At 66.8% G+C, this 55237-nt stretch carries 58 protein-coding genes (1 of these 58 cut by a window edge); 27 read left to right on the forward strand and 31 right to left on the reverse strand.

All coding sequences use genetic code 11. The annotated features are described in order from the left end of the window. Positions 1-47 precede the first annotated feature (47 nt). Genes RSO01_RS24650 through RSO01_RS24660 form a run of 3 tightly spaced genes read left to right on the forward strand, consistent with a single transcriptional unit; the run spans position 48 to position 2776 of the window. The gene (locus RSO01_RS24650) at positions 48-434 is read left to right on the forward strand and encodes an MAPEG family protein (protein ID WP_147152391.1); all 387 of its coding nucleotides are present in this window, start codon (positions 48-50) and stop codon (positions 432-434) included. An 18-nt stretch (positions 435-452) separates the two neighbouring features. Next, positions 453-1871 (forward strand): 1-acyl-sn-glycerol-3-phosphate acyltransferase, encoded by a 1419-nt coding sequence (locus tag RSO01_RS24655; protein ID WP_147152392.1) that lies wholly within the window; start codon positions 453-455, stop codon positions 1869-1871. A gap of 2 nt (positions 1872-1873) precedes the next feature. Then, positions 1874-2776, forward strand: coding sequence for a YihY/virulence factor BrkB family protein (locus tag RSO01_RS24660; RefSeq protein ID WP_147152394.1), 903 nt, complete (start codon positions 1874-1876; stop codon positions 2774-2776). A gap of 62 nt (positions 2777-2838) precedes the next feature. On the opposite strand, the gene RSO01_RS24665 is transcribed toward RSO01_RS24660, so the two are convergent. Then, positions 2839-3834, reverse strand: coding sequence for a 2-hydroxyacid dehydrogenase (locus RSO01_RS24665; RefSeq protein ID WP_147152396.1), 996 nt, complete (start codon positions 3832-3834; stop codon positions 2839-2841). Between the two features lie 156 nt (positions 3835-3990). On the opposite strand from RSO01_RS24665, the gene RSO01_RS24670 reads away from it, so the two are divergent. The 3 genes from RSO01_RS24670 to RSO01_RS24680 are packed head-to-tail and all read left to right on the forward strand — an operon-like array spanning position 3991 to position 6562. After that, the gene (locus RSO01_RS24670) at positions 3991-4527 is read left to right on the forward strand and encodes an SH3 domain-containing protein (protein WP_147152398.1); all 537 of its coding nucleotides are present in this window, start codon (positions 3991-3993) and stop codon (positions 4525-4527) included. Positions 4528-4563: 36 nt separating this feature from the next. Further along, positions 4564-5604 carry a TonB family protein gene (locus RSO01_RS49540; protein WP_147152399.1) on the forward strand — a complete coding sequence of 347 codons (1041 nt, stop codon included), beginning with the start codon at positions 4564-4566 and terminating at the stop codon, positions 5602-5604. 55 nt (positions 5605-5659) lie between these two features. Continuing rightward, entirely contained in the window at positions 5660-6562 is a 903-nt protein-coding gene (locus tag RSO01_RS24680; protein ID WP_147152401.1) for a cell envelope integrity TolA family protein, read from the forward strand. A 39-nt stretch (positions 6563-6601) separates the two neighbouring features. Here RSO01_RS24680 and RSO01_RS24685 read toward each other — a convergent pair whose 3' ends face one another. The 4 genes from RSO01_RS24685 to irrA all read right to left on the reverse strand — a co-directional run bounded on the left by RSO01_RS24685 (position 6602) and on the right by irrA (position 9603). Beyond that, on the reverse strand, positions 6602-7189 hold the full coding sequence (locus RSO01_RS24685; RefSeq protein ID WP_147152403.1) for a DUF3501 family protein: 588 nt from the start codon (positions 7187-7189) through the stop codon (positions 6602-6604). After that, positions 7186-8541 (reverse strand): heterodisulfide reductase-related iron-sulfur binding cluster, encoded by a 1356-nt coding sequence (locus tag RSO01_RS24690; protein WP_147152405.1) that lies wholly within the window; start codon positions 8539-8541, stop codon positions 7186-7188. The genes RSO01_RS24685 and RSO01_RS24690 overlap by 4 nt, the downstream gene beginning before the upstream one ends. Before the next feature lie 87 nt (positions 8542-8628). Next, positions 8629-9048: a rubrerythrin family protein gene (locus RSO01_RS24695; protein ID WP_092823920.1), complete on the reverse strand. Its 420-nt coding sequence runs from the start codon at positions 9046-9048 to the stop codon at positions 8629-8631. Between the two features lie 147 nt (positions 9049-9195). Then, positions 9196-9603: an iron response transcriptional regulator IrrA gene (gene irrA / locus RSO01_RS24700; RefSeq protein ID WP_147152407.1), complete on the reverse strand. Its 408-nt coding sequence runs from the start codon at positions 9601-9603 to the stop codon at positions 9196-9198. A 134-nt stretch (positions 9604-9737) separates the two neighbouring features. On the opposite strand from irrA, the gene fabA reads away from it, so the two are divergent. From fabA to RSO01_RS24720, 4 genes are all read left to right on the forward strand, one after another. Further along, the gene (gene fabA / locus RSO01_RS24705) at positions 9738-10271 is read left to right on the forward strand and encodes a 3-hydroxyacyl-[acyl-carrier-protein] dehydratase FabA (RefSeq protein ID WP_147152409.1); all 534 of its coding nucleotides are present in this window, start codon (positions 9738-9740) and stop codon (positions 10269-10271) included. A gap of 4 nt (positions 10272-10275) precedes the next feature. Continuing rightward, positions 10276-11514 carry a beta-ketoacyl-ACP synthase I gene (fabB, locus tag RSO01_RS24710; RefSeq protein WP_147152411.1) on the forward strand — a complete coding sequence of 413 codons (1239 nt, stop codon included), beginning with the start codon at positions 10276-10278 and terminating at the stop codon, positions 11512-11514. 193 nt (positions 11515-11707) lie between these two features. Next, a complete protein-coding gene (locus tag RSO01_RS24715) occupies positions 11708-12499 on the forward strand; it encodes an enoyl-ACP reductase FabI (protein WP_147152508.1) in 792 nt (263 codons plus the stop codon). A gap of 73 nt (positions 12500-12572) precedes the next feature. Further along, entirely contained in the window at positions 12573-13001 is a 429-nt protein-coding gene (locus tag RSO01_RS24720) for a hypothetical protein (RefSeq protein ID WP_170303331.1), read from the forward strand. A 12-nt stretch (positions 13002-13013) separates the two neighbouring features. Here RSO01_RS24720 and RSO01_RS24725 read toward each other — a convergent pair whose 3' ends face one another. Next, positions 13014-13523, reverse strand: a complete 510-nt coding sequence (locus RSO01_RS24725) for a hypothetical protein (protein WP_147152416.1) — start codon at positions 13521-13523, stop codon at positions 13014-13016. A gap of 38 nt (positions 13524-13561) precedes the next feature. On the opposite strand from RSO01_RS24725, the gene RSO01_RS24730 reads away from it, so the two are divergent. Further along, positions 13562-14212: a glutathione S-transferase family protein gene (locus RSO01_RS24730; RefSeq protein WP_147152418.1), complete on the forward strand. Its 651-nt coding sequence runs from the start codon at positions 13562-13564 to the stop codon at positions 14210-14212. Positions 14213-14283: 71 nt separating this feature from the next. Here the strand turns inward: RSO01_RS24730 and RSO01_RS24735 are convergent, their stop codons facing one another. The 4 genes from RSO01_RS24735 to truB all read right to left on the reverse strand — a co-directional run bounded on the left by RSO01_RS24735 (position 14284) and on the right by truB (position 18539). Next, a complete protein-coding gene (locus RSO01_RS24735; protein WP_170303332.1) occupies positions 14284-14916 on the reverse strand; it encodes a dioxygenase family protein in 633 nt (210 codons plus the stop codon). Positions 14917-14980: 64 nt separating this feature from the next. After that, the gene (gene pnp, locus RSO01_RS24740; protein WP_147152510.1) at positions 14981-17128 is read right to left on the reverse strand and encodes a polyribonucleotide nucleotidyltransferase; all 2148 of its coding nucleotides are present in this window, start codon (positions 17126-17128) and stop codon (positions 14981-14983) included. A gap of 224 nt (positions 17129-17352) precedes the next feature. Beyond that, positions 17353-17622 carry a 30S ribosomal protein S15 gene (rpsO, locus tag RSO01_RS24745; protein WP_147152422.1) on the reverse strand — a complete coding sequence of 90 codons (270 nt, stop codon included), beginning with the start codon at positions 17620-17622 and terminating at the stop codon, positions 17353-17355. 17 nt (positions 17623-17639) lie between these two features. Then, positions 17640-18539: a tRNA pseudouridine(55) synthase TruB gene (gene truB, locus RSO01_RS24750; RefSeq protein ID WP_147152424.1), complete on the reverse strand. Its 900-nt coding sequence runs from the start codon at positions 18537-18539 to the stop codon at positions 17640-17642. Positions 18540-18736: 197 nt separating this feature from the next. On the opposite strand from truB, the gene RSO01_RS24755 reads away from it, so the two are divergent. Then, complete coding sequence (locus RSO01_RS24755) at positions 18737-20953, forward strand: spermine/spermidine synthase domain-containing protein (RefSeq protein WP_147152426.1); 2217 nt, start codon at positions 18737-18739, stop codon at positions 20951-20953. On the opposite strand, the gene rbfA is transcribed toward RSO01_RS24755, so the two are convergent. The 9 genes from rbfA to RSO01_RS24800 all read right to left on the reverse strand — a co-directional run bounded on the left by rbfA (position 20940) and on the right by RSO01_RS24800 (position 31176). Next, a complete protein-coding gene (gene rbfA / locus RSO01_RS24760; protein ID WP_147152428.1) occupies positions 20940-21344 on the reverse strand; it encodes a 30S ribosome-binding factor RbfA in 405 nt (134 codons plus the stop codon). The genes RSO01_RS24755 and rbfA overlap by 14 nt on opposite strands. Positions 21345-21444: 100 nt before the next feature. Continuing rightward, a complete protein-coding gene (gene infB / locus RSO01_RS24765) occupies positions 21445-24165 on the reverse strand; it encodes a translation initiation factor IF-2 (RefSeq protein WP_147152429.1) in 2721 nt (906 codons plus the stop codon). Positions 24166-24207: 42 nt separating this feature from the next. Next, positions 24208-24858, reverse strand: a complete 651-nt coding sequence (locus RSO01_RS24770) for an RNA-binding protein (protein ID WP_147152432.1) — start codon at positions 24856-24858, stop codon at positions 24208-24210. 18 nt (positions 24859-24876) lie between these two features. Next, positions 24877-26412 (reverse strand): transcription termination factor NusA, encoded by a 1536-nt coding sequence (gene nusA / locus RSO01_RS24775; RefSeq protein ID WP_147152433.1) that lies wholly within the window; start codon positions 26410-26412, stop codon positions 24877-24879. 25 nt (positions 26413-26437) lie between these two features. Further along, positions 26438-26947 carry a ribosome maturation factor RimP gene (gene rimP, locus RSO01_RS24780; RefSeq protein ID WP_246158753.1) on the reverse strand — a complete coding sequence of 170 codons (510 nt, stop codon included), beginning with the start codon at positions 26945-26947 and terminating at the stop codon, positions 26438-26440. A gap of 261 nt (positions 26948-27208) precedes the next feature. Continuing rightward, on the reverse strand, positions 27209-27577 hold the full coding sequence (locus tag RSO01_RS24785; protein WP_147152435.1) for a hypothetical protein: 369 nt from the start codon (positions 27575-27577) through the stop codon (positions 27209-27211). A 51-nt stretch (positions 27578-27628) separates the two neighbouring features. After that, a complete protein-coding gene (trmB, locus tag RSO01_RS24790; RefSeq protein ID WP_147152436.1) occupies positions 27629-28321 on the reverse strand; it encodes a tRNA (guanosine(46)-N7)-methyltransferase TrmB in 693 nt (230 codons plus the stop codon). A gap of 7 nt (positions 28322-28328) precedes the next feature. Then, a complete protein-coding gene (locus tag RSO01_RS24795; protein WP_147152438.1) occupies positions 28329-29873 on the reverse strand; it encodes an acetolactate synthase large subunit in 1545 nt (514 codons plus the stop codon). Between the two features lie 103 nt (positions 29874-29976). Next, complete coding sequence (locus RSO01_RS24800) at positions 29977-31176, reverse strand: acyltransferase family protein (RefSeq protein WP_246158773.1); 1200 nt, start codon at positions 31174-31176, stop codon at positions 29977-29979. A 136-nt stretch (positions 31177-31312) separates the two neighbouring features. Here RSO01_RS24800 and RSO01_RS24805 point away from each other — a divergent pair, with 136 nt between their 5' ends. After that, positions 31313-31744, forward strand: coding sequence for a hypothetical protein (locus RSO01_RS24805; RefSeq protein WP_147152442.1), 432 nt, complete (start codon positions 31313-31315; stop codon positions 31742-31744). 43 nt (positions 31745-31787) lie between these two features. Here the strand turns inward: RSO01_RS24805 and RSO01_RS24810 are convergent, their stop codons facing one another. After that, positions 31788-32981 carry a M20 aminoacylase family protein gene (locus RSO01_RS24810; protein ID WP_147152444.1) on the reverse strand — a complete coding sequence of 398 codons (1194 nt, stop codon included), beginning with the start codon at positions 32979-32981 and terminating at the stop codon, positions 31788-31790. Positions 32982-33129: 148 nt separating this feature from the next. Here RSO01_RS24810 and RSO01_RS24815 point away from each other — a divergent pair, with 148 nt between their 5' ends. Continuing rightward, complete coding sequence (locus tag RSO01_RS24815) at positions 33130-33417, forward strand: hypothetical protein (RefSeq protein ID WP_147152446.1); 288 nt, start codon at positions 33130-33132, stop codon at positions 33415-33417. 4 nt (positions 33418-33421) lie between these two features. Here the strand turns inward: RSO01_RS24815 and RSO01_RS24820 are convergent, their stop codons facing one another. The 5 genes from RSO01_RS24820 to RSO01_RS24835 form a co-directional block, all read right to left on the reverse strand. Further along, positions 33422-34180, reverse strand: coding sequence for a maleate cis-trans isomerase family protein (locus RSO01_RS24820; RefSeq protein ID WP_147152448.1), 759 nt, complete (start codon positions 34178-34180; stop codon positions 33422-33424). A gap of 1 nt (position 34181) precedes the next feature. Next, complete coding sequence (locus RSO01_RS49050; protein ID WP_246158755.1) at positions 34182-34430, reverse strand: alkaline phosphatase family protein; 249 nt, start codon at positions 34428-34430, stop codon at positions 34182-34184. Then, on the reverse strand, positions 34420-35409 hold the full coding sequence (phnA, locus tag RSO01_RS24825) for a phosphonoacetate hydrolase (RefSeq protein WP_246158758.1): 990 nt from the start codon (positions 35407-35409) through the stop codon (positions 34420-34422). Before phnA ends, RSO01_RS49050 begins: the two co-directional genes overlap by 11 nt. Beyond that, complete coding sequence (locus RSO01_RS24830) at positions 35409-36614, reverse strand: amidase (protein WP_308933096.1); 1206 nt, start codon at positions 36612-36614, stop codon at positions 35409-35411. The genes phnA and RSO01_RS24830 overlap by 1 nt, the downstream gene beginning before the upstream one ends. A 64-nt stretch (positions 36615-36678) precedes the next feature. Continuing rightward, positions 36679-37350, reverse strand: a complete 672-nt coding sequence (locus tag RSO01_RS24835; RefSeq protein ID WP_147152452.1) for an FCD domain-containing protein — start codon at positions 37348-37350, stop codon at positions 36679-36681. A gap of 114 nt (positions 37351-37464) precedes the next feature. On the opposite strand from RSO01_RS24835, the gene RSO01_RS24840 reads away from it, so the two are divergent. Together RSO01_RS24840 and hisA are read left to right on the forward strand one after the other, a co-directional pair. Further along, entirely contained in the window at positions 37465-38445 is a 981-nt protein-coding gene (locus RSO01_RS24840) for a Bug family tripartite tricarboxylate transporter substrate binding protein (RefSeq protein WP_147152453.1), read from the forward strand. A 60-nt stretch (positions 38446-38505) separates the two neighbouring features. Further along, positions 38506-39234: a 1-(5-phosphoribosyl)-5-[(5-phosphoribosylamino)methylideneamino]imidazole-4-carboxamide isomerase gene (gene hisA, locus RSO01_RS24845; protein WP_147152455.1), complete on the forward strand. Its 729-nt coding sequence runs from the start codon at positions 38506-38508 to the stop codon at positions 39232-39234. A gap of 15 nt (positions 39235-39249) precedes the next feature. Here hisA and RSO01_RS24850 read toward each other — a convergent pair whose 3' ends face one another. Further along, positions 39250-40203, reverse strand: coding sequence for an isopenicillin N synthase family dioxygenase (locus RSO01_RS24850; RefSeq protein ID WP_147152457.1), 954 nt, complete (start codon positions 40201-40203; stop codon positions 39250-39252). A gap of 74 nt (positions 40204-40277) precedes the next feature. Here RSO01_RS24850 and hisF point away from each other — a divergent pair, with 74 nt between their 5' ends. The 9 genes from hisF to RSO01_RS24895 all read left to right on the forward strand — a co-directional run bounded on the left by hisF (position 40278) and on the right by RSO01_RS24895 (position 48347). Beyond that, positions 40278-41051, forward strand: coding sequence for an imidazole glycerol phosphate synthase subunit HisF (gene hisF, locus RSO01_RS24855; protein ID WP_147152459.1), 774 nt, complete (start codon positions 40278-40280; stop codon positions 41049-41051). 84 nt (positions 41052-41135) lie between these two features. Further along, positions 41136-41525: a phosphoribosyl-ATP diphosphatase gene (locus RSO01_RS24860; RefSeq protein ID WP_147152461.1), complete on the forward strand. Its 390-nt coding sequence runs from the start codon at positions 41136-41138 to the stop codon at positions 41523-41525. A 31-nt stretch (positions 41526-41556) separates the two neighbouring features. Next, positions 41557-41928 carry a histidine triad nucleotide-binding protein gene (locus RSO01_RS24865; RefSeq protein ID WP_147152463.1) on the forward strand — a complete coding sequence of 124 codons (372 nt, stop codon included), beginning with the start codon at positions 41557-41559 and terminating at the stop codon, positions 41926-41928. Next, the gene (locus RSO01_RS24870) at positions 41925-42962 is read left to right on the forward strand and encodes an alpha/beta hydrolase (RefSeq protein WP_147152465.1); all 1038 of its coding nucleotides are present in this window, start codon (positions 41925-41927) and stop codon (positions 42960-42962) included. Before RSO01_RS24865 ends, RSO01_RS24870 begins: the two co-directional genes overlap by 4 nt. 57 nt (positions 42963-43019) lie before the next feature. Next, positions 43020-43886: a TauD/TfdA dioxygenase family protein gene (locus tag RSO01_RS24875; protein WP_147152467.1), complete on the forward strand. Its 867-nt coding sequence runs from the start codon at positions 43020-43022 to the stop codon at positions 43884-43886. Between the two features lie 23 nt (positions 43887-43909). Further along, positions 43910-45499 (forward strand): FAD-binding oxidoreductase, encoded by a 1590-nt coding sequence (locus tag RSO01_RS24880; RefSeq protein ID WP_147152469.1) that lies wholly within the window; start codon positions 43910-43912, stop codon positions 45497-45499. Then, entirely contained in the window at positions 45496-46281 is a 786-nt protein-coding gene (locus RSO01_RS24885; protein ID WP_147152471.1) for a bestrophin-like domain, read from the forward strand. Before RSO01_RS24880 ends, RSO01_RS24885 begins: the two co-directional genes overlap by 4 nt. Positions 46282-46435: 154 nt before the next feature. Next, positions 46436-47077, forward strand: a complete 642-nt coding sequence (locus RSO01_RS24890) for a LysE family translocator (RefSeq protein WP_147152473.1) — start codon at positions 46436-46438, stop codon at positions 47075-47077. Positions 47078-47189: 112 nt separating this feature from the next. Further along, positions 47190-48347: an aminotransferase class III-fold pyridoxal phosphate-dependent enzyme gene (locus RSO01_RS24895; protein WP_147152515.1), complete on the forward strand. Its 1158-nt coding sequence runs from the start codon at positions 47190-47192 to the stop codon at positions 48345-48347. Here RSO01_RS24895 and RSO01_RS24900 read toward each other — a convergent pair whose 3' ends face one another. Beyond that, entirely contained in the window at positions 48348-49316 is a 969-nt protein-coding gene (locus tag RSO01_RS24900) for a Bug family tripartite tricarboxylate transporter substrate binding protein (protein ID WP_147152475.1), read from the reverse strand. An 83-nt stretch (positions 49317-49399) separates the two neighbouring features. On the opposite strand from RSO01_RS24900, the gene RSO01_RS24905 reads away from it, so the two are divergent. Next, complete coding sequence (locus RSO01_RS24905; protein WP_147152477.1) at positions 49400-50641, forward strand: amidohydrolase family protein; 1242 nt, start codon at positions 49400-49402, stop codon at positions 50639-50641. 139 nt (positions 50642-50780) lie between these two features. Here RSO01_RS24905 and RSO01_RS24910 read toward each other — a convergent pair whose 3' ends face one another. The 4 genes from RSO01_RS24910 to RSO01_RS24930 all read right to left on the reverse strand — a co-directional run bounded on the left by RSO01_RS24910 (position 50781) and on the right by RSO01_RS24930 (position 55019). After that, a complete protein-coding gene (locus RSO01_RS24910; protein WP_147152479.1) occupies positions 50781-51362 on the reverse strand; it encodes a TIGR00645 family protein in 582 nt (193 codons plus the stop codon). Between the two features lie 142 nt (positions 51363-51504). Continuing rightward, positions 51505-52716 (reverse strand): AGE family epimerase/isomerase, encoded by a 1212-nt coding sequence (locus RSO01_RS24915; RefSeq protein WP_147152481.1) that lies wholly within the window; start codon positions 52714-52716, stop codon positions 51505-51507. A 344-nt stretch (positions 52717-53060) separates the two neighbouring features. Continuing rightward, entirely contained in the window at positions 53061-53285 is a 225-nt protein-coding gene (locus tag RSO01_RS24925) for a hypothetical protein (protein ID WP_147152483.1), read from the reverse strand. 114 nt (positions 53286-53399) lie between these two features. Further along, the gene (locus RSO01_RS24930; RefSeq protein ID WP_147152485.1) at positions 53400-55019 is read right to left on the reverse strand and encodes a YifB family Mg chelatase-like AAA ATPase; all 1620 of its coding nucleotides are present in this window, start codon (positions 55017-55019) and stop codon (positions 53400-53402) included. A gap of 134 nt (positions 55020-55153) precedes the next feature. On the opposite strand from RSO01_RS24930, the gene RSO01_RS24935 reads away from it, so the two are divergent. Then, positions 55154-55237: the 5' portion of a hypothetical protein gene (locus tag RSO01_RS24935; protein ID WP_147152487.1), read on the forward strand. The gene runs 228 nt beyond the window's last position; only the first 84 of its 312 coding nucleotides appear in the window; the start codon lies at positions 55154-55156; its stop codon lies beyond the right edge, outside the window.

A 55237-nucleotide genomic window follows, 5' to 3' on the forward strand; every position in this document is an offset into this window, starting at 1 on the left:
AGAGGAGCATGACCATACAATGCCCCCAAATAGGGGGAGATCGTCGGATGCCCGTGTTTTACGTCTGTGCAGGGTTGCTCGGCCTGCTTGCCGTGTCCCTGACAGTCAGCGTCGGCCGCATGCGCATGCAGAAGAAGATCTATCTCGGCGATGGCGGCGACAAGGAACTGCTGGCGGCGATCCGGGCGCACGGCAACTTCATGGAATACGTGCCGCTCTGCCTGGTGCTGATCTATTTCGTCAGCGACTTCTACGGCTACTGGTACACGGCGATCATGGCCGTCGTGCTGCTGCTGGCGCGCGTGCTGCATGCCGGCGGCATCCTGGGCTTCATTCCGCTCGGCCGCACGATCGGCGCGGCCGGCACGACCATCCTTCTCGTGGTGGCCTCCGCCCTGATCATCTACTCCGGCTTCAACCTGAAACAGTACTAGCGGGCAGCGGGCGGTACGATGGGCGAGCCAGTCACCGTTCCGCTCTGGCTGTTCGCCGCGATCGCCCTGTTCGCGGCCTGGTCGCTGCTCGACCGGCTGCTGATCCCGAGCGGCCGCTGGTTCCTGCGCCGCCGCCTCAACCGCCTGATCGACCGCGTCAACCAGCGGCTGGCCGTCGAGATAAAGCCGTTCCAGCTCACCAAGCGCCAGGTGCTGATCGACCGCCTGGTCTACGACCCCCAGGTGGTCGCCGCCGCCAACGACTATGCCCGCGCCAACAACCTGCCGCGCGAGGTGGCGATGACCGAGGTCCATCGCTATGCGCGCGAGATCGTGCCGACCTTCAACGCCTACATCTATTTCAGGCTGGGCTACTCGATCGCCCGCGCCGTCGCCCGTTTCCTCTATCGCGTGCGCCTGGGCTTCGCCGACGAGCGCACCATGGCGGGCGTTTCGCCCGGGACCACGGTGGTGTTCGTCATGAACCACCGCAGCAACATGGATTATGTGCTGGTGGCCTTCCTGGCAGCCGAGCGCACGGCGCTGTCCTACGCCGTCGGCGAATGGGCGCGCATCTGGCCGCTGCAGCAGCTCATCCGCTCGATGGGCGCCTACTTCGTGCGCCGCAACTCCAACAACCCGATCTATCGCCGCGTGCTCGAGCGCTACGTACACATGGCGACCGAGGCCGGCGTCGCCCAGGCGATGTATCCCGAGGGCGGCCTGTCGCGCGACGGCAAGCTGCGCGAGCCCAAGCTCGGCCTGTTCGACTACATGCTGAAATCGTTCGATCCCAAGGGCAGCCATGATATCGTCTTCGTGCCGGTGGCGCTGAACTACGACCGCGTGCTCGAGGACCGCACCCTGCTGCGCTCGCTCGACAAGGAGCTGCCGCGGCGCGGCGCGCTCTTCGCCGCGCGTACCGCCCTTGGCTTCTGGTTCAGCCAGCTCGGCCTGATGTTGCGCGGCCGCTGGTACCGCTTCGGCTATGCCTGCGTGAATTTCGGCGGGCTCATCTCCGCCCGCGGCTGGCTGGCCACCCATGCCGCGGCCTCGGATGGCGACCTGCGCAGCCTCGACAAGGACCAGCGCTTCGAGGTCATCGGCCGGCTGGCCAAGGACGTCATGGCCGAGATCGCCAGCCTGGTGCCGGTGCTGCCGGTATCGCTGATCGCCACCGTGCTGCTCGAGGCCGGCGAGCCGCTCGACGAGCTGGAGCTCAAGGTGCGGGCCCACGACCTGATGGCGCATTTCGAGGGCCGCGGCGCCAAGCTCTACCTGCCGCGCGGCGACCGGGACTATGCCTTCGATGTCGGGCTGCGCATGCTGGAGCTGCGCCATATGGTCGAAGAGCCGGAAGCAGGCCTGTTCGCGGCGGTGGCCGCCGAACGGCCGGTGCTCGCCTACTACGCCAACGCCATCGCCCATCTGCGCTGACGATGACCCCATTCTCGCTGCCGCGCACGCTCTGGAACATCGCCTACTCGGTGGGCCTCGGCTTCTTCACCAACCGGCTGTCGACCTCGGCCGCCGCGATGGCGTTCTACACCATGTTCGCCATCGGCCCGATCATGATCTTCAGCATCACCGTGGCCGAACCGATCGTCGGCCGATTGATGGCGCAGGAGGCGGTGTTCGAGGTGCTGGGCACGGTGCTGCAGCCGGACCAGCTGCAGGGCATCAAGCGCTTCGCCTCGCAGGAACTGTTCCGCGGCGGCGGTGTGGCGGCCATCATCGGCGCGGTCGTGCTGGTTTATACGGGCAGCCGCGTCTTCGTCGAGCTCGACGACGGCATCAACGCCATCTGGAGCACGACCGCCGTTCATGTGCTGCATCCGGTGAGCCCGCTCCAGCCGGTGCTGGCGACCCTGCAGTCGCGCCTGCTGGCCCTGGCGATGATGATCGTGCTCGGCGTGCTGCTGATCGCGGTCATCCTGGCGAGCGTGCTGCTCTCAGCCTACGCCGGCGTGCTGGAGAAGTTCCCGGTACTGGGCGTCTGGATCGGACCGGCGATATCGGTGTTCGTCCACTACGGGCTGCTGTCGGGCTTTTTCACCCTGATCTACAAGTGGCTGCCGAGCGGCGGCGTGCGCTGGCGCTACGCCCTGATCGGCGGTGCGGTGAATGCGCTCTTGTTCGCCGCCGGCAACCGCGCGCTGGTGTACTATTTCGAGGTGACGCAGCTCACCTCGGCCTTCGGCGCCACCGCGGGCTTCGCCGCCATCATGGTGTGGATGTACTGGACCTCGCTCACCATCCTGCTCGGCGCCCAGATCGGCCGCTCGACGCGCGACGTGCTGATCCATGAACGCCGAAGGGAGATGGTGGAGGGGGATCTTTAGGATGGGAGCGCGGGCCTCCGGCCCGCTCATGATCAAGAGGCGGGCCAGAGGCCCGCGCTCCCTTAAAACATTGTGGCTAAGACCCGATCCGGCGGCTTGTGGCCGTCGGCGAAGGTCTTGATGTTGATCAGCACCTTCTCGCCCATGTCGATGCGGCCTTCCAGCGTCGCCGAGCCCATGTGCGGCAGCAGCACGACGCGGTCGAGCTCGAGCAGCTTGGGATTGACCTGCGGCTCGTGCTCGTAGACGTCGAGGCCGGCGCCGGCGAGCTCGTCCGCCTTCAGCATGCGCACCAGGGCGTTCTCGTCGATCACCTCGCCGCGCGCGGTGTTGACGATGATGGCCGTGGCCTTCATCAGCTTGAGCCGCCGCGCCGAAAGCAGGTGGAACGTCGCCGGCGTGTGCGGGCAGTTCACCGACACGATGTCCATGCGCGCCAGCATCTGGTCGAGACTCTCCCAATAGGTCGCCTCGAGCTCGCGCTCGATGTCGCCGTGAACGCGCTTGCGGTTGTGATAGTGGATGGCAAGCCCGAAGCCGCGCGCGCGGCGCGCCAGCGCCTGGCCGATGCGGCCCATGCCGACGATGCCCATGCGCTTGCCGAGCAGCCTGGCGCCCAGCATCGCGGTCGGGCTCCAGCCGGTCCATTGGTTGGCGCGCACCATGCGCTCGCCCTCGCCCATGCGCCGCGCCGTCGCCAGCACCAGCGCCATGGTCATGTCGGCCGTGTCCTCGGTCAGCACGCCTGGCGTATTGGTGACGGTGATGCCGCGCTGACGGGCGGTGTCGAGGTCGATGTGATCGACGCCGGTGCCGAACGAGGCGATCAGCTTCAGCCGCGGCCCGGCCTGCGACAGCACGCGGCTGTCGATGCGGTCGGTCACGGTCGGCACCAGCACGTCGGCCGCCTTCACGGCCTCGACCAGCTGGGCCGAGGTCAGCGGCTTGTCGTCGGCATTGAGCCGAGTGTCGAACAGCTCCATCAGCCGGGTCTCGATCGCATCCGGCAGTTTCCGGGTGACGATTACCAGCGGCTTTTTCTTGGAACTTGTCGGCATGTAATCGGGACCGGCTCGCACGTCAGGGGATCAGCCCGATTAGCAACACAAAGCGCGCCTTGTCCAGCCGGGGAACATATCGCGCCCTGGGACGAAAAAGCCCATTCTTTCAAGTGGTTGTCGCCCGACACGAAGATTTGGGGTATATAGGCGTCGATGGGAATCCGATCGTCGGTCCGGCTTTGGGCAAGCTTCGTCGCGTTGGCGGCCATCGGGCTGCCCGGCACGGCGGCCCCGCAGGCTGCCGACAAGTCGGCCAGCGCCCAGCAAAGGAAGGGCTCGGGCCTGCCGATTCCCCGCTTTGCCTCGCTGCGATCCGACGAGGTCAACGTCCGCACCGGCCCCGGTTCGCGCTATCCCGTGGACTGGGTCTTCAAGCGCAAGAGCATGCCGGTCGAGATCGTCGCCGAGTTCGATAATTGGCGGAAAATCCGCGATTGGCAGGGGGCGAGTGGCTGGGTCCACCAGAGTTTGCTGAGCGGCAAGCGCAGCTTCATCATCGCCGCCAAGCCGGCCGCCCTGCACAAGACACCAGCGCCCTCGGCCGAGGTCGTGGCCAAGCTGGAGCCCGAGGTAGTGGGCGAAATCCGCTCCTGCACGGGCGACTGGTGCCGGGTCAAGGCGGCCGGGGTCAGCGGCTGGATCGAGCGGACTGGCATGTGGGGCGTCTATAAGTCCGAGCCAATCAACTAGCCGCCCCGGCGGGCGGGTCGTAAAAATGGGGTCACCGTGGCCCACGCAGTAAGCCTTTCCTACGCGCGCTCCGACCATATGTCGCCCGTCGCCGTGGCGATGACGACGACGCTGCATCTTGCCGTCGCGGCAGCGCTCTTCTGGATCTCGCCGCTGCGCTACATCGACACCACGCCCGAGCCCATCGCGATCACCGTGGAGAGCGAGCTTCCGAAGCCGGTCGAGCCGCCGAAGCCGCCACCAACGCCTGAGCCGCCAGCCCCGGTGGCAGCTGCCCCGCCGCCTGCGGCAGCGCCACCGCCGCCGGCGCCTGCGCCCGCAGCGCCGATGCGGCTCGGCATAACGCCGTTCGCCCAAAACCCCGATCCCAAGGCCGCACCCGGCGTCGAGAACCCTGCGCCGCCCAAGCCCGAGACGCCGGCCCAGGAGGCGGCCCAGCCCGACCCACCCAAGGTCGAACAGCAGCAGGCGCTCGCCACGCCGCCTCCCCCGCCACCGCCGCCACCGCCATCGCGCACGCTCGAAAGCGAACTGCCGCCGCTCGATGCGCCACCGCCACCGGTCACCTCGCAGGAAGTCCCAAGGCCGCCGGCGCCGCCGCCGCCTGCTCCCAAGGCGCAGCCGCCGACCCAGCAGCGCGTGCAGCCGGCTCCACCGCCGCCGCCTCGGCCACAGCAGCAGCCGGCGCTCCAATCCTCGCCGCTCGCCAATCTGCCACCGCCGCCACGCGACCAGCAGGCCTCGCGCCAGGCGCCGAACCTGGTCAATCCGGCCAATGCCTATGGCCAAAAGCGCCTGGAAGACCAGTACCTCTGGTACATTGCCCAGAAGCTCTCGCAGCAGCAGCAGTTCATCCGCAACGCCACGGCCGAAGCCGGCGCCGTTGTGCTGCGAATCACGATCGCCCGCGACGGTCGCCTCGTCGATGTCGGCGTCAGCCGCTCCAGCGGATCGCCGTCGCTGGACAATTTCACCCTCAACATGGTCCGTCAGGCCGCTCCCTACAGTCCGTTGCCCGACGACATCACGGGGCCGCAACACACCTTCGTCCTGCCGCTCAACTTCCGACGAAACTGACGGGCCTGGCGCCAGCCTAGCCGCCACCCGCCTGCGGACGTAGAACGAGACCACCGTGACCGACGCCAGCATCGTCCCTTCACGCGTGGAGCAGCGCATGCCGCCGGCCGCCGTGGCCTTGGCGGTGGTGCTGCATGTCTTGATCGGCGCCGGCATCTGGTTGTTTTCGCCGCTGCAGCCGACCGAATCCCAGGAAGAGCCGATCATGGTGATGTTCGACAGCTCGCCGTCGAATGTCGGCCTGCAGGATCCGGCAAGGACCGGCCCGCCGGCCGAATCGCAGGCCGCCAGCCCGGCACCGTCGACCGAGCCCAACCGCGAGCCCGAGCAGCAACAGGCGCTGGCGCCTGCGCAGCCTTCAAGCGAGCCCGCACAACCCTCGCAGTCCTCGCAGGCCGTGCCCCAGCCTGAGCCGGTGCCGACCTTGCCGATCTACGAATTCTCCGTGCCGCCGGTGCCCGAGCCGCCGCCGGCGCCAACCTCGCGCGACTTTCCCAAGCCACCAGCCGCCGCACCGCCCAGGCCTGCGCAACGCACCCAGCCGATGCCGCCGCGGCCTGCCCCGCCGGCACAGCAGAGACCGGCGACCGAGGCGCCGGCGTCGATACCCGCGCCCTTGACCGGCCCCAACCCGCCAGATCAGTTCGCGGGACAAGGCCGTCAGCGCAACGACTACCTGTCGCGCGTCTTTCGCCAGCTCGAGCGCTATCGTGTCTATCCGGCGTCGGCGCGCGACAACCACCTCGGAGGACGCGTGGTGACGCGGGTCACCATCAATCGCGACGGCGGCCTCATAGACGCCCGCATCGATACGTCGAGCGGCGTTCCCGTCATCGACCAGGCCGAGCTCGAGGCCATCCGCAAGGCGGCACCCTTCCCGCCGGTGCCGAGCAACATGCCGGGTGATCCAGTGATCCTGGTTCTGCGGATGAACTACGGCCCGCCGGCACGTCGTTAATCTTCCGGACCGCGCGCGTCGCGCGCGGTCCGGAAGAATTCAAGAGAAGTCGGCAGACAGCGCGTGGCGCACGGCCTGCGGCATCACCGCCATGTGGCCGTAGTTGGGATGGTCGAAGCCCACCACGACATCGCCGGCACCGCTGCGGAAGGCCGCGACCTGAGCCGCAGTGAAAGCAAAGCGGATGAACTGCACCGACGAGGCCTTGCCGTCCTCGCGCGAGCGTTCCTGGTCGTCTTCGGGGACGCCGCGGATCACCTCGCCGTCGACACGAATGAAGGCCTGTTGTTCGACACCACCCAGGGTCGCCAGCACGCGGGCGCGGCGCACCGGATCGTCGATCTCGAACATCACCGTGGCGACCAACTCGCTGCCCTGCGGGATCAGCGGATTGTAGGCCGCGAGCTCGTCGGGGATCTGCGCCGGCCCGCCCTTCTCGATGAAGAGCATCTCATGCACTTGGTGCAGCATGGTCTCGTAGGATTCGAAATAGAACGTCGCGAACGGCCCGACTTCCAGCCGGCGGTTCTTCTTGATCTCGGAAATCTGCCGCCGGCGCTCGGCCCGCACCTTCACGTATTCGGTGAGCGGCAGGATGGCGGAGACTTCGATTGCGCGCGGCGTCATGGCTTCACCGTCAGTCCATAGGCCTGTGCCATCAGCTCGATGGGATGATTGGCCCGCGAAGGTTTCAACGTCTGGTCACCTGCCGTCAGTTCCATCACCTGCATGAGATGATCGGCAGCCAACGGGCACTCCGAGGCAACGAAGCTGGTGTCGTTCTTGATCGCGGCCTGGGCGGCGGGCTTGCCGACCTTCACCGCGGTCTCAAAATTTTCGGTGCGCGCGCCCCAGATGCCGCCATGGCCGCTGCAACGCTCGATCACGGCGACGCGCGTCTTCGGCACCAGGCGCAGCATCTCGGCCGCCTTCGCGCCCATGTTCTGCGCCCGCGCATGGCAAGCCAGATGGACGCTGACGCCACCTTCGATGGTCTGCAGGCCGGGCGCGAGGCCTTCCTTCTTCGCGATGTCGACGACGTATTCGGAGATGTCGAACGTCCCCTGCGACAATCGGTCGACCGCGGGATCCTTGGGCAGGATCAGCGGCCATTCGAACTTCAGCATCAGCGCGCAGGAGGGTGTCAGCGCAATCACGTCGTAGCCCTTGTCGACCCAGGGCAGCAGGGCGTCCGTCACCTGGCGCGCCGCGGCGGCGACGCCTTCGAGGTCGCCCAGTTCGAGCTTCGGCATGCCGCAGCAATGGGGATGGACGACCTCGGTGGCGACGCCGTTCCTGGCCAGCACCGCGCGGGCGGCGGCGCCGATGCCGGTGTTGTTGAAGTTCACGTAACAGGTGGCATAGAGCACGGCCTTGCGCTTGCCGAAGGCGGGCGCGGCCTCGTTCAGCGCCACGCCTTCGCGCGCGGCGCGGATCACGAAGGTCTCGCCGGCATATTTCGGCAGGCGTGCGCCGTGATGGATATCGGCCCATTTCTCCAAGGCCGGACGCGTGATCTTGTTGTGCTCGTCGCTCACGAAGTTGGCGATGCCGGCCGTGAAGGTGCCGAGCCGCCCCATGCGGTCGGTGTCGGCGAGCTGGGCCTCGACGAAGTCGATGCCCTCCTTGCGCGCCTTCACGGCGCGATGGCGCAGCATGAGATGCGGGAAATCGAGCGCCCATTCGTGCGGCGGCACGTACGGGCACTTGGTCATGAAGCACATGTCGCAAAGCGTGCAGGCTTCTTCGACCGAGGCGTAGTCCTCCTTCTTCACACCGTCGAGCTCGCCGGTCGGGCCGTTGTCTATCAGGTCGAACAGGCGCGGGAAGGAATCGCAGAGATTGAAGCAGCGCCGGCAGCCGTGACAGATGTCGAAGACGCGCTCCATCTCCTTCTCGAGCGCTTTCTCATCCCAGAACCACGGGTTCTGCCAGTCCAGGGCATGGCGGACGGGGGCTTCAAGGCTGCCTTCGCGCATGTCAGTGCCGTTCTCGATCGATCAATCGTGTAGCAGGACGAAAAAGGGGACCCGGTAGGGCCCCCTTCTTATAAAGCCTGAAAAGGCTCAGGCCATCGTGTCGAGGGCCTTCTGGAAGCGGCCGGCGTGGCTCTTCTCGGCCTTCGCCAGGGTCTCGAACCAGTCGGCGATCTCGGCAAAGCCTTCCTCGCGCGCGGTGCGGGCCATGCCCGGATACATGTCGGTGTACTCGTGCGTCTCGCCCGCGATCGCGGCCTTGAGGTTGGAGCCGGTGGGGCCGATCGGCAGGCCGGTCGCCGGATCGCCGCTCACTTCGAGGAATTCCAGATGGCCGTGCGCATGGCCGGTCTCGCCTTCGGCGGTCGAACGGAACACGGCGGCGACATCATTGTAGCCTTCGACGTCGGCCTTCTGGGCGAAGTAGAGGTACCGGCGATTCGCCTGGCTCTCGCCCGCGAATGCCGCCTTCAGATTGTCCTCGGTCTTGGATCCCTTGAGGTTCGCCATGGCTTTTCTCCTTGATATTTAAGGCTAGGCGACCGGCGCGCGGCCGATCTGGCGGCGCGATATTGGTCCAGCCGGCGCGATCCCGTCAAGTTGTTTAGAACAGTTCTAAGAACTGCAAGCGACTCGCAAGTAGCGCCTCAAAAGGCGCTAGCGGCGTACGCGCACGATGACGTCGACCCTCGACATCCGAGTGCCCTTGGGCGGGGTCGGCAGGCCGGCGATGGTCACCTTTTCCGACGGGAAGTCGTGCAGCTCGCCGTCGTTCTCGACGAAGAAATGATGGTGGTGGCCGGTATTGGTGTCGAAGTAGGACCGGCCCGGCGCCACCACGACCTCGCGCAGCAGCCCGGCGTCGCGGAACTGGTTCAGCGCGTTGTAGACCGTGGCCAGCGACACAGGCATGCGAGTCGCCTTGACCTCGGCATGCAGGCTTTCGGCCGTGACATGGCGGTGCTCGCCCTCGAACAGCAGGCGCGCCAACGCCACCCGTTGCCGGGTGGGGCGCAAACCGGCCTCGCGCAGGCGGACCGTGAAGTCGGGGCTGGTACCGGACATTGTGACGCCCATATGTAAGCAGCCAAAAGCGGCCTGAAAAGGGCCGTCTGACCCTGATTCGGCGGTTTGCGCTGGACGGCGGGCCTCCTTATTCTGGTTTCGATCCCGGTTTCGGGCGGCGTGGGACGGTGAGCGTGAGCGACAAGAAGAGCAGCTATACTTTCGAGGATCTGATCGAATGCGCGCGGGGGCGGCTGTTTGGGCCCGGCAACGCGCAATTGCCGTTGCCGCCGATGCTGATGCTCGATCGGATCGTGAAGATCGCCGAGACCGGCGGCAATTTCGGCAAAGGCGAGATCGTGGCCGAGCTCGATATCAAGCCGGACCTCTGGTTTTTCGACTGCCATTTCAAGGGCGACCCGGTGATGCCGGGCTGCCTGCCACTCGACGCCCTGTGGCAGTGCCTGGGCTTCTTCCTGGGCTGGATGAAGGCTCCCGGCCGCGGCCGGGCGCTGGGCGTGGGTGAGGTCAAGTTCACCGGCATGATCGTGCCGACGGTGAAGAAGCTCACATTCCACGTGCATCTCAAGCGCGTGATGCTGCGCAAGCTGGTCCTGGGCATCGCCGACGGCTTCGTGCATGCCGATGGCAAGCCGGTCTATGAGGCCATGGGCCTCAAGGTCGGACTGTTCCAGGACGCCGCCGAAGTTTCGGCTGCAGCGAGCTGACCGCATGAAACGTGTCGTCGTCACCGGCCTTGGAGTCGTGTCCCCGATCGGCAACAACGCCGCCGAGGTCACGAAATCGTTGAAGGACGGCAAGTCCGGCATCGAGTTCGTCCCGCAGTACAAAGAGCTCGGCTTCCGCAGCCAGGTCGCGGGTACGCTCAAGATGAACGTCGACGAGCTGGTCGACCGCCGCCTGCGCCGCTTCATGGGCGACGGTGCGGCCTTCGCCTATCTCGCCATGAAAGAGGCGATCGCGGATGCGGGCCTCGGCGAGGCCGAGATCTCCAACGAGCGCACCGGCCTGGTCGCGGGTTCAGGCGGGCCGACGACCGGCGCTATCGTGCAGTCGGCCATCATCGCCAAGGAGAAGGGGCCCAAGCGCGTCGGCCCGTTCATGGTGCCGCGGGCCATGTGCAGCACCGTCTCGGCCAACCTCGCGACGGCCTACAAGATCAAGGGGCTCAGCTACTCGATCAGCTCGGCCTGCTCGACCTCGGCGCATTGCATCGGCAACGCCGTCGAATGCATCCAGCTCGGCAAGGCCGACCGCATGTTCGCGGGCGGCGGCGAGGAGCTCGACTGGACGCTGTCGGTGCTGTTCGACGCCATGGGCGCCATGTCGTCGAAGTACAACGACACGCCCGCGCGGGCGAGTCGCGCCTACGACAAGGACCGCGACGGCTTCGTGATCGCCGGCGGCGGCGGCATCCTGGTGCTGGAAGATCTGGAAGTGGCCCGCGCCCGCGGCGCCAAGATCTATGCCGAGGTCGTGGGCTACGGCGCCACATCCGACGGCGCCGACATGGTGGCGCCCTCCGGCGAAGGCGCGGTGCGCTGCATGAAGCTCGCCATTGACGGCTTCCCCGGCGCGGCACGGCGCAACGCGCCGGTCGACTACATCAACACCCACGGCACCTCCACGCCGGTGGGCGACATCACCGAGCTCGACGCCATCCGCACCGTCTTCGGCAACAACAAGCTGCCGGCCGTCAGCTCGACCAAGTCGCTGACGGGACACAGCCAGGGCGCGACCGGCGTGCACGAGGCGATCTATTCGCTGCTGATGCTGAAGGAAGACTTCGTCGCGGCCTCGGCCAACGTCGAGAATGCCGACCCCGGCGTCGGCGACTATCCGGTGGCGCGCCAGCGCATCGACAATGCCGGCCTGCACACCGTGATGTCGAACAGCTTCGGCTTCGGCGGCACCAACGCCTGCCTGCTGTTCTCGCGTTACGACGGCTGAACTTGTGCGGTGTTGCTGAAACGCTGGGCAACAATTTGTCATTTTCTTTGAACGTCCATCCTAACTAAGAAGAGGCATCATGCCCATCGACCGGACCCTCTCGGCCGCCCTCGATGCTTCCGGCGGCGGGACGGCAAGCCCCTCTACCCACACGCAATCCAAGGCAGTCGATCTCCCCGAAGTCCCGAAATTGATGGCCGGCAAGCGCGGCCTGGTGATGGGCGTGGCCAACGATCGCTCGATCGCCTGGGGCATCGCCACGGCGCTGCATGCGGCGGGCGCGGAGATGGCCTTCACCTACCAGGGAGCGGCGTTCGGCAAGCGCGTGCTGCCGATGGTCGAGAAGCTCGGCTCCAGGATCATCGAGGAAGCCGACGTCGAGAACGAGGAGAGCCTCGACCGGCTGTTCGCCCGCCTGCAGAAGGAATGGGGCCGGCTCGACTTCGTGGTCCACGCCATCGCCTTCTCCGACAAGGAGGAGCTGAAGGGCCGCTACGTCGACACCACCAAGGCCAACTTCCAGCGCAGCCTCACCATCTCCTGCTACTCCTTCACCGACATCGCACGCCGTGCGCTGCCGCTGATGACCGAGGGCGGCAGCCTGATCACGTTGACCTACGAGGGCGCCACGCGCGTCATGCCGTCCTACAACGTCATGGGCGTGGCGAAGGCCGCCCTGGAAGCGAGCGTGCGCTATCTCGCGGCCGATCTCGGCCCGCAGGGCGTGCGCGTGAACGCCATTTCGGCCGGCCCGATGCGCACCCTGGCCGGCGCGGTGATCGGCAGCGCCCGTTACGTCTATCGCGTGTCGCGCGAGGCCTCGCCCTTGCGGCGCAATGTCGAGCTGACCGATGTCGGCGGTGCGGGACTCTACCTGTTGTCCGACCTCAGCGCCGGCGTCACCGGAACCGTCCACTATGTCGATGCCGGCTACCACGCCATCGGCATGCCGCCGCAGGCGAGCGAGAACGGCAACGCGGAGTAGCGCTGGGCGCGCGCCCGCCGTCGCAACGCGGTAGCCCGGTGAGCCTCATCGGCGCTATACGCACCTCGTGCGCTTGATCGCTTCACTGCTCGCCTGCAGCATCGTGTGTGGCGCGTTGCCGTCGATTGCCATCGCCGAACCGCTCACGCCCGTGCGCTTTCAGCAGGTCCTCGCCACCGCCAAGGCATACGCGGCAGACCGTACGCTGATCTTCTATTGCATCCGCGACGAGCCGGGGATGCTGCCCTTCAACTATCTCGTGGTCCACACCGAGACCGAGGCGGCACTCAACAAGCTCAAGGCGGCGGGTAGCGAGGCCAAGCAGAACGCCGAGCTGGTGGAAGCCGTGATGGCCAATGTTCGCTATCCCACGACCGGCGCCAGCGACGCGGCGATGGACGCCGAATGCCAGTCCAAGAACGTCAGGCAGAGCTACTTCACGTTCTCCGGCCCGCTGATCACGCCGCTCGACAGGCGGCCGCCGTTCGACAGCCTGAAGTAAGGTCGCTTCGGATCATCGCCCCGCGCCAATGATCTGAACGCTCCGCATGACGCTTTCGGCGAATTGCCGTTGCTCGGGCGAATTGCCGGCGTACTGCAGCAGGGTCGCGGTGCCGTGGCGGCGTTCGCCGACTCGCACGATCGTGAGCTTCAACTGCAGGAGTTCGCCCTTTCCATTCTTCATCGTCGACTCGAACGAGAAGCCCGCGAGGCCCGAGATCGATGCCGGTGTCTTGTCGGCCGGTGTCGCAACACCCGCGGCAAGGAACATTACCCTGGTGACATCCTCGAGTGACCCGCTGTCAGCCCCGAAGGAGAGGACGATCGACGTCGATCTGTCCTGGCTGACGGCAACGAGAGCGTTGTCGGTACCGACGCTGTAGGTCCAGTCGTCGGGAACCTGCACGGTGAAGGCCGGCACAGCGCGGGCCGGATGTCGCAGCTCGCGAGCCGACGCTGCAGTGGCGATCGCAACGCAGAGAAGAACCCCCGCCAGGCGGCCGACGAAAACCGCGAATTTCATGTGCACGACACTACGCATTGCGGCACCATTGCGCCACCATGACTGCGGACCGCCTCATCCTGCACGGCAGCTTCACCTCGAGCTCGAGCTACAAGCCGATGCTCTTCCTGGCGCTCAGCGGCCTGCCGTTCTCGTTTCGCACCGTTAATCTCAAGAACGGTGTGCAGAAGGAGGCGAGCCACCTCGCGATCAACCGCTATGGCCAGGTCCCGGTGCTGCGCCACGGCGATCTCACGCTGGTGATGTCGAACGTGATCCTCGATTATCTCGCGCGGACCACTGGCCATTTCGAGCCCAAAACGGAGCAGCATCGCTGGCAGGCCCGCGAATGGCTCTCCTGGGAGAACGACGCCATCACCAACGTGGCGCGCGTCCGTCATTTCGCCCGCTTCCGTCCCGATGTGTCGCAAGACATCGTAAGGTTTTTCCGCCCGCTCGCCGAGGCCGCCCTCGATTTCGCCGACAAGTCGCTTCAGGGCCGCGAATGGCTGGTGGGTGATTCCTGCTCGATCGCCGATATCGGCTGCTGGGGCCGCATGGTGTTCGCGGCCGAAGGCGGCCTGTCGCTCGACGCGCGACCCAATCTCGCCGCATGGCGCGACCGGCTGATGGCGATGCCGGGCTTCGCGCTGCCCTACGATCTCATTCCGAAGAAGGACGCCGAGTTCGCAGGCGCCGCGCCTCGGTAGAATGTCTTCCGGACCGCGCGCTGGGTCGCGTCTGACGCGACCTAGCGCGCGGTCCGGAAGAGCATGACGTGTCAGCTGACGACGATGTCCATTGATGTTGCAAGCGCGCCGGCTTCGAGCCCAGGCGCCGGCTGCAACTTCATCTCGACCAGCTCGCGCTGACGGGGGTCGCGGATGCCGCGGAAGACGCCGTCGCGTTCGTTGCTCGGCTCGCCGGCGATATAGAACTGGCTGGTGAGCATCTTGCCGGTCGACGTCGCGACCTTGAAATGGATGTGCGGCGTGCGGCCCGGATAGGCGACTGGCGTCAGCGTGCGGAAGGTGTAGCGGCCGTCGGCCTTGACCAGCAGGCGGCCGTAGCCCTGGAACGCCGAATCGCGCCTGTCGCGCCCGGGCTGGCGCGGATGGTCGTAGATGCCCTGGGCATCGCACTGCCAGATCTCGACAATCGCGCCATCGACCGGCTTGCCGTTGAGGTCGAGCACGCGGCCTTCCAGGTGCAGCACCGTGCCCATGGCGCGCGCCTGCTGGCCACGGACCTGCACCAAATCGTTGTCCATGTCGGCCGGGAAAGCCGTCGGATAGAACGGCCCTTCGGTCTGTTGCGGCGTGGCAATCAAGCCGGCGGCGCGAGCCGAAGCAAAAGGAAGCAGGCTGGCGCCGGCGCCGGCCAGCAGCAGACGGCGGGAGGTCGAGGTCTTCATCCCGCCAATCCTACAAACAAAAACGGCGGCCCGAAGGCCGCCGTTTTCGTTACCATTTGGTGCCTTACTCGCCGGCAACCGGCGCAGGCGCCGCATCCTCGCGCGGCTTGTTGGAGATGTCCTCGCCGGTCTGCTGGTCGACCGCCTTCATGCTGAGGCGGACCTTGCCGCGGTCGTCGACGCCCAGGACCTTGACCTTCACCTGATCGCCTTCCTTGATCACGTCGGTCACCTTGGCGACGCGGCGCGGCGCCAGCTCGGAGATATGGACCAGGCCGTCGCGGGCGCCCAGGAAGTTCACGAAGGCGCCGAACTCGACGGTCTTCACGACCTTGCCGTTGTAGATCACGCCCACTTCCGGCTCGGCGACGATGCCCTTGATCCAGTCGATCGCGGCCTGGCCCTGCTTGGCGTCGACCGCGGCGACCTTGATGGTGCCGTCGTCCTCGATGTCGATCTTGGTGCCGGTGGTCTCGGTGATCTCGCGAATCACCTTGCCGCCAGTGCCGATCACTTCGCGGATCTTGTCCTTGGGGATCGTGAACTGGGTGATGCGCGGCGCGTTCTGGCTGACTGAGTCACGCGCGCCCCCCAGGCCCTTGGCCATCTCGCCCAGGATGTGGAGGCGGCCGTCCTTCGCCTGGCCCAGCGCCACCTTCATGATCTCCTCGGTGATCGAGGTGATCTTGATGTCCATCTGCAGGGCGGTGATGCCCTTCTCGGTGCCGGCGACCTTGAAGTCCATGTCGCCGAGGTGATCCTCGTCGCCCAGGATGTCGGAGAGCACCGCAAAGCGGTCGCCTTCCTTGATCAGGCCCATGGCGATGCCCGCCACCGAGCGGTCCATCGGTACGCCGGCATCCATCAGCGACAGCGAGCCGCCGCAGACCGAGGCCATCGAGGAGGAGCCGTTGCTCTCGGTGATCTCCGACACGATGCGGATCGTGTAGGGGAACTTGTCCTTGCCCGGCAGCAGCGGGCGCAGCGCGCGCCAGGCAAGCTTGCCGTGGCCGATCTCGCGACGACCGGGCGAGCCCATGCGACGCACCTCGCCGACCGCGTACGGAGGCATGTTGTAGTGCATCATGAAGCTCTCGCGGTATTCGCCCTCGAGCGCGTCGATGATCTGCTCGTCCTGGCCGGTGCCCAGGGTGGCCACGACCAGCGCCTGGGTCTCGCCGCGGGTGAACAGCGAGGAGCCGTGGGCGCGCGGCAGCACGCCGACCTCGGCCACGATCGGCCGCACGGTCTTGGTGTCGCGGCCGTCGATGCGCTTGCCGGTGTCGAGGATGGCGCCGCGCACGACCTCGGCCTCGAGGTTGCCGAACTGCTCGCCGAACACGGCGAGAGCGGCCTCGTCGCCCTCGAACAGCGCCTTGGCTTCGGTCTTGACCGCACCGACCTTGGCCTGGCGGGCAAGCTTCTGGGTCTCGGTGTAGGCCTCGGCCATCTTGGCCCTCATTTCGGCCTTCAGGCGGTCAGCCACGGTCTTGGCAGCCTCCGGCGGCTCGGTGAGCGGCATCGGCTCCTTGGCGGCATGCTCGGCCAGCTGGATGATCGCCTCGATCACCGGCTGGAAGGAGCGATGGCCTTCCATCACGCCCGTCAGCATGACGTCCTCGCTGAGCTCCTTGGCCTGCGATTCGACCATCAGCACGCCTTCCTGGGTGCCGGCGACGACGAGGTCGAGGTCGCTCTTCGCGGTCTGCTCGAGCGTCGGGTTGATCACGTACTTGCCGTCGAGGTAGCCGACGCGGGCGGCGCCGATCGGGCCCATGAACGGCACGCCGCTGATGGTCAGCGCCGCGGACGTCGCGACCATCGACACGATGTCGGGATCGTTCTCCATGTCGTGCGCCAGGGTCGTGATCACGACCAGCGTCTCGTTCTTGTAGTTCTCGTGGAACAGCGGCCGGATCGGACGATCGATCAGGCGGGAGGTCAGCACCTCCTTCTCCGACGGCCGGCCTTCACGCTTGAAGAAGCCGCCCGGGATCTTGCCGGCAGCGAACGCCTTCTCCTGGTAGTTCACGGTCAGCGGGAAGAAATCGAGGCCAGGCTTCGGCTTCTTCTCGAACACGACGGTGGCCAGCACCGTAGTGCCGCCGTAGGTCGCCAACACCGCGCCGTCCGCCTGGCGCGCGATCTTGCCGGTCTCGAGGATCAGCTTGCGGCCGGCCCAGTCCAGCTCCTTGCGGAACACTTGAAACATGTCACTCATATCCATCTTCCTTTCCTACACGGCGTTCGCCCCCGTCTGGCGGCGCCGCCCACCGATGCCCTTGCATCGGCAGGACCGGGTCGGGCCTTTGCTCTCGCCCCTGCCCTCCCGGTTACTTCGAAAGTCGCGTCAGTCGGCAGAACTGTTACGGGGACCGAACGACGCGACGCGAAAAGGCCCCGATCCATCCGTGGATGAACTCGGGGCCGTGAAACTCAACGACGCAGACCCAGGCGCTCGATCAGCGTGTCGTAGCGCTTGTTGTCCTTGGCCTTGAGGTAGTCGAGCAGGCGCCGGCGCTGGCCGACGAGCTTCAGCAAACCGCGGCGCGAATGGTGATCCTTCGCGTGGCCCTTGAAGTGCTCGGTGAGATTGGAAATACGTTCGCTCAGGATCGCGACCTGGACTTCCGGCGAACCGGTGTCGCCCTCGGCCTGGGCATACGACTTGATCAGCTCCGCCTTGCGGACGGCTGTGATCGACATCGGGACTCTCCATCGACTTAAAGGTTGAAGACGCGTACCGGCTTGAGAGCCACGCCGTCCGAACGGACCAGCGCGACCAGCTTGCTGCCGGCCTCGGCGCGTAAAAGGGCGCCGGACGGCGGTACGTCCCGGGTCAAGAGCACCGGCTGGCCTTGGCGCAGCCGGTCCGCTTGGGCCTCCGTCAGGGCCAGCGCCGGGATGTCGTCCAGCGCGGTCTCGACGGGGGCCAGGGCCCCGAGAAGCGCGGGAATATGCCCGAGGGCCTCCAGTTTGGAAAGCGAAATGGCCGCCTCTTCCCGGAACGGCCCGGCGGCGGTCCGACGCAGGAAACTCAGGTGTCCGACGGTCCCCAGGGCCAGCGCCAAGTCGCGCCCGAGGGACCGGATGTAGGTGCCCTTGCCGCAGGAAACCACGAAATCTGCATGGCCCGCGTCAGGACGTCCCATGAGCTCAAGGCGCTCGATGGACACGGGCCGGGGCTTGAGATCGACGGCTTCGCCGGCGCGGGCCAGGTCATAGGCCCGCTTGCCGTCGATCTTGAGGGCCGAGAAGGCAGGCGGCATCTGCTGGATGGTCCCGACGAAGCGCGGCAGGACGGCCCGGATGGCCTGGTCGGCGGGCCGCACGTCGCTGGTGGCGGTGACCTCGCCTTCGAGATCCTCGGTCGAGCGCGCTTCGCCGAAGCGGAGCGTGAAGCGGTACTCCTTCCGCCCATCCATGACGAAGGGCACGGTCTTGGTCGCCTCGCCGAGCGCGATGGGCAGCACGCCGCTCGCCAGCGGATCGAGCGTGCCGCCGTGCCCCGCCTTCTGCGCGCCGAACAACCGTCGCACCTTGCCGACCGCCGGCGTCGAGCCCAGCCCCACCGGCTTGTCGAGGATCACCCACCCGTCGACCTTGTCGCCTTTTCTCTTCACGGGAGCGCGGGCCTCCGGCCCGCATCGAATTCATGAGCGGGCCAGAGGCCCGCGCTCCCAATGAGACGCGCGAGACGCGCGCGGTCCAGAAGAGCATGAGCATGAGCGGGCCTGGAGGCCTGCGGTCCAAAGAACATGAGGCTTCCTAAGCCCACATTCCGTTGCGCGCCAGTCGCCGCTTCAGGCAGGCTGCCTTCATGACGGGGGCGACGCGGCCGGATCGCTTCAGGCGGTCCGTGCTTTTTGGGCTGTTCTTTCTCTCCGGTGCGGCGGCCCTGGTCTATCAGACGGCCTGGCATCGGCTGCTCGGCCTATTCGCCGGCGCCGACACCATCGCGGCCGCCCTGGTCGTCGGCGCTTTCCTGCTCGGCCTCGGCATCGGCAGCCTGGCGGCAGGCCTTCTGGCCGATCGCCTGTCCCGTCGCGCCGCGCTTTTAGCCTTCGCCCTCTGCGAAGTCGGCATCGCGGCCTTCGCCATCGCCAGCCCCTGGCTCTACTACGACGTCATCTATCGCGAGCTGCTGCCGCTCTCTGCCTCGCGCGGCGTGATCTTCGCCGTGGTGTTCGCGGGCCTGCTATGGCCGACCTTCCTGATGGGCTGCTCCCTGCCGTTCCTTTCGAAGGCAGTAGTGAGCGAGATCTCGGGCTCGGCCAAGCTGATCGGCTGGCTCTATGGCCTCAACACCTTGGGCGCCGGCGTCGGCGCATTCGTCGGCGGCTGGTACCTGATCGGCACTTTCGGCTTCGACAAGGCGATCCATGTCGGCGCCGCGCTGAACCTGGTCGTCGCCGTCGGCGGCCTGCTGCTGGCGCGCGGCCTCGGCATGGCCGACAGCAAGGCGCCTCCCAAGGTTCGTCCCGAGGACACCGATGGCGGTGTCGTCTGGCGCTGGTCGCTGCTGGTCTTCATCAGCGGCTTTCTCATCGTGGCGCTGCAGATCGTCTGGTACCGCCTGATCGGCGTGCTGCTGCAGTCCAACGGCTACAGCTTCTCGTTGGTCCTGACGGTCTTCCTGCTGGGCGACGCAGCGGGCCTGCTGGTCGGCGCCCGCACCATCGATCGCATCGCCGACCCGCGACGCTTCTTTTTCCTGATGCAAGGCATCGCCACGGCGCTGGCGCTGGCGGGCGCGTGGTTCGTCCACTGGGCGATCGGCGTGGGCATCCTGCCCGTCACTTTCGTCGACCACGACATCATGAGCGGGCGGCCGGCCGACGTCGCCCTGATCGTGATCCTGCTGCTGATCGTGGTCCTGCCGGCCTCCTTTATCATGGGTTTCTCCTTCCCCGTCGTGCAGAAGGCCGTGCAGAGCGACATCGACCGTCTCGGTCAGCGGGTCGGCCTGGTGCAGCTCGCCAACATCGTCGGCAACAGTGCCGGCAGCCTGGTGGCCGGCCTGATGCTGCTCGATCTCTTCGGCACCGCCGGCACGTTGCTGCTGCTGGTCGCGATCGGGCTTGGCTTCGCCTGCCTGCAGATCGCGACATCGCCGGGGGCACGCTGGGTCTACCCGCCGGCGCTGCTGATGATCCTGGGTCTGGCGTTCTTTCCGCCAGATCGCGATTTCTGGCGGCGCCTGCACGGGCTCACGACCGAGAAGGCGATCATCGCCGAGGACAAGACGGGCTTGAGCGTCCTGAAGATGGCCAACGGGCAGGACGGCAAGCTCTACATCCAGGGCCATTCTCAGAGCCGGCTGCCGTTCGACACCGTCCACGTCTTCCTGGGCGCGATCGGGCCGCTCACTCATCCCGCGCCCAAACGCGTGCTGGTGATCGGGTCGGGCACGGGCGGCACGCCCTACGCCGCGGGGCTTCACCCCGGCACCGACCGCGTGCGCGTGATCGAGATCGTGGCGCCGGTCATCGACACGCTGCGGCGCTATCTCGGCGACAAGGGCAAGTCGGGCGTCGATGGCCTGCTCGGCAATCCCAAGTACGAAGTCGTGATCGCCGATGGACGGCATTCGCTCGCGCTCGATCCCACGAAGTACGACGTGATCGAAGCCGACGCGATCCTGCCCAAGACCGGCTTGTCGGGGCTGCTGAACTCGCAGGAATTCTTCCGCCAGGTCCAGTCCAAGCTGGCGCCGGGCGGCATCTACGTGCAGTGGGCGCCGACCGAGCGCACCATCGAAACCTTCCGCGCGGTCTTTCCCTACGTAATCATGGTCCATCCGGCGCTGCTGGGCAGCGACCGGCCGATCCCCTACTCACGCGAGAAGATCCTGGAATTGCTCGAGCGGCCGGAGATCGACATCCATCTCACGTCGGCGCGGATCGACCGTGCCGAGCTCCTGAAATGGTTCGAGGACAAGAAGGTCGAGGTTTTGAACAGCGGGAGGACGGTGCCGGCGAGCGCGCCCAACACCGACTTCTTTCCGCGCGACGAGTACTACCTCAATCGTCCTTGATGTCGCGCGCCACGTCGGGGCGGCGCAACAGCTGGCCGATGCGGTCGGCTTCGTCGAAGGTACGGTCGACCTGGAAGCGGATCTCCGGCGCGTAGCGCAGCTGCGCCTTCTCGCCGACGCGGGCGCGGAACCAGGGGGCTGCACGTCGCAGGGCGGCGAGCAGGCGCTCCTCGTCCTGGCCGCCCAGCGGCATCACAAAGGCGGTGGCGTTGCGCAGGTCGGGGCTGACATCGACCGCGGTGACGGTGATCGAGGCGTCGCGCAGCTCCGGATCTCGCATGTCGCCGCGCTCCAGGAGCTCGGCCAGCAGATGGCGCAGTTCCTCGCCGACCCTGAGCTGGCGCTGACTCGGGCCCTTTTTCTCACGCTCCGACGGGCGACGGCGGGACATCCAGCTCTATCCTTCGCTGGGGGCGCGCCACTCCAGCGGCGCGATCTTTCATGTTTGCGAGGTCGAGAAGACGCGCCACTGGAGTGGCGCGCCCCAACCTTTACAGGGTCGGCTGGACTGCCTCGACGTCGAAGCATTCGATGACGTCGCCGACCTTGATGTCGTCGTAGTTCTCGAACGCCATGCCGCACTCGAAGCCGTGCTGCACCTCGCGGACTTCTTCCTTGAAGCGACGCAGCGTCTTCAGCGTACCTTCGTGGATCACCACGTTGTCGCGCAGCAGGCGCACCTTGGCGCCGCGCTTGACGTTGCCTTCGGTGACCATGCAGCCGGCCACGTTGCCGACCTTGGTGATGCGGAAGACCTCGCGGATCTGCGCATTGCCGAGGAACGTCTCCTTGTAGGTCGGGTCGAGCAGGCCGACCATCAGCTGCTGGATGTCCTCGGTCACCTTGTAGATGATCGAGTAGTAGCGGATGTCGATCTTGTCGCGCTTGGCGATCTCGCGCGCCTGCGGGTTCGCACGCACGTTGAAGCCGATGATCAGCGCGCCCGACGCCTTGGCGAGCGTGATGTCGGCCTCGCTGATGCCGCCGACGCCCGAGTAGATCACGCGGGTCGCCACCTTCTCGGTGGAAAGCCGCGTCAACGCGCCGGCCAGCGCCTCGGCCGATCCCTGCACGTCGGCCTTGATCAGCACCGGCAGCTCCTTGGCCGTGCCCTCGCGGATGCCCTTGATCATCTCCTCAAGGGTGCCGCGGCCGCCCGCGGCGCGGGCAAGCTGGGCCTGGCGGTCGCGGCGGGCACGGAAGTCGGCGACCTCGCGCGCACGCGCCTCGCTCTCCATGACGTGGAACTCGTCGCCCGCCTGCGGCGTGCCGTCGAGGCCCAGGATCTCGACCGGGAAGGCCGGACCCGCACTGTCGACCGCGTTGCCGCGGTCGTCGACGAGACGACGGACGCGGCCCCACACGGCGCCGGCCACCAGCACGTCGCCGACCTTGAGCGTGCCGCGCTGCACCAGCACGGTCGCCACCGAGCCGCGGCCCGGATCGAGCTGGGCTTCGACCACGACGCCATCGGCGGCGCGGTCGGGATTGGCCTTGAGCTCGAGCACCTCGGACTGCAGCAGGATCGCTTCCTCGAGCTTGTCGAGGTTCATCTTCTTGGTGGCCGAGACCTCGATCGACTGGACGTCGCCGCCCAGCTGCTCGACCTGGATCTCGTCCTGCAGGAGCTCGGTGCGCACCCGGTTGGGATCCGCGCCGGCCTTGTCCATCTTGTTGATGGCAATGATGATCGGCACGCCCGCCGCCTTGGAGTGGGCGATCGCCTCCTTGGTCTGCGGCATGACGCCGTCATCGGCCGCCACCACGAGGACGACGATGTCCGTCACCTTGGCGCCGCGCGCACGCATGGCCGTGAAGGCCTCGTGGCCCGGCGTGTCGAGGAAGGTGATCTTCTGGCCCGACGGCAGGGTGACCTGGTAGGCGCCGATATGCTGGGTGATGCCACCCGCCTCGTGCGCCGCGACGTCGGTGGCGCGCAGCGCATCGAGCAGCGAGGTCTTGCCGTGGTCGACGTGGCCCATGATGGTGACCACGGGCGGCCGCGGCAGCATCGTCTCGGGCGCATCGACGCTTTCCGTCAGGGCGGTCTCGACGTCGCCCTCGGCGACGCGCTTGGGCCGATGGCCCATCTCGGTCACGACCAGCTCGGCCGTGTCGGGATCGATCGCCTGGTTGATGGTCGCCATCACGCCCATGCGCATCAGCGTCTTGACGACGTCGGCGCTGCGCTCGGACATGCGCTGGGCCAGCTCCTGGACCGTGATGGTCTCAGGGATCGTGACCTCGCGATAGACCTTCTGCTGCGGCTCGCTGGCGTGCTCGCGGCGGCGATCACGCTCGAGGCGACGGCGCATCTGCGCCGCCGACCGGCTGCGGAAATCGTTCTCGCCCTCGACCGCACGGCCAACGTCGACCTTGTCCGACCGGCGCTTGGGCGCCTCGCGGCGCGCACCCGGCGGCTGCGGCAGGCGCTTGTTGACGATGGCAGGCCGCATCGGCGGCCGGCGCAGCGCGTCGGCCGACTGACCGCCGGTGGGTGCGCCCGGCGGACGGCGAACCGGTGCGGCGGGCGCCGACGCGGCAGGGGCTGCCGCCTGCGGAGCGGCGCCGGGATTGATCTCCTCGGCCTGGCGCGCGATCGGCGCCTGCGGCGAGGCGGTGGCGGCCTGGTCGAGGCGCTTCTGCACCAAGGCATCGGCCTTGCGCTTGACCTCTTCCTCGGCCTTCTTGCGCGCTTCTTCCGCGGCCAGCCGCTTCTTGTGCTCCTCTTCGGCCTTGCGGCGCGCCTCGTCCTCGATGGCGCGGCGGGCCGCTTCCTGGGCCGCACGCTGGCGGGCCTGCTCGGCGTCGCGGTTGGCGTCGACCAGGGCGCGGGCGCGGGATTCCTTCTCCTCTTCCGTCAGCGTCCTCAGCACGGCGCCGCCGGAACGAGCGTCGTTCGACGAACGCGACGGCATCGGCCGTGCGGTCGTGGCGCCGCCGCCGCCCAGCTTAAGGGTACGGCCGCCGCCTGGCGCCGCCGGGGCGGCTGCGGGGGCAGCCGCAGGTGCCGCGGCCGCAGGCGCATTCGGCGCGCCGGGCCGCTTCACCGGCTTCTTGACCTCGACCGCCACCACGCGCGTGCGGCCATGCGAGAACTTCTGGCGCACTTGCGTGTCGCCCGCGCTCTTCGCCGGCGCCGCGCCCGCGCGCGTCGTCGTCGAAAGCGTGAGCGGCTTGGTCGGCTTGGTCTGCTCTTTCTGTTCCGTCATATGTCGTGTTGTCCTTGGTCCGCTGCGGCCCGTCAACCGTCGTTACTTTTCAATGAGACTGCTGTTCAACCGGTAGCCGCGCCAGCGCGCCGCCCCGGCCTCAATCCGCTCAATAAAGGCGCCCCCCGCATCGTCGCGGGCGACCGCCACATAGACCGCATGCTCGCGGCCGAAAATTCCACCCAATGCCGCCGCGTCGCCCAGGCGGGCGATCGACAGGCCTGTCGCCCGGCTCACGGCTTCGAGCTTGCCGAGCCCGTCGCCGTCGGCCTCGTCGGCCACGATCAAGAGTCCGGCGCGCCGCTGGCCCACCATCTGCTCGACCTTCACGAAGCCTGCGATGGCGCGTCCGGCCCGGCGCGCCCGGCTGAGATCGGCCAGCGCCCGCTCCAGAAGCAGCCGTTCGACCCGGTCGGCCAAGTCGGCGGCGGGCTTCACCGATGCCCGCGCTGCCTTGGCGAACAAGTTCTTCGCCACGGCCCGCTCGACCGCCGCCCGCTCCGCCTTCACCCAAATTCCGCGCCCCGGCAGCCGCCGCGCCAGATCGGGCACGACGTCGCCTTCCGGCCCGATGACGAACCGGATCATGCGTTCGGGCGCACCCGTCTCGCCGGTCGCAATACAGGTGCGCTGCGGACCGGTCGACGGGGGAGCCTCGGGTTCGGCTCGGGACATGGCGCTGACGAATGCCAAGTGGGTCGGTCTCCTCAGTTAGGCCTTGGCCGCCTCGGCGGCACCATCTTCAGCAGCGAACCAGTGCTCGCGCGCCTTCATGATGATGGCGTTGGCGGTGTCGTTATCCATGGCGCTCTCGCCCACGATCTCGCGCAGCTCGTCGGAGGCGAGGTCGGCGAGGTCGTCGCGGGTCTTCACGCCCTTCTCGCCCAGCGCCACCAGCATCGGCAGCGTCAGGCCCTCGGTCGTGCGCACGTCCTCTTCGACGCCGAGCTCTTCCAGGCGGGTCGCCAGCTCCGCGTCGCGCTTCTCAATGAACTCGCGGGCGCGGCGCTGCAGCTCGCTGGCGATCTCCTCGTCGAAGCCTTCGACGCCGGCCAGGTCCTCGACCGCCGAATCGGAGATGTCCTCGACCGCGGCATAGCCTTCGGCCACCAGGAGATGGGCAATGACGTCGTCGACATCAAGCGCGGCCTTGAACAGCTCGGTGCGCTCGCGCGTCTCCTTCTGGCGGCGCTCGCTCTCCTCGGCCTCGGTCATGATGTCGATTTCCCAGCCGGTGAGCTGGGAGGCGAGCTTGACGTTCTGGCCGCGGCGGCCGATCGCCAGGCTGAGCTGGTCGTCGGGCACCACCACCTCGGTCTTGTTCTTCTCCTCGTCCATCAGCACCTTGCTGACCTCGGCCGGCGCCAGCGCATTGACGATGAAGTTCGCGGTGTCGGCCGACCACGGGATGATGTCGACCTTCTCGCCCTGCAGCTCCTGGACGACGGCCTGGACGCGGCTGCCGCGCATGCCGACGCAGGCGCCGATCGGGTCGATGGCGCTGTCATGGCTCAGCACGGCGATCTTGGCGCGGCTGCCGGGATCGCGGGCGACCGCCTTGATCTCGATGATGCCGTCGTAGATTTCCGGCACTTCCTGGCCGAACAGCTTGGCCATGAACTGCGGATGGCTGCGCGACAGGAAGATCTGCGGCCCGCGCGGCTCCTCGCGCACGTCGAAGATGTAGGCGCGGACGCGGTCGTTCACGCGCAGAGACTCGCGCGGGATCGTCTCGTCGCGGCGGATCACGCCTTCGGCGCGCTGCAGGTCGACGGTGATGTTGCCGTAGTCGACGCGCTTGACCACGCCCGACACGATCTCGCCGACGCGATCCTTGAACTCCTCGTACTGCCGCTTGCGCTCACTCTCGCGCATGCGCTGGGTGATGACCTGCTTGGCGGTCTGGGCGGCGACGCGGCCGAAGTCGATCGGCGGCAGCTCATCGGTCAGGAAGTCGCCGACCTGGGCCTCGGGATTGCGGCGCTGCGCTTCGACGAGCGGCACCTGCGTATTCTCGTTCTCGACCGGGTCGGCCACCTGCATGTAGCGCAGCAGCTTGATCTCGCCCGTCTTGCGGTCGATCTCGGCGCGGATGTCGTGCTCCAGGCCGTACTTGGCGCGGCCGGCCTTCTGGATGGCCTGTTCCATCGCCTCGAGCACTTCCTCGCGCTCGATGCCCTTTTCGCGAGCGACCATGTCGGCCACCTGCAGCATCTCCAGGCGCGGGATATCGGCAGTCGTTGCCATGACTAATTCCTCTCTTGCGAATCCACTAATGAGCCTGGCTCGCCCCCTGCTGGGCGAGCCGATGTTCCTCAATCAACGCGTCGGTCATTTCGAGCTTGGCCCTGGACACGGCCGCGAGCGGCACCGCCGCCTCCGTGCCGTCTTCCAGACGCAGCCGCACCACGCCGTCACTCAATCCCAGGAGCGTGCCTTTGAAGCGGCGACGCCCGTCGACCGGCTCGGCGGTCTCCACGCGGGCGAGATGTCCCGCCCACCTTGAATAGTCCTTGGGCCGCGTCAGCGGCCGGTCGATGCCGGGCGAGCTCACCTCGAGGGTGTAGTTGCCCGGGATCGGATCCTCGACGTCGAGCACTGCCGACAGCGCGCGCGAAAGCGTGGCGCAGGCCTCGACGTCCATCGGGCTGCCGTCGGCCGGCTCGATCATGATCTGCAGCGTCCCGCCGCCCTTGCTCATGGCGACGCGAACCAGCTCGAAGCCCATGCCGACCACGGTCGGGGCAACGATGTCTTCGATACGGCGCAGCAGCTCGGTCACGCGGGGCTTCAGTCTCGATGTGTCTTGGGCCGGCGGGCTTCCCACAAATGAAAAGAGCGGGCGTTGGGCCCACTCTTTCTTGTTTGGTTCGTCCCGCGAACCCGATGAGGATGGCGCGGATATAAGCGCAGTTTGGCCAAAGAGCAAGGGAATCCTGCGTATTTTATGGGCGGCCGCGCCAGTACTTCTATTAGTAGTAGCATCGCGTTTCACGCCACCGGCAGGGGGCGTGAAAAATAAATCGGCCAGACGTCCCAGCCGCTACCCGGGAAGCTCCCGCAGCCATCGCCGGGCATCGTGCAGGCTGCGGAAGAGCCTGACCGGCCGATCCCCCTTGGTCGCGTCGGCGAAGAGGTCGGCAAAGCCCTCGCGCTCAGGATGAATGACGAAGGCGATCGGACCGCGCGCAGCCGCCCCCTTCTCGGCTCGCAGCGCCAGCGCCATCGCTTCGACCTGCTCGCGACTCATGTCGATGCTGGAACCCGAAACGTCGATGATCTTGCTGAAGTGCCGGACGTCGTTGTCCACCATCTGCTGGACCAGGTCGCGAACCTCGTCCGGCGTGACCGGGCCACGCGCCACGATGACAAGCAGACGGTTCAGCCGGGAGATTTCCAGGTGGATCGGCATGCGGCGGCGGTAACGGGCCGGGGCCCAAACGCCGCCCCAAACGGCGGCATGCTACACCCGCCGCCGCAGTCGCAGGAAGGTCGGCGTGCCCGCGATCTTCTTCTTCTCGTAGCGTGTTGCCGGCCAATCGGCCGGCCGGCCGCGCCAGTCGGCAGGGCCCTCGGCCAGCCAGTCGAAAGCCGCATGGGTGCAGGCATGTTCGACCATCCAGGGCAGGTAGCCCGGATCGTCGGTCGCAAGCCTCAGCTCCGCGCCGGGGACCATCAGTTCGGCCAGCCGGTCGAGGGTCGCGCGCTGCACGAAGCGCCGCTTGTGATGGCGCATCTTGGGCCACGGATCGGGAAACAGCACGAAGGCGCGCGACAGCGAGCGATCGGGCAGTGCCGCCATCAGCAGCCGTGCATCGTCGGTCAGCAGCCTGACGTTGCCGACGCCCGTGCGCTCGATATGGGCCAGGCACTTGGCGACGCCGTTGAGATAGGGCTCGCAGCCGATCAGGCCGACATCGGGATGCTGCTCGGCCTGCCACACCAGATGCTCGCCCGCGCCGAAGCCGACCTCGAGCCACACGCCGCCCGGCGGCAGACCGCCACCGAACAGCCGAGCGAGATCGATCTTGTCGGGCTCGGCCGGCACGGTGAGCGCGAGGCGAGGCAACAGCGTGTCGAGCAGCGACTGCTGCCCGGCGCGCAGTTTCTTGCCCCGACGACGACCGTAGAGCGTGCGTCGGCGGGTTTCTTCCATGGACGCCTTACATCACCACGTCGATCAGGTACGGGCCCTTGTGCGACATGGCGTAGGTGAGCTGCTTGGTGAGCTCCTCGAGGTCGTGCGCCTTGGCGCCGGGCACGCCCATGCCCTTGGCCAGCAGGGTGAACTCGAGCGTCGGGCGATCGAGCGTCAGCATGTCGATGGCGCGCGGGCCGGGATTGGCCGCGCCGACATCGGCGAGCTGGCTGTAGAGGATCTTGTAGTTGCGGTTGGAGAAGATCATCACGCAGACGTCGAGGTTCTCGCGCGCCATCGTCCACAGCGACTGGATCGTGTACATCGCCGAGCCGTCGCCGATCATGCAGATGACCTTGCGGTCCGGACAGGCGACGGCGGCACCGACCGCGACCGGCCCACCGAAGCCGATCGAGCCGCCCATGTTGTTCAGCCAGTCGTGCGGCGGCGCGCCGACGCTGTATGGGAAGAAGCCGCGGCCGGTCGTGACCGATTCGTCCACGACGATCGCGCCTTCCGGCATGGTGGCGCCGAGCGCCTGGCCGAGGCCGTCGAGCGTGAACTTGCCGGTCGGCCGATCGGGCCGCTTGGGTTGCGCCACGGCGGGCTTCTCGTTCATGGCATCCAGCTCGGCCGCCAGCGCCTCGAGCGAGCCGATCGGATCGCCCTCGACCGGGCAGAGCGTGGTGACGTCGCAGCCTTCGGGCACAAGCACCGACGGCTTGCCGGGATAAGCAAAGAACGCGGCCGGCGCCTTGGCGCCGCACAGCACCATGTGCTTGGTGCCCTTCAGCATCTCCTGCGCCGTCTCAACGACGAAGTGCAGGCGTAGCACGGGCACGCGGCCCGCGCCGCGCTCGATGCGCGCCGTGCCGCCGGCCGCCTGCACCTTGCAGCCGGTCTTGGCGGCGATCTTGCCGGCGAGCTCCAGCCCGCGGGCGCGCAGCGCGCGGCCGCCGATGAACAGCATCGCCGACTGGCCGCCCTTCAGCGCCTTGGCCGCGGCGACGACCTCTTCGTTGGCAGGCTTCTGCGGCAGCGGCGTCTCGGGCGTGTCGGCGACGCCGTCGGCTTCGGTCCATGCCGTGTCGGCCGGCAGGATCAGGGTCGCGATCTGGCCGGGCGCCACGCGGGCGGCCTGGATGGCGGCAGCGCCGTCCGTCGCCACGGTCTTGGATGTCGGCGAGGTCTTCACCCAATGCGAGAAGGGACGCGCGATGCCTTCGATGTCGGCGGTGAGCGGCGTGTCGTACTTGATGTGATAGAGCGCGTGCTCGCCCACGATGTTGACGATGCCCGAGCCCGCCTTCTTGGCGTTGTGCAGGTTGGCCGCGGCATTGGCGAGGCCGGGACCGAGATGCAGCAGGGTCGAGGCCGGCTTGTCGGTCATGCGGTAGTAGCCGTCGGCCGCACCGCTGCACACGCCTTCGAAAAGACCGAGCACGCAGCGCATGCCCTCGACACGATCGAGCGCGCCGACGAAATGCATCTCCGAGGTGCCGGGGTTGGCGAAGCAGACTTCGACCCCGCCCTTGACCAAGGTGCGAACCAGACTCTCTGCTCCGTTCATCGTCGGCCCCAACTGCAAGAAATGATAGGCAGGGGATAACACGCCGCGATGCCGGGGCGAAGCCGGTTCGCCGGCGTTTCGCGGAACGGGCCGACCGGCCTTGCTACGAAGTCCCTTCCAGGACCGGAGTGGCAAGCGACCGTTGAACGCCGAGCAGCCGATCGGCACGAGCCCGGATCCATTGCCGGCCCGGCACTTCGATCAGCCTGTAGACCCCCGTGGCAAAGATGATGGCGAGGCCAATCGACGACACGAAATTGACCGCATGGAAGGCCGCAGCCTGCGTGCTGTAGGTCTCGAAGAACCGGTTGTGGAGAGCCATCGGCGGGATGATGGGGTGGAACAGATACAGGGAGTAGGAGATCGTTCCCAAGTAGACGATAGCACGCCCCGACAGCAGGCGATTGGCGATGCTGCCGGATCTTGCCCCGATCAACAGACCGACAGTAGCGATGGCGGCAGGCAGTGCATCGTTCGAGTGATCCAGCCGGCCGGCGATGGTCAGTCCCTGGACCGTTATCAACCCGATCAGACCAAGTTCGCTGGCAAGCCTTGCCACGGTCGACGGCAACGGCACGAGCGTTGCCCTGAAGGCACCGACGCCGAGCAGGAATTGCAGGGCGACGGTAAAGGGCGAGAAGTGGAATAGCCACAGATACCAATCACCGTCGCTCCAGCCCGCCGGCATGAGCGACTGTCGGTACAACCAAGCCGCATCCACCAACAACCATATGGCGTAGAAGCCGGCCACGCCGAGAATGAAACTCCTGAAGCGCCATGCCGGCAACAGAGCGACAACGATCGCTCCCAATCCGAAAGCGAGGTAGAGGGCACACTCGACGCTCAAGCTCCACGACACGTTGAAATGGGCGTTAGAGACCAGCTCGCCGCCATACTTCACCGGCATCCACGACTGCCAGAGCAGGAGGTGGGGTACGACGTAGCTCTGGGCAGCAGGGTCCGAGAGATCCTGGATGTCCGGCCAGGTCAGGATCGCGATGACGACAAAGACGAGATAGGCGGGGTAGAGGCGGGCAAAGCGGTAGAAGAACAGCCGGATGAGGTTGAAGGCGGGTCGGTCGCGCCAATCCCAATGGCTGTAGCTCAGCGCGATGACGTAGCCGCTCAACGTGAAGAAGATGGCCATGCCGATGTCGGCCGCCCCCGCCCAGGGCATGTCCGGCAACGCGCCCTGAGGCGTGACTTTCGTCCAGCTCCAATAGTGGGCGATGACAACCAGGAGTGCCGCAACGCCCCGCAGGCCGGTCAGTGACTGGATTTCTTCGCGCTTTACCGACGCCATGGCGAGCAAGACTAGTACATCGTCACCGAGTGTGAAATCGCACTGTCAAACTCAGCGTTCCCCCTTTATTCCCAAAAGATTATTCAGTATACTTGAACCAATATTTCAGTTGTTAAGAACGAAAGCCTTTTAAACCATGAGCCACTCGGTCCCCTCCGACAGCTCGGCCATCGATGCCACCTTTTTGATCGGTATCGATCTGGTCGAATTCGATCGTCGCGAACTTCCGATCTACGCCAGCCCGCAGTCGCGCTGGATGGATGCCTGCCACGATGAGGCGCCCGCCTACGGCGCGCCGGTCGACCGCGTGTTCGGCGAGCCGGGCGACGTCCATATCGACGGCGCTCCCGGCAATGACGAGCAACTCGGCGCCATCGCCGCCGACGATCCGCTGGTCGCGCTGGCGACGCTCGCCGACGGCCTCGCCGTCACCGGCAGGGAGGTCGCCGCGCCTGAGCTTGCGACGTCCTTCGATTTCGGCGCCGACGCCCACGCCGTCATCCATCTGCACGATGGTTCCGGCTGGGACATCACCGGCATCGACGGGACGTTCGACTACCTCGCTTGATTCTTGCCAGACCGCGGGCCTGGAGGCCCGCGGTCCAGTAAGACTACGCCGCGTTGCCCAATTCGACCTGCACCAGGTTGACCCAATAGGCCGCGCCCGTCGTCAGGATGCGGTCGTTGAAGTCGTAGAGCGGCGAATGGACGTTGTGGCAGCCGCCTTCATCGGGGCCGCCATTGCCGATCATGATGTAGGCGCCGGGCTTCTTCTCCAGCATGAAGGCGAAATCCTCCGCACCCGAGATGCGCGGCGTGTTGGGATCGACGTTCTCGCGACCCACCGTCATCGCCGCAGCCTCGACCGCCAGTGACGTCTGCTCGACGGCGTTGACCAATGCGGGGTAGCGCCGATGGTACTTGCTCTCCGCCGTGCAGCCGCCAGCCTGGGCGATGCCAGCCGCGACCTCGGCCAGCCGACGTTCCAGGAGATCGCGCACGTCGGCCGAGAAGCTGCGCGCCGTGCCCTTGATCAGCACCTCGGACGGGATGACGTTGGGCGAGCCGGGCGTGCCGGCCGCGATGTGGCCGACGCTCAACACGGCGGCCTGGCTCGGCGGCACGTTGCGGCCGACGATGCCCTGCACCGCGACGATGAACTGGCCGGCGACATAGGTCGGATCGGTGCCGCGATCGGGCATGGCGCCATGGCCGCCGGTACCCTTGAAGGTGACTTCCCAGCTGTCGGACGAGGCCAGCATGGCGCCCGCGCGGATGGCGAAAGTGCCGCTCGCGATGCCCGGCATGTTGTGCATGCCGTAGACGGCATCGCAGTTGAACTTGTCGAACAGCCCTTCCTCGATCATCACCCGCGCGCCGCCGAGCCCTTCCTCGGCCGGCTGGAAGATGAAGTGGACGGTGCCGGCAAAGTCGGGCGACGCCGCCAGGTGCTTGGCCGCGCCCAGGAGCATGGTGGTGTGACCGTCATGGCCGCAGGCATGCATCTTGTTGGCATGCACCGAGGCGTAGTCGAACTCGTTCTTTTCCTGCAGGTGCAGCGCATCCATATCGGCGCGCAGGCCGATCGTCTTCTGGCCCGGCCGCTTGCCCTTCAGCGTGCCGACCACGCCGGTGGTGGCCAGCCCGCGATGGATCTCGATGCCCCACGACTGCAGCTTGTCGGCGACGATCTGCGCGGTCCTCTGCTCCTCGAAGGCGGTCTCGGGATGGCGATGGATGTCGCGGCGGATGGCGGTGAGCTCGGCCGCAGAGCCGGCAAAGAGATCGGGCGTGAAGCGGGTCATGGGGATCCTTGTGTTCGGCCGGCAGATTAGCTGCCGGTCGGTCGCGTCGCCATGCGACTCCGACAGCCCAAGACCGGCCTGTGATCGGCAGGGCGCTTGGACTAGACTGACGGCCGGTCCGTCGTGGGTCGCAAGAAGGGAACTTCGCATGACCTACAGACTTTGGTGGACCGTCGGCTATACCTGCACCTCGGAACGCGAGTTCCTCGCCACCAAGCACCGCCTGCTGCCGGCAACCTACGAAATGCTCGATGACGCCCTGCGCCGGGCGGGCCAGGTCGGCCGCGCCGGCGGCGTCGCCTGGCTGATCGAAGGCGACGACAAGACGCGCCTGGGGCGCGGCCTGATCGAGCAGACGCTGCGCAAGCGCGGCCCGGAGCTCGAACCCGAGCCTCAGCAGGCCGGTCGGCGCGACCGACCGCAGCGGCGGGAGTAGGCAATCAGCCGCGCTGCGGTGCGAAGCAGATCGTCCAGTCCGGCGTCAGGTCCTGCAGGCACCCACGCGGCAGCTGCGCCGTCGGAGCGCCCATCCAGCAGAGCGCCAGCCAAAGCGTCGCTGCGTTGGAAGAGATGACGGGAAGCCCCAGTTCCTCTTCCAACCGGGTGAGCTGATCCATCGATTTCAGGTTGGTGCAGCTGATGAAGACGGCGTCCGCGCCCTCGAGCCGGCCCTTGTTGCGCAGCACGAGGTCGGCCGTCTCGGCCGAGCTGCGGCGGACGTTCTGCAGGCTGTCGTCGTGAAAGAAGGAATCGCAGCGCGGCACCGTGATGCCGTGATAGGCGAAGAACTCGACTTCCTGGTCGTTGATGTGCGCCGGATAGGGTGTGACCATGAAGACGCGCCGGGCGCCGAGCGTATACAGGGCCTCGAGCGCAGCGGTCGCCGTAGTGATGCCGGGAATGCCGGTCGCCCGGCGGATGCGCTCGCCCATGTCGGCATGCAGGGCATGACCGGCCAGGAATGTGCCGGTCGTGCAGGCATAGAGCATGACTTCGGGTTGGAGCTCGGCGAGGCCGTGCGCCGTCCGTTCGACCGAGTTGATCATGCCGAGCAGGGATTCGGCCGAGATCGCCGTGCCCGGACGCGACAGGCGGTTGAAATGAACGGCGCAGCCGTCCGGCAGGTAATGCGGGAACTCCGCTTCGCACGCCGCATTGGTTGGCGGCAGCAGCACGCCGATGCGCCGGATCGGGTCCATCCTAGGCGGTGCCGTTCAGCACGAAATCGAAGATGTCGAAGTTGCGCAGCCGCCGGCTACCCGCGATGGCGGCATAGTCGGGCGTCAGTTTCGTCGACACGACGAACGGCACGGGTTGTTCGGAGACCCCGCCATGGGAGCGCAGTCGATGGCCGTCGACGGTGGACAGGTCATGCTCGGCACGGCTGGCGCCGATGGTGGTGTTCCTCTCGGCGATGACCACGGCGTCGCCCTCGCGATCAGGCGGCAACTCGAAGCGCTCTGCCGCCTGCGGCCCGTCGAGGACGAGCGCGACGCCCGGCAGCCTCGATCAGCCGCGCGATACCGACGCCCTTCTTGTCGTAGACGCGCACGAACGAGCCCAGCGCGCCATGGTGACGGACGAAGGGATCGGCGATGGGGCAGATCACGCGCACCGCGCCCTCGCCGAAACGCTGATTGAGCTCGTCTTCGAGGAAGACGATGTTGGGCGTGCCATCCTTCGCCGCCTTGTCGTTCATGCCATGGTCGGCCGTCACGCCGACAACGGCGCCAAGCTCGATCATGCGTTCCATGCGCCGGTCGATGGCGTGATGGAAATCGTCCGATTGGCGTTCGCCCGGCGCATGGCTGTGCTGGATCCAGTCGGACAGCGAGAGATAGAGGAGCTCCGCATCGCCGCGCTCGATCAGCCTGATGCCGGCATCCAGCACGAACATTGAGAGGTCCGGCGAGTACATGTCGGGCTTAGGCCGGCCGACCAGCGCCTCGGCGTCAGCGATGCCGTTCTCCGTCAGGCTGCATTCATCGGCGAATTGCGAGGAGAAGGAGATGCCTTTGAGATTGTGGCCCAGCATCTTGCGCAGCTTGTCCTTGGCCGTAACGGCGGCCGTGCGCACGCCCGCCTGCGACATCAGGCCGAGGATGGTTTCGCAGCGCAGCAGGTGGGCATCCGTCACCATGACCTCGCGACCGGTCTCGCGGTCGAGATAGTAGTTGCCGGAAATGCCGTGCACCGAGGGCGGCGCGCCGGTGACGATCGACGCGTTGTTCGGGTTGGTGAAAGTCGGTACCACGGAATCGGCTAGGCCGACGAAGCCTTCCGCCTGGAGCCGCCGGAAGGTCGGCAGGATGCCTTCGGTGATGCCCCGTTCCAGGTAGCTCGGGTCGAAGCCATCGACGCAGATCACGACGGTGGGCCGCGTCGGCAGGCGATAGCGGCGATCGTTCAGAAGAATCTCGTTGGGCATCAGGAAGCCGCCTGAGTCGATGGTTGGACAACGGGCGCGGACCGGGCCGGGCCGCGGGGATCGATCGGAACCCGGCTCGATATGCCGGCCATCTCTTCGACCAGCCGGCCTGTGCTCAGCAGGCCTGCCTCGCCGCGATGGGGGCCGATGATCTGCAGGCCGACCGGCAGGCCCTCGCGCGTAAAACCGCAGGGCACGCTCATCGCCGGGTTGGCCGTGAGCGAGATGACGAAGCAGATCGTGTACCAGTCGTAATAATGCTCGAAGCGATGGCCTTCGAGCTCCATGAGCGCCGGCCAGTTCACGTCGAAGGGCGGAGTGCAGGCGGCCGGACACAACAAGAAATCGTAGCGTTCGAAGAAGGCCGCCATCCGGCGCACGATGTCGGCGCGCCGCCGCTCGGCCTCGGCAATAACACCGGACGTGAGCGCCTTGCCGCGCTCGATGTTCCAGATCATGTCGCGCTTCACGCGGTCGCGGTTGGCTTCGACGACGGCGGCGAGAAATGACGTGCCATCCGCCGGCATCGACCGCGGATCGAGCGGATGGGCACCGACCTGCGCCTGGAACATCAGCGCCACGTCGCCGACCGTGCGGCCGATCGTCCCTTCTACCGCCAACGTCTCCCACAGGGCGTAGCGCGGCCCGACCGGGCTGGTCGTGCCGGAAGCGATGCGGCCCGGGGTCGGCCGCAGCGTCGCCACCGAGCAGAAGGAGGCCGGCACGCGCAGGCTGCAGCCGCCGTCGGAGCCGCCGGCCAGCCAGACCTCGCCCGTCGCCACGCTCACCGCCGCTCCGCCGGACGACCCGCCCGGCGTCAGATCGGTGTTCCAGGGATTGCGCGTGGCGCCGAACAGCGGATTGGTGGTGTTGGCCCCGATCCCGAGCTCAGGAACGTTCGACTTCGCCACCGGTATGGCGCCGTTGCGCTCGAGCGTCTCGACCCCGATGTCGGATCGATCGGCGACATGGTCGCTGAAGATGGGCGAGCCCCAGGTCGTACGCACGCCCTGCAGCCGGCTCAGATCCTTCACCGCGATCGGCAGTCCCGCCAGCGGCCGCTCGAGCGCTGCAGCGCCTTCGCGCATCATCCTCTTGGCCTGATCGCGCGCACGGTCGAAGCAGAGGATCGGCAGCGCGTTCACCGCAGGCTCGACTTCGGCAATACGCGCGATGGCCGCGTCGACCAGCTCAAGCGGCGACACTTGCCCCTTCCGCACCAGGCCTGCGGCCTGGCGTGCGGTCAGTCTCGTCAGGTCGGTCATCGCGTCAGGGCGCGTAGGCGGCGAGGATGCGGCGGCGCGCGACCTCGACGTGATTGAGCATGGCCCGGCTTGCGCCTTCGGGATCGTGGGCGACGATACGCTCGACGATCTCGCGGTGCTCGTCGAGGGTAGGGCCAGGCGCCAGGCTGCGGCGCCGGAACAGCATCAGCTCCTTGGTGATGCGGCCATACATCTCGCTGAGCTTGGTGTTGCCGGCCATCTCGAAGATTCGGCGATGCAGGTCGTGGTTGAGCGCGGCGTATTGCGCGCGGTCCTCGCGCGCGACCGCCGCGGTCATGGCGTCGATGATGCCGCGGAGCTCGCGGCTCTCCTCGTCCGTGACTTTCTCAGCGAGGATGCGCGCGGCGAGCGCTTCCAGGGCGCCGCGCACCACGTAGTTCTGGTCGGCTTCGACGATATCGATCTCGCGCACGAAGACGCCGCGGTTCTTCTCGAAGCGGACGAGCCCGACTTCCTCCAAGCCGCGGAAAGCCTCGCGCACCGGGCCACGGCTGATGCCGAGCCGCAGCGCCATCTCCGCCTCGCCGATCCTGTCGCCCGCCGGCAGCTCGCCGGACAGGATCAACTTCTCGATTTCCTCCTGTGCAGCCGAGGCCAGCGACCGCGCGCGGAGCAGGGAAAGGGCAGTTTCAGCGGGCTGCGGCTTGGTCGGCATGGGTGGATTAAGGTCCTCGACCACGCCGATTGTCAACAATAATATTACATGTAATCTTAATGTAGACGTAACACTTCGAGGTTAGCTGAGCAGGGCTTTCAGGGAGTCGTCCGCATGCTGTCACTTCGCCGATCTCTGGCGCGGCTTTTCATTGTCCTGTGCGCCATCGCCGGCGCGTCGAACGCCTTTGCCCAGTCCTACCCGGCAAAGCCCATCCGCATCGTCGTGCCCTATGCGGCAGGCGGGAATTCGGATGTGATCGCCCGCTCCCTCGGAGCGAAGCTGTCGGAAAATCTCGGACAGCCGGTGATCATCGACAATCGTCCGGGGGCAAGCGGCATCATCGGCTCCGACGTGGTCGCGAAAGCCGCACCCGACGGATACACGCTGCTGATGATCTCGTCGGGCAATCTGACGACCAACCCGTCACTATTCGCCCAGTTGCCCTATGACACCGCGCGCGATTTCACGCCGATCTCGAATGTCGCCTACACCACCTACCTGTTCGGCGTTCATCCGTCGCTGCCCGTGCATTCCGTGAAGGACCTGATCGCGCTGGCCAAGGCGCAGCCCGGCAAGATCGACGCTGCAACGCCAGGAATCGGCGCCGGCGGCCATCTTGCCCTCGAGCTCTTCATGAGCATGTCCGGCACGTCCTTCACCGAGGTCCATTACAAAGGCGCCGGCCCCGCGCTTTCGGACACGCTGAGTGGCCAGACGAAAGTCATCATGGACGCAATGTCGACGTCGCTGCGCCACGTGCGGGCCGGGACGCTGCGTGCGCTGGGCCAAAGCGGCACGACGCGCTCGACGCTGATGCCGGACGTGCCGACTATCGCGGAGGCAGGGCTGCCCGGCTACGAGTACAGCATCTACAATGCCTTGCTGGGGCCGGCCGGAATGCCCCGGCCCATCGTGGACAAGCTGCAGGCCGAAGTCGCAAAGGCGAGCCGCAGCCCGGAAGTGCTCGAAAAGTTCGAGCAGCTGGGAATCACCGTGACTGCGTCGACGTCGGGGGAACTCGCGGACTTCATGAAGGTCGAGACCGCGAAATGGGCGAAGATCATCCAGGCCGCGGGCATCAAGCCGGAGTGACGGCCGGCTCCGGCCGGAGGGAGTAGCGCCGATCCGCCCGTCGCGCTAAACCCCGCCGCCATGCTTCTCTTCCCCGCCATCGACCTCAAAGACGGCAAGTGCGTGCGACTCCTGCGCGGCGACATGGCCAAGGCCACGGTGTTCAACGACAGCCCGGCGGCCCAGGCCAAGGCGTTCGCCAATGCCGGCTGCGAGTGGCTGCACCTGGTCGATCTCAACGGCGCGGTCGAGGGCCATCCGGTCAATCGCGCCGCCGTCGAGAGCATCCTGAAGGAAGTGAAGGTGCCGGCCCAGCTCGGCGGCGGCATTCGCACCATCGAGAGCATCGCGCAGTGGATCGAGGCCGGCGTTCAGCGCGTCATCCTGGGCACCATTGCCGTCAAGGAACCCGGCCTGGTGAAGGCCGCCTGCAAGCAGTGGCCCAACCAGATCGCCGTCGGCATCGATGCGCGCGACGGCATCGTCGCGGTCGACGGCTGGACCAAGCAGAGCACGGTGCGCGCCCTCGACCTCGCCTTGCGCTTCGAGGATGCCGGGGTGGCCGCCGTCATCTACACCGACATCGACCGCGACGGCGCCATGGGCGGCGTCAATGTCGATGCCACGGTGACGCTCGCCCAGCATCTCACCACGCCGGTCATCGCCTCGGGCGGCGTGAGCTCGCTCGACGACCTGCGCGAGCTCAGGCCGGCCGAGGAGTTCGGCATCATCGGCGCCATCGTCGGCCGCGCGCTCTACGATGGCCGCGTGACGGTGCCCGACGCGATTCGCGTGCTGAAGGGCGAGTAGGTCACACACCCTTCGTCATGACGTATGCTTGTACGTCGGCTCGAGCCGCGACAGCAGATAGTCGGCAGCAACTACCGGCGGATACTTCGCGGCGCCGTCCTTGAGGCAGGTCGGCAGGCAGGCGACGAGGGCCTCGGGATTGGGATCGAGGAAGAACACCACTGAATAACGATCGCGGTTGGGGCTGACGACGCGATGCGGCGTCGAGACATAGACGTCGTTGGTCCAGCGCATCAGGCAGTCGCCGATGTTGCAGATCAGCGCGCCGGGCACGGTCGGTGCGCTGATCCATTGGCCGGCGCGATTGCGCACCATCAGCCCCTCGACGCCATCGGTCGCGAGCAGGGTCAGATTGCCATAGTCGGTGTGCTCGCCCGCGCCGAGCTGGCCGGGCCGCGGCGCCACCGGCGCGGCGGGATAGTGCAGCAGCCGCAGGATCGCCATCGGCTTGCTGAGCTTGTCGTCGAAGAAGGTGCGCTCGATGCCGAGATCACGCGCCAGAGCGCGATGCAGCGCCAGGCCCAGCCGATGGGCATGCCCGAAATAGTCGAGCATGGTTGCACGGAAGCCGGGCTGGTCCGGCCAGGGATTGGCGTGCCGGAACGGCTGGCCGCCCAAAAGGTCGGGATCGTCGCTGGCCAGCTCGAGCCCGATGTTGAAACACTCCTTCAGGTCGGGGAGCGTTCCCGGCTGCAGCTTCTCGCCCTCGATCGGCACATGGCCGCGATTGCCCGAGGCGCCGGTGTAGCGCACCGGATCCTTGATCGCCGCCGGCGCCGCGAAGAAACGCTGCGCCTGCGCGAACACGTCGGCAATCGTTCCGGCCGGGATGCCGTGGCCCTCGATGTAGAAGAAGCCGATGTCGCGGCAGGCCCGGCCGAGCTTGCGGGCGACATCCGCCTCGCCCTCCGGCCCGCCGCCAAGCAGCGGCGCGACATCGATCAGGGGGATGGCGGCGTCCTGCGTCATGGCGCGCAGCGTACCATTACGACCCGGCCTCGCGTCGACAAACCGCCGGTTGGCGCATAAGGTCCGGCCCCGCCATGCTGAAGGTCCGCATCATCCCCTGCCTCGACGTCAAAGACGGCCGCGTCGTCAAAGGCGTGCAGTTCGTCGGGCTGCGCGATGCCGGCGATCCGGTTGAGCAGGCGCGCGTCTACGACGCCGCCGGCGCCGACGAGCTCACCTTCCTCGACATCACGGCGAGCCACGAGAACCGCGACACCATCCTCGACGTCGTGGCGCGCACGGCCGAGCAGTGCTTCATGCCCCTGACCGTGGGCGGCGGCGTGCGCCAGGTCGAGGACATCCGCCGCCTGCTGCTGGCCGGCGCCGACAAGGTCTCGATCAACTCCGCCGCCGTGGCACGGCCGGAGTTCGTGCGCGAGGCGGCCGAGAAATACGGCGACCAGTGCATCGTAGTGGCGATCGACGCCCGCCAGATCGCGCCCGGCCGCTGGGAGGTCTTCACCCATGGCGGCCGCAAGGCGACCGGCCTGGACGCCGTCGGCTGGGCCAGGCGCATGACCGACTCGGGCGCGGGCGAGATCCTGCTGACCTCGATGGACCGCGACGGCACCAAGTCGGGCTTCGACCTCGATCTCACCCGTGCGGTGTCGGACGCCGTGCCGGTGCCGGTCGTTGCCTCGGGCGGCGTCGGCACGCTCGATCACCTGGTCGATGGCGTGGTGAAGGGCGGTGCCTCGGCGGTGCTGGCCGCCTCGATCTTCCACTTCGGCGAGTTCACCATCGCCCAAGCGAAGGAACGGCTAGCCGAGGCCGGCGTACCGATCCGACAAATCTCGCGCGCCGCGTGATTTTGGCGTAGAATTGCCGCAGCGTCCCTGTAAGAGACGCATGCAATCGCCCGTCCCCTCCTCGGGCGTGGAGTAAATCCCCGGATGGCCAAGAACAAGAAAGCAAAGAAAGCGCACAAGAAGAAGCGCGGCAGCAGCGCTGGCGATGGCGTCGACGAGCACGTGCTCGACCGCCTCTATCTCGTGATCGACAGCCGCAAGGGCGCCGACCCCGACACGTCCTACACCGCCCGCCTGTTCAGCCGCGGCCGCCAGCAGATCGCCAAGAAGCTGGGCGAGGAAGCGGTCGAGGCGTTGATCGAAGGCATCCGCGGCGACAAGGGCAAGCTGGTCGGCGAGAGCGCCGACATGCTCTATCACCTGCTCACCCTGTGGGCGGCGATCGGCGTGAAGCCCAAGGCGGTATGGAGCGAGCTGGCCCGCCGCGAGGGCCTATCGGGCATCGCCGAAAAGGCGTCACGCAGCCAGAAGTGACGAAACAGCGACCCCGCGCTAAACCGGGGGCATGGCCGACTACGACCGCAACAACATCTTCGCGCGCATCCTGCGCGGCGAACTGCCCTGCAAGAAGGTCTACGAGGACGATCACGCGCTCGCCTTCCACGACATCAACCCGCAGGCGCCGGTCCATGTGCTGGTGATCCCCAAGGGCGAGTACGTCTCGAACATGGATTTCAGCGCGAATGCGCCGACCGAGACTCTGGCCGGCTTCTGGCGCGCCGTCGGCACGGTGGCGCGCCAGCTCGGGTTGGAGCAGGACGGCTATCGCCTGGTCGCCAACAACGGCGCCAATGGCGGCCAGATCGTATTCCATTTCCACGTCCATATCGTGAGCGGCCGGAATCAGCGACCACGCTTCGGCCGCGTCCACGAATGATCGCCCGCCGGGCGCTGCTGGCGTTGGCGGCCCTCGCGCCGCTTGCAGCGCCTGTGGGGGTTGGGGCGCAGCCGGCGCGGCCGCGCTTCTATGCCAAGGGCACCAAGCAGCGCGCCGTGCGCTTCACCGGCAGCGAAGGCGCCGAGCTTGTCGGCACCCTGCTGTTGCCGATCTGGAGCGAGCTCGAGAAGGTGCCGGGCGTCGTGCTGGTCTCGGGCAGCGGCCCGACCGACCGCAACGGCAACAACACGCTGGTGCCCGAGCGCATCGATCTTTTGAAGCAGGTCGCCGAACTTCTGGCCGAAGCGGGTATCGCCAGCCTGCGCTACGACAAGCGCGGCATCGGCGCCTCGACGCAGAAGCCGCATGGCTCGCTGGCCGAGCTGGAGCGCTTCTTCTCCTGGGACAATTTCGTCGGCGATGTCGTCGCCGCCCAGGCCGAGCTGGTGAGGCACGACGAGATCAAGTCCTACGCCACCGCCCTGCTGGGGCACAGCGAAGGCGGTCTCCTGGTGCTGGCGGCGGCGCCGGCCATCACCAGGAACCCGCCGCATGGCATGGTGCTTCTCGCCACGCCCGGCAGGAAGCTCGCCGATATCCTGCGCGCGCAGATCGAGCGCGGCGCACCCAATCTGCTGGCGCCGGTCGATCGCGCGATCAAGGCCATCGCGGCCACGGGGCATGTCCCGTCGGACCTGCCGCGGGAGCTGGAAGCGTTGTTCCCGCCCTATGCCGGACCGTTCCTGCAGCGCCTGCTGGCCTTCGACCCGGCGCAGGCGCTCGCCGCCTCGCGCCTGCCCTGCCTGCTGCTGCAGGGTGCGGCCGACCGCCAGGTCGTGCCGATGGAAGACATCCAGCCTCTGATCGACTCGCTGGGAAAGCGCGATGCGCCCGGCGAAGCGATGGTCGTTCCCGCCGCCAGCCACAATCTCAAGCTGGTGCAATGGCCGACCGACACCGGCTTCGGCGGCCCGATCGCACCGGCCGTCGCGGCCAAGCTCACGAGCTGGATGAAGCAGCTGCTCGGCGCGTGAGGGGGTGCTTGATCGGGCGCTGCGGCGGGTCGATCATCGCCCGAAAGGAGAAGCGACATGGCCGTGACGGTGCGTCCGGTGTGCGAGGCGGTGGGCGCGGAGATCTCCGGCGTCGATCTGCGGCGCCTGAGTGATCAGGACTTCGCGATGATCGAGCGGGCCTGGACCCAGCATTCCATGATCCTGCTGCGCGGCCAGCAGCTCAGCGACGACGACCTTCTGGCTTTCAGCCGCCGCTTCGGTGAGCTCGATCCGCCGCCCAACCAGGAGCGCGGCCGCATCAGCCCGCCCGGCTATCCCGACGTGTACGTCGTCTCCAACGTGCTCGACGCCCAGGGCGATCCGATCGGCGCGCTCGGCGCCGGCGAGGCGGTGTGGCACACCGACATGAGCTATCTCGACACGCCGCCCGACGCCTCCATGCTCTATTCGCTGGAGATCCCGGAAAACGGCGGCAACACCTGGTTCTGCGGCATGCAGGCGGCCTGCGCGGCGCTGCCAGCCGACCTGGCGAAGCGGATCGAGGGCCGGCGCGTCAAGCACGACGGCACCTACAATTCGGGCGGCTACCTGCGCAAGGGCGTGACGCCGACCGACGATCCCATGGCGGCACCCGGCGCCTGGCATCCGGCGATTTTGCGCCATCCCGGTAACGGCCGCGCCACGCTCTATCTCGGGCGGCGGCGCAATTCGTATATCGAGGGCTATTCGCGCGAGGACTCCGACGCCTTGCTGGAGGCGCTGTGGGCGCATGCCACCGAGGCCCGCTTCATCTACCAGCATGTCTGGAAGCTCGGCGACCTGGTGATGTGGGACAACCGCTCGACCATGCATCGGCGCGATCCGTTCGACGGCACGGCGCGGCGCATCATGCACCGCACCCAGATCAAGGGCACGACGAGGCCCGTGGCCTTCGCGGCCTGAACCAACAACAAATCGGAGGAAACATGCGGCGGCAGAAGAAGTTCTATGCCTGGGGCTATGCCGACGAGGACCTGACGCCGGAAGAGATCAAGCCCTGGGAGGCCGAGATCGCCGAGCGCTACGGCCTCAACGGCTTCGACGTCACGCCGCCACCCAGGCCGGAAGAGATCACTTTGCGCGCCCCGCGCGTGGTCGTGCCCGACGCGCTGAAGGACATCGTGCGCACCGATCACCTGACACGGCTGGAGCACAGCTACGGCAAGGCGGGCTTCGACACGCTTCGCATGTTCATGCGCTCGGTTCCCAACCCGCCTGACGCCGTGGCCTTCCCCGAGAACGAGCAGGACGTCGTGCGCCTGCTCGACTGGTGCGACAAGATTGGTGCCAAGGCGATCCCTTACGGCGGCGGCTCGTCGGTCGTGAAGGGCATCGAACCCGCCGCTGCCTTCGACAAGGTGGTGACGATCTCGACGCGCCACATGGACAAGGTGCTGGAGGTCGATGCGGTGAGCCACGCCGCGCGCATCCAGGGCGGCATCTACGGGCCCGCCATCGAGGACCAGCTGCGCGACAGCCCCTTCACCATGCGCCACTACATGCAGGCCTATCGCTGTTCGACCCTGGGCGGCTGGATCGCCACGCGCTCGGGCGGCCATTACGCCACGCTCTACACCCACATCGACGACTTCGTCGAAAGCACCCGCGTGGTGACTCCGGCCGGAACGCTGGAGACGCGCCGCCTGCCGGGCTCCGGCGCCGGCCCCAGCCCCGACCGCCTGTTCCTGGGCTCCGAGGGCATTTTAGGCATCATCACCGAAGCCTGGGTGCGGCTGCGCAAGAAGCCGACCTTCCGCGCTTCGGCCTCGGTGCGGTTCAAGACCTTCTTCGACGGCGCCGACGCGGTGCGCGAGATCACCCAGGCGGGGCTCTATCCGGCCAACTGCCGCCTGCTGGAAGCGCGCGAGGCGTTGCCCAACATCCCATGGAGCAGCGAGGAGGCCGTGCTGGTGCTGGCTTTCGAGTCTGCCGACCATCCGCTCGATGCCTGGATGAAGCTGGCGCTGGAGATCTGCACCGGCCACGGCGGCGTGCCCGACGCCGGTGCCGACGACGAGAACGCCCATCGCTCGGGCGCCGCCGGCGCCTGGCGCAACAAGTTCATCCGCGCGCCGCACTACGGCGAGCATGCGGTGGCGCGCGGCATCCTGTCCTCGACCTTCGAGACGGCGATGACCTGGGAACGCGTGCCCGACTTCCATCGGAAGATCACGAAGATCACCCAGGACACGATCAAGCGGGTGACCGGCCGCGACGGCACCGTCACCTGCCGCTTCACCCACGTCTATCCCGACGGGCCCTGCCTCTACTTCACCTTCGGCGGCATCCTGGACAAGCGCGTGGCGCTCGATCAGTTCATGGAGGTGCTGTCGACCTGCACCGCGGCCACCGTCGAGCATGGCGGCACGACCACGCATCATCACGCGGTCGGCCGCTTCCATCGGCCGTTCTACGACAGGCAGCGGCCCGAGCTGTTCGCCAAGGCCTTGCGCGGCGCCAAGCGCGAGCTCGATCCCAAGGGCCTGATGAATCCCGGTGTGCTGATCGACCCGTGATCGACTGGCTCTACTCCCTCCCCGACTGGCTTCTGCTGATGGCCTGCGCTGCCTTCATGGCCGGAGTGATCACGGTCCTGCCGCGGCTGACCCATCGTATCCCCTGGCTGAGTCCCAGTGCCGAGAACACCGACTTCGTGCTCCGGCTGCAGACCACCTTGTTCACGGCCACGAGCTTCGTGATCGCCTTCACCCTGGTCGAGGCCGAAGCCAACTTCCGCAAGGTCGACACGCTGGTCTCGACGGAGGCCTCCAACATCAACCGCCTCGATCGCCTGCTGGTGCGCTACGGTCACGAAACGGCGGACCAGGTCCGCCCTCCTCTCATCGCCTATGCGCAGTCGATCGTCGGCGACGAGTGGCCTCTGCTGGCGGGCGGCGACGGCAGCGACAAGACACAGGAGGCCTTCAGCCGCGTCTCGCGCGGCATCCTGGCCCTCGAGCCGTCGCAGGGACGGCAGGTCACCATCTATGCCGAGATCCTGCGTTCGTTCGACATGGTGGCCGAGACGCGCGATTCGCGGCTGAACGCCGTGGGCGTGTCGCTGTCGGCGATCTTCTGGGAAGTCATCGGCTTTGCCTTCCTGATCCTGCTGTTCGTCAGCAGCAACATCGAGCGGACACGCTTCCGCTCCATCATCCTGGGCTGCCAGATGGCCGTGCTGGGCACCTTCATCGGCTTCGTGTTCGTCATGGACCAGCCGTTCAAGGGACGATCCGCCGTCGATCCAGGCGCCATCGTGCAGACGATTGCCATCATGGAGAACCGCAAGGGCGGTTGAAGCTTTTTAAGCGGAGCGTCATGCTCATAATTCTTCCGGACCGCGAGCTTCCAGCTCGCTCATGCTTCATGAGCGCGCAGGATGCGCGCGGTCCGGAAGAATTATGAGGCGGACCTGGAGGTCCGCGCTCCGGTAACAACGAGCGGAGCAGACAATGGAGTACCTGACCGGACCACTGATCGCGTTCGTGGGCATTGCGGCGCTGGTGATCTGCACGCCAGGACCCGATACCGCCATGACCATCCGCAACGCGCTGCTGGGCGGCCGTTCGGCTGGCCTCGCAACGGCGCTCGGCGTCTCTACCGGTCTCGCCATCTGGGCGTTGGCCACCTCGGCCGGGCTGGTTGCCCTGCTGATCGCCTCCGAGCCGCTGTTCCTTGCCGTCAAATATGTCGGCGCGGCCTATCTCGTGTGGCTGGGCGTGCAGTCGCTGCGCGCCGCCTTCGGCCCCGGCGCACTCCAGCAGGCGATCGCGCAGTCGCCGGCGCGCGGATTGCGGCCACGGCAGGCCTACGTGCAGGGTGTGGTGAGCGACCTCAGCAATCCCAAGATCGCGGCCTTCTTTTCGTCGATGCTGCCGCAGTTCGCCCCCGCGGGCGCGACGGACTTCGTCAGCCTCGCGGCACTGGGCCTGCTGTTCAGCGCCATGACGCTCGTGTGGCTGACGGGCTACGCGCTCGCAACCGCGCGCATGCGCGATGCATTGCGCCGGCCGCGCGTTCGCCGCACGCTCGACGGCATCACCGGCGTGACCCTGATCAGTCTGGGCGTAAAGCTCGCCAGCGAAGACCGTTGAGCGTATATCCCTGCACCGTCATTCCTTTTGTCGATTGTGGAGTGGAGCGGTGCAGGCAGAGACGCCAGACCAGAAGCTGCGGGCGCGGGCCGCGCGAGTCATTCCCGGTGGCATGTTCGGCCATCTGAACGCCAACCGGCTGCCCGAAGGCTATCCGCAGTTCTTCGAACGGGGCGACGGCTGCCACCTGTGGGACGTCAACGGCCGGCGCTACGTCGACTTCATGTGCAGCTGGGGCCCGATCGTGCTCGGCCACCACCATCCCGCGGTCACCGAGGCGGTGCAGCGCCAGATGGCGGCCGGCGACTGCCTCAACGGCCCGTCGGAACGCCTGGTCGAGCTGGCCGAGCGCCTGGTACGGCTGCTTCCCCACGCCGACTGGGCGATGTTCTCCAAGAACGGAACCGACGCCACCACGACCTGCGTGACCCTGGCGCGGGCGGCGAGCGGGCGACGCAAGATCCTGGTCGCGCAGGGCGCCTATCACGGCGCCATTCCGTGGTGCACGCCCAACCCGCTCGGCGTCACCGCCGAGGACCGCACCCACCTGCTGACCTTCACGTACAACGATGTCGCCAGCCTCGAGACGGCCGTCCAGCGCGCCGGTGACGACCTCGCCGGCATCCTGGTGTCGGCCTTCCGGCACGATTACGGCTTCGATCAGGAGCTTCCCGATCCGCTGTTCACCCGCCGGGTCCGCGAACTGTGCGACGCGACCAATGCCGCCCTCATCGTCGACGACGTCCGGGCCGGCTTCCGCATGACCTTGCGCGGCAGCTGGGACCTCGTCGGCGTCCAACCCGATCTCAGCGCCTGGAGCAAGGCGATCGCCAACGGCCACGCGCTGGCGGCGGTGACCGGCAACGATCGCTATCGCGACGCTGCCTCGAAGATCTTCGTGACCGGATCGTTCTGGTGCAGCGCCGTATCCATGGCCGCGGCTGTAGCGACTCTCGACGAGCTTGAACGCAACGATGGCCCGGCGCGCATGCGCGCGATGGGCCAGCGGCTGCGCGACGGCATCGCAGCGCAGGCCGCCGCCGTCGGTATCGGCGTGCGCCAGAGCGGGCCGCCGCAGATGCCGACGCTGTTGTTCGACGACGATGCCGACTTCGCCAAGGGCGACCTGTTCACGCGCGAGGCACTGAAGCGCGGCGTCTACCTGCATCCCCGGCACAACATGTTCCTGTCGACGGCGCACACCGAGGCCGACATCGACTTTGCCCTCGAGGCGACGAAGGCCGCCTTCGACGTCGTCGCTGCGCGATGATCAGTCCGCGCGGATGTTGGCGGCCTGGATGACGCCCTTCCAGCGGACGAGCTCGCTCTTGATGAGATCGGTGTAGCCCACCGCGCCGAGCGTGCCGGGACGGACGCCGATCTTGGCGAACGCCTCCTTCACCTGGGCGCTCTGCAATGCCGTCGCGATCTCGGTTTCCCAGCGCTTGGCGATCGCTGACGGAATGCCGGCCGCCGCCGAGAAGCCGAACCAGTTGGTGGCGACGACATCCGGGTAGCCCGCTTCACGGAAGGTCGGAATGTCGGGCAAGGACGGCGAGCGCTCGTCTTCGCTGACGGCGAGCGGACGCATGCGGCCCGAGTTGAAGTAACCGATGGCCGTCGGCAGGCTTTCCATCAGCGCCACGATCTGGCCGCCCATGAGGTCGTTCATCGCCGGTGCCGAGCCGCGATAGGGAATGTGGGTGAACGGCATGTCGGCCGAGCGCGCCAGCAGCTGGCCGACGAGATGGTTCATCGTGCCATTGCCGCCCGAGCCGTAGGTGATCTCGCCGGGCCTGCTCTTGGCCAACGCGACGAGCTGCTGGACGGTAGAGACGCCCGAGCCGCCGTTGACGGCGAGCACGCTGGGAAAGGTGCCGACCAGATGGATATGGGTGAAGTCGGCCAGCGGATCGTAGGGCACGTCCTTGTAGAGGACGGGTCCGATGCCGTGTGACGCAGCGCTCGACATCATGACGACATGCGCATCGCCCTTTGCCTTGGCGACCATGTCGGCGCCCAGCAGGCCGCCGGCGCCGGGCTTGTTTTCGACGATGATCGGTTGGCCGAGCCGAGTGCCGAAATACTCGGCCAGTGTGCGAGAGAGAATGTCGGCAGCGCCCGCCGGCGGAAAGTTGACGATCCAACGGATCGGTTTCGATGGCCACGGCGTCTGCGCGGAAGCGATGGCAGGCGCCGCGAGCGCGGAGAGAACGGCGAAGCGCCGGCGGGAAAGCATGGCCGATCCTCCAGACTATGAAAGCCAGGATGCATACTGCAACATGCATGCCGGGCATCAGCCAACAGCAAAGAGAGCCGGTGATGGATTTCGACCTTGTGCTACGCGACGCGCGCCTTCCCGACAGCAAGCCGGACCAGCCGGCGGTCGACATCGGTGTGAAGGACGGCCGCATCGCCGCCATCGGCTCCGGGCTTTCCGGCACCGCCAGGGAGCAGGCGCAAGCCGGCAATCGGCTGGTCTGCTCGGGCTTCGTCGAGACGCACATCCATCTCGACAAGTCCTGCATCCTCGGCCGTTGCGAGCACGAGAAGAAGCGCTTTCCGCACCTGGCGATGGAGCGGACGTCTGCCGTCAAGCACACCTTTACCGTCGAGGACGTCACCGAACGGGCGGGCGGGACGCTCGAGAAGTGCATCTCGCACGGCGCCACGCGCATGCGCACCCATGTCGAGGTCGATCCCAAGGTCGGATTGCGCGGCCTGGAAGGCGTGAAGGCCCTGATCGACCGCTACAAGTGGGCGATCGACCTCGAGATCTGCGTCATGCCGCAGGAGGGATTGACCAACAACCCCGGCACCGACGAGCTCATGGTGGCCGCCCTCAAGAACGGCGCGACCGTCGTGGGTGCGGCGCCGAACTACGACACCGACCGTCCGGCGCAGATCCGCCGTGTCTTCGAGATGGCGCGCGAGTTCGACGTCGATATCGATATGCATCTGGACAGCGGCGCTTCGGCCGAAGAGCTCGACACGCTGCTGGTGTGCGAGCTCACAGAAAAATACGGCTGGGGCGGCCGGGTCGCCATCGGGCACGTGTCGAAGCTGGCATCGATGCCCCAGCCCAACATGGACAAGGTGGCCAAGCGCATGGCCGACGCCGGCGTCGCGCTCACGGTGCTGACGGCGACCGACCTCTATCTCGGCGGTCGGCACACCGACCACAACGTGCCTCGTAACGTCGTCGACGCCAACCGGCTCACCGAGCAGGGCGTGCTTTGCTCCGTTGCCTCCAACAACATCCTCAATCCCTTCACACCCTTCGGCGACGGCCAGTTGCTGCGGCAGGTCAATATGCAGGCGATCGTCACCCAGCGTGGCACCGACGCCGAGGTGCGCGCCGCCTGGGACATGACGACCTCATCCGCCGCGCGCCTGATGGGCCTGAAGGACTACGGCATCGCCGTCGGCGCACCGGCCGACCTCGTCGTCCTCGACGCGCCCGATCCGGTGACAGCGCTGCGCACGGTGGCGCCGGTGCTGATGGCCTACAAGCGCGGCCGCCGCACGGTGACGCGCGAGCCTGTGCGGCTGCATCGGCCTTAGTCGAGAGCGTCGACACGCCCTTCATGCTCCTCTCCCCAGCTAGGGGGAGAGGTTGGGTGAGGGGGTTACTGACAGCCTTCGCAGCCCCCTCACCTAGCCTCTCCCCCTAGCGGGGGAGAGGAGCATGAAAGGTAGGGGCTCAGTGATGCCCGCCCTTGGGCGCCGCACCGGTCTGCTGCGAGATCCAGTCGACGATGGCGATGCCGATGGCCGACAGGATGAACAGGCCGTGGATGATCGACTGCCACATGATGCCCGCCTCGGTGAGGGCCGCGTTGGGCCTGCCGAGCTGGCCGGCCTCGATGAAGGTCCGCAGCAGATGGATCGACGAGATGCCGATGATGGCCATGGCGAGCTTGATCTTGAGCACGCTGGCATTGACGTGGCTCAGCCATTCCGGCTGGTCGGGGTGCTTGTTGAGCTCCATGCGCGACACGAAGGTCTCGTAGCCGCCGACGATCACCATGATCAGCAGGTTGGAGATCATCACCACGTCGATCAGGCCCAGCACGATCAGCATGGCCTGCTGCTCGGTGACGCCGGGGCTTTCCATGACGAGATGGATCAGTTCCTTGAGGAACAGGTAGACATAGACCATCTGGGCGACGATCAGGCCGAGGTAGAGCGGCAGCTGCAGCCAGCGCGAGGCGAAGATGAACCGCGGGATCGGGCGCAGGCCGCGCGGATCGCGGCCGTTGTCGGCTTGGGCAACAGTCGTCATGGAGGACCTGTGAAATGAGACCGGGACCGCGGTCGCAGTCCCTGTGAAGTCTTATGCCGAGGCCGACGCAGAACCCAAGTTACGATTCTGTGGATTTCGCGGATAACAACGTCGCAGGGCGTTTCGGCTTGCCGCTGACGAATTACGGAAAATCGGGCGACTTGGTGTTCCTCATCCCAAAGCCACCCGGCCCGCCGAACAGTCGCTCTACTTCGAGCGCGGCCATGCCGACGTGATAAGGCGTGCTGAGGGGCATGAAGTCGCAATCCGGCTCGAGATTCTTGTTCAGATATTCATGCCAGGAGCCGTTGGAGCCGCAGTACTTTTCAAGGATGAACGTTATCGCTCCAACCAGCGCTTCGCGTGCGCGTTCGGTCGGCGTGTCTCGAACCAGCGTCGTGAGCGCCTTTATCTGTTCCGTCACCGGCCAAATGCGCTTTCGAGAGCTGACGATATTGCCGGATGTGTCGACCATATCGAAGATGCCGCCCGCGTCGACATCCAGGCACCGGCGATCGGCCCATTCCATGATCGGAGCGCAGGCTGACTTGAAGGCAGGCAACTCCGCTATGTCGGCGTACTCGCTGACCAGCCAATACCACTCGTAAAGATGGCCGGGTTCGATGAGCTTTCCCTTTTCGCCGGATGCTTTGGCCTTTTCGTCGAGATGTTCGAGAACCTTGCTGCGATCGGATGTTCTGAGCATTTCCGTATAGATGGACATCATCCGTGTGGCGCAACTCAGGAACGCATCGTCCTTCGTGGTCTTGTATATGGAGAGATAGGCCTCCAGTAAGTGCATGTGCGGATTTTGCTCGAGATTCCTGCCGAGAAGGGTCCAGTCTCGCGTTGTTGCCGGCGCGAACCAGCCGCCCGGCAGGGCAAAGCGATTTGAAACGATCTCGTTCGTTCGGCCAATCCATGGCAGGGCCTTGTCGTCACCAAAGATCGCAAGGTAGTGCGCCAAACCAAACATGATGAAGGCGTGGCCATACAGATCCTTGGTCGTATCGGAAGGACTGTTGTCAACGGCCAGGCTGAAGTACCAGCCCCCGTTATCCTCATCCCAGAAATTGGTTGTTAAGTCCTCGAACAAGCGAGTGGCGCAGTTCCGATAGAGAGGCTCCGCTGTCAGGCGATAGGCATGCGAGAAGAAGAACAACTGTCGCCCGACAACCATTCCTCGGCGATATCCAAGCGACGCAGGTGTCAGGTCGGCTTGCAACCGCTCCACGCTCTGGCCACAAGAGTCGTTCCAGCCGTAAGTCGCGCATAGCCGGGCCATCGTCCTGAACGTGTAATTCACAAACTTACGCGCCTGATCGACTTGATGCGGGGTAAAATTCAAGCTCATTGTTTCACCCGCTCAAGTTCTGCGAGCCACTGCGTCGCTCGACTGAGGTTTCGGCCCGACCGACTTGATCACCAGGAAGGCGATGATGTCCGGAATCAGAAGAAAACAGAATCTTTCCCCATCGAATGATGGACAGCTCGAGAAGCCGTCGCCTGACCTCCCCTAGTACAGCGGGAAGTTGAAAGACTCCAGGGCAATGGCCTCAGTTGCGGCCGACGCTCACGCCGCCAGCACTGCGCGTGGCTGGGAACGGCGATGGCTGAGCGCCTGGGCGATGTGCAGTCGTCGTTCCGCGTCGGGATCGGCAAGCGTCCGCGCCACGCGCAGGGTGCGATGGAGCCAGTCTACCAGCGAAGAAGCTCAAGCGCCGCAAAGAGAGCGGTCTGGCCGACGATCAGCATGGTGATCCATTTCAGCAAGTCGATCTTGTTGGCCTTCATCGCGGCCAGCAACTCGCTCTTGAAAACCAGAAGGTCGCCCTTGATCGACGCGATATCGCTCTTCAGGGGGCCGATATCGCTCTGGGTGGCCACTTCCTCTCGCAACGCCTGATCGAGCCCGTCGGCCAAGGCGCGCGCCCGAGGCTCGTTGAAGCCCGCCGCCGTGAGCCGGTCAACATAAGCCAATTTGTCGAAAGTCATCGTGGTCGTCGCAAGTGTTTCCTGAAGCTTAGGATCATTGGCCTACGCTGCCAGCGCCGCGCGTGGCTGGGGGCGGCGATAGCTCAGGGCCTCCGCGATATGCAGGCGCCGCACCGCGTCGGAGCCGTCGAGATCAGCCAGCGTGCGGGCCACGCGCAGGGTGCGATGCCAAGCCCGCGCCGACAGGCCGAGCCGCTCGGCGGCGCGGGTGAGAAGCGCGCGGCCTTCGGCGTCGGGCTCGGCGACGGCGGCCAGCACGGCGCCGTCGGTGTCGGCGTTGCAGCGCGGCTTGGACCAGTTGCGGACGCGGTCGGCGAGAAGGCCCGCCGTCTCGTCGGCCTCGACGGCCGGAAGCTTGCCTTTGCGGTCGAACTCCTCCAGTCGCTCGCGCTGGACGGCGCGCGCCGCCGCGACGCGCGCGGCGACATCGGCCGATGTCTCCGACGGTGGCGGCAGGGCGAGGTCGGCGGCCGCGACCGGTGGCACGTCGATGCAGAGGTCGATGCGATCCAGCAGCGGGCCCGAGAGCTTGCCCTGGTAGTCGAGCCCGCAGCGCGGGGCGCGGCCGCACGCGCGCGTCGGCTCCATCAGATGGCCACAGCGGCAGGGGTTCATCGCCGCCACGAGCTGGAAGCGTGCCGGATAGGTGACGTGGGCGTTGGCACGCGCCACGGTGACACGGCCCGATTCCAGCGGTTGGCGCAGCGCCTCCAGCGTGGCGCGGTTGAACTCGGGCAACTCGTCGAGGAACAGCACGCCGTGATGAGCGAGCGAGACTTCGCCGGGCCGCGCGCGATGGCCGCCGCCGACCAGCGCCTGCAGGGTCGCCGAATGATGCGGATCGCGAAAGGTACGGCGGCGGCTGAGCTTGCCTTCGCCGAGATCGCCCGCCAGCGAGCGCACCATCGAGGCCTCCAGCGCCTCCTCCGCTTCAAGAGGCGGCAGGATGCCGGGCAGGCGCGACGCCAGCATCGACTTGCCCGAGCCGGGCGGGCCGATCATCAACAGGTTGTGGCCGCCCGCCGCCGCCACCTCGAGCACGCGCTTGGCGCTCTCCTGGCCCTTGATCTCGGCGAGGTCGGGGTAGGTCGCGCGATCGTCGGCGACCAGCGCCTCGGGCGCCGCCAGTCTCTGCTGGCCGCGCAGGTGATTGATCAGGGCGAGCAGAGAAGGCGCGGCGATGATCGGCGGCCGGTCGGCATCTGCGTCATCGAAGCCACCCCACGCGGCCTCGCCGCCGCACACCGCGGGGCAGATCACGCCGCGCCCCGCCGCGCGGGCGGCGATCGCCGCCGGCAGCACGCCGGGAACGCGACTGAGCGAGCCGTCGAGCGCCAGCTCGCCCAGCACGACGTAGCCCGCGATGCTTTCGCGCGGCACCACGCCCATCGCCGCCAGCAGGCCGAGCGCGATCGGCAGGTCGTAGTGGCTGCCCTCCTTGGTGAGGTCGGCCGGCGATAGATTGACGGTGATGCGCTGCGGCGGCAGCGAAAGGCCAAGCGCGCGGAAGGTGGCGCGCACGCGCTCGCGGCTTTCGCCGACCGCCTTGTCGGCCAGGCCGACCATGGCGAAGGCGAGATTGCCCGGCGCGACCAGGACCTGGACGTCGACCGGCAGGACATCGATGCCCTGGAAAGCCACGGTCCGCACCTTTGCCTGCATATACATCTCCGATTTGTGCAGAACAATTATAGAACGATAAAAGAATATGTAAAACACGTATCAGTTGTGCTTTGCCGAATACCCCTAAAGAGAGTATTGATTGACCAGATACAACTCACGACAAGGAGGACGAGATGGCCGCGAAATCGATCTCCGCCAAAGAGCTTCGGGCAGCCGTGAGCAAAGCGATCGAAAAGAACAAAATCCCGAATGCCGAG

This window comes from Reyranella soli, from assembly GCF_007992495.1.
Taxonomy (GTDB): Bacteria; Pseudomonadota; Alphaproteobacteria; order Reyranellales; family Reyranellaceae; genus Reyranella; species Reyranella soli.

Bases quoted from the DNA above. Each gene is read 5' to 3' on its own strand.
- RSO01_RS24650 (WP_147152391.1), top strand. From the start codon at position 48: ATGCCCGTGTTTTACGTCTGTGCAGGGTTGCTCGGCCTGCTTGCCGTG.
- RSO01_RS24655 (WP_147152392.1), top strand. From the start codon at position 453: ATGGGCGAGCCAGTCACCGTTCCGCTCTGGCTGTTCGCCGCGATCGCC.
- RSO01_RS24660 (WP_147152394.1), top strand. From the start codon at position 1,874: ATGACCCCATTCTCGCTGCCGCGCACGCTCTGGAACATCGCCTACTCG.
- RSO01_RS24665 (WP_147152396.1), bottom strand. From the start codon at position 3,834: ATGCCGACAAGTTCCAAGAAAAAGCCGCTGGTAATCGTCACCCGGAAA.
- RSO01_RS24670 (WP_147152398.1), top strand. From the start codon at position 3,991: ATGGGAATCCGATCGTCGGTCCGGCTTTGGGCAAGCTTCGTCGCGTTG.
- RSO01_RS24685 (WP_147152403.1), bottom strand. From the start codon at position 7,189: ATGACGCCGCGCGCAATCGAAGTCTCCGCCATCCTGCCGCTCACCGAA.
- RSO01_RS24690 (WP_147152405.1), bottom strand. From the start codon at position 8,541: ATGCGCGAAGGCAGCCTTGAAGCCCCCGTCCGCCATGCCCTGGACTGG.
- RSO01_RS24695 (WP_092823920.1), bottom strand. From the start codon at position 9,048: ATGGCGAACCTCAAGGGATCCAAGACCGAGGACAATCTGAAGGCGGCA.
- irrA (WP_147152407.1), bottom strand. From the start codon at position 9,603: ATGTCCGGTACCAGCCCCGACTTCACGGTCCGCCTGCGCGAGGCCGGT.
- fabB (WP_147152411.1), top strand. From the start codon at position 10,276: ATGAAACGTGTCGTCGTCACCGGCCTTGGAGTCGTGTCCCCGATCGGC.
- RSO01_RS24715 (WP_147152508.1), top strand. From the start codon at position 11,708: ATGGCCGGCAAGCGCGGCCTGGTGATGGGCGTGGCCAACGATCGCTCG.
- RSO01_RS24725 (WP_147152416.1), bottom strand. From the start codon at position 13,523: ATGAAATTCGCGGTTTTCGTCGGCCGCCTGGCGGGGGTTCTTCTCTGC.
- RSO01_RS24730 (WP_147152418.1), top strand. From the start codon at position 13,562: ATGACTGCGGACCGCCTCATCCTGCACGGCAGCTTCACCTCGAGCTCG.
- RSO01_RS24735 (WP_170303332.1), bottom strand. From the start codon at position 14,916: ATGAAGACCTCGACCTCCCGCCGTCTGCTGCTGGCCGGCGCCGGCGCC.
- pnp (WP_147152510.1), bottom strand. From the start codon at position 17,128: ATGTTTCAAGTGTTCCGCAAGGAGCTGGACTGGGCCGGCCGCAAGCTG.
- rpsO (WP_147152422.1), bottom strand. From the start codon at position 17,622: ATGTCGATCACAGCCGTCCGCAAGGCGGAGCTGATCAAGTCGTATGCC.
- RSO01_RS24755 (WP_147152426.1), top strand. From the start codon at position 18,737: ATGACGGGGGCGACGCGGCCGGATCGCTTCAGGCGGTCCGTGCTTTTT.
- rbfA (WP_147152428.1), bottom strand. From the start codon at position 21,344: ATGTCCCGCCGTCGCCCGTCGGAGCGTGAGAAAAAGGGCCCGAGTCAG.
- infB (WP_147152429.1), bottom strand. From the start codon at position 24,165: ATGACGGAACAGAAAGAGCAGACCAAGCCGACCAAGCCGCTCACGCTT.
- nusA (WP_147152433.1), bottom strand. From the start codon at position 26,412: ATGGCAACGACTGCCGATATCCCGCGCCTGGAGATGCTGCAGGTGGCC.
- RSO01_RS24785 (WP_147152435.1), bottom strand. From the start codon at position 27,577: ATGCCGATCCACCTGGAAATCTCCCGGCTGAACCGTCTGCTTGTCATC.
- trmB (WP_147152436.1), bottom strand. From the start codon at position 28,321: ATGGAAGAAACCCGCCGACGCACGCTCTACGGTCGTCGTCGGGGCAAG.
- RSO01_RS24795 (WP_147152438.1), bottom strand. From the start codon at position 29,873: ATGAACGGAGCAGAGAGTCTGGTTCGCACCTTGGTCAAGGGCGGGGTC.
- RSO01_RS24800 (WP_246158773.1), bottom strand. From the start codon at position 31,176: ATGGCGTCGGTAAAGCGCGAAGAAATCCAGTCACTGACCGGCCTGCGG.
- RSO01_RS24805 (WP_147152442.1), top strand. From the start codon at position 31,313: ATGAGCCACTCGGTCCCCTCCGACAGCTCGGCCATCGATGCCACCTTT.
- RSO01_RS24810 (WP_147152444.1), bottom strand. From the start codon at position 32,981: ATGACCCGCTTCACGCCCGATCTCTTTGCCGGCTCTGCGGCCGAGCTC.
- RSO01_RS24815 (WP_147152446.1), top strand. From the start codon at position 33,130: ATGACCTACAGACTTTGGTGGACCGTCGGCTATACCTGCACCTCGGAA.
- RSO01_RS24820 (WP_147152448.1), bottom strand. From the start codon at position 34,180: ATGGACCCGATCCGGCGCATCGGCGTGCTGCTGCCGCCAACCAATGCG.
- phnA (WP_246158758.1), bottom strand. From the start codon at position 35,409: ATGCCCAACGAGATTCTTCTGAACGATCGCCGCTATCGCCTGCCGACG.
- RSO01_RS24835 (WP_147152452.1), bottom strand. From the start codon at position 37,350: ATGCCGACCAAGCCGCAGCCCGCTGAAACTGCCCTTTCCCTGCTCCGC.
- RSO01_RS24840 (WP_147152453.1), top strand. From the start codon at position 37,465: ATGCTGTCACTTCGCCGATCTCTGGCGCGGCTTTTCATTGTCCTGTGC.
- hisA (WP_147152455.1), top strand. From the start codon at position 38,506: ATGCTTCTCTTCCCCGCCATCGACCTCAAAGACGGCAAGTGCGTGCGA.
- RSO01_RS24850 (WP_147152457.1), bottom strand. From the start codon at position 40,203: ATGACGCAGGACGCCGCCATCCCCCTGATCGATGTCGCGCCGCTGCTT.
- hisF (WP_147152459.1), top strand. From the start codon at position 40,278: ATGCTGAAGGTCCGCATCATCCCCTGCCTCGACGTCAAAGACGGCCGC.
- RSO01_RS24860 (WP_147152461.1), top strand. From the start codon at position 41,136: ATGGCCAAGAACAAGAAAGCAAAGAAAGCGCACAAGAAGAAGCGCGGC.
- RSO01_RS24865 (WP_147152463.1), top strand. From the start codon at position 41,557: ATGGCCGACTACGACCGCAACAACATCTTCGCGCGCATCCTGCGCGGC.
- RSO01_RS24870 (WP_147152465.1), top strand. From the start codon at position 41,925: ATGATCGCCCGCCGGGCGCTGCTGGCGTTGGCGGCCCTCGCGCCGCTT.
- RSO01_RS24875 (WP_147152467.1), top strand. From the start codon at position 43,020: ATGGCCGTGACGGTGCGTCCGGTGTGCGAGGCGGTGGGCGCGGAGATC.
- RSO01_RS24880 (WP_147152469.1), top strand. From the start codon at position 43,910: ATGCGGCGGCAGAAGAAGTTCTATGCCTGGGGCTATGCCGACGAGGAC.
- RSO01_RS24890 (WP_147152473.1), top strand. From the start codon at position 46,436: ATGGAGTACCTGACCGGACCACTGATCGCGTTCGTGGGCATTGCGGCG.
- RSO01_RS24895 (WP_147152515.1), top strand. From the start codon at position 47,190: ATGTTCGGCCATCTGAACGCCAACCGGCTGCCCGAAGGCTATCCGCAG.
- RSO01_RS24900 (WP_147152475.1), bottom strand. From the start codon at position 49,316: ATGCTTTCCCGCCGGCGCTTCGCCGTTCTCTCCGCGCTCGCGGCGCCT.
- RSO01_RS24905 (WP_147152477.1), top strand. From the start codon at position 49,400: ATGGATTTCGACCTTGTGCTACGCGACGCGCGCCTTCCCGACAGCAAG.
- RSO01_RS24910 (WP_147152479.1), bottom strand. From the start codon at position 51,362: ATGACGACTGTTGCCCAAGCCGACAACGGCCGCGATCCGCGCGGCCTG.
- RSO01_RS24915 (WP_147152481.1), bottom strand. From the start codon at position 52,716: ATGAGCTTGAATTTTACCCCGCATCAAGTCGATCAGGCGCGTAAGTTT.
- RSO01_RS24930 (WP_147152485.1), bottom strand. From the start codon at position 55,019: ATGCAGGCAAAGGTGCGGACCGTGGCTTTCCAGGGCATCGATGTCCTG.